This is a genomic window from Sphingobacterium sp. UBA5670, assembly GCF_002420705.1.
Taxonomy (GTDB): Bacteria; Bacteroidota; Bacteroidia; order Sphingobacteriales; family Sphingobacteriaceae; genus Sphingobacterium.
Window position 1 is genome coordinate 277,691 of the sequence record NZ_DIIM01000002.1, and the last position, 57,671, is coordinate 335,361.

52 protein-coding genes (2 of these 52 running past the window's edge) are annotated in these 57,671 nt (G+C 39.9%); 24 read left to right on the top strand and 28 right to left on the bottom strand.

What is annotated here, in order from left to right:
* The 5 genes from B3C94_RS02185 to B3C94_RS02205 all read left to right on the top strand — a co-directional run.
* A protein-coding gene (locus B3C94_RS02185; protein WP_293898273.1) for an AraC family transcriptional regulator crosses the window boundary here: on the top strand, positions 1-765 show its 3' portion. Its footprint begins 90 nt before the window's first position; the window shows 765 of its 855 coding nt (coding positions 91-855); its start codon lies off the left edge, out of view; its stop codon occupies positions 763-765.
* Between the two features lie 215 nt (positions 766-980).
* Positions 981-1,484 (top strand): hypothetical protein, encoded by a 504-nt coding sequence (locus B3C94_RS02190; protein WP_293898276.1) that lies wholly within the window; start codon positions 981-983, stop codon positions 1,482-1,484.
* A gap of 145 nt (positions 1,485-1,629) precedes the next feature.
* The gene (locus B3C94_RS02195; protein WP_293898279.1) at positions 1,630-1,977 is read left to right on the top strand and encodes a YtxH domain-containing protein; all 348 of its coding nucleotides are present in this window, start codon (positions 1,630-1,632) and stop codon (positions 1,975-1,977) included.
* Between the two features lie 363 nt (positions 1,978-2,340).
* Entirely contained in the window at positions 2,341-2,973 is a 633-nt protein-coding gene (locus B3C94_RS02200; protein ID WP_293898282.1) for a glutathione peroxidase, read from the top strand.
* Between the two features lie 121 nt (positions 2,974-3,094).
* The gene (locus tag B3C94_RS02205; RefSeq protein WP_293898285.1) at positions 3,095-3,739 is read left to right on the top strand and encodes a DNA alkylation repair protein; all 645 of its coding nucleotides are present in this window, start codon (positions 3,095-3,097) and stop codon (positions 3,737-3,739) included.
* Between the two features lie 52 nt (positions 3,740-3,791).
* Here B3C94_RS02205 and B3C94_RS02210 read toward each other — a convergent pair whose 3' ends face one another.
* Positions 3,792-6,464 (bottom strand): DEAD/DEAH box helicase family protein, encoded by a 2,673-nt coding sequence (locus B3C94_RS02210; RefSeq protein ID WP_293898288.1) that lies wholly within the window; start codon positions 6,462-6,464, stop codon positions 3,792-3,794.
* Positions 6,465-7,461: 997 nt separating this feature from the next.
* Here B3C94_RS02210 and B3C94_RS02215 point away from each other — a divergent pair.
* Entirely contained in the window at positions 7,462-7,920 is a 459-nt protein-coding gene (locus B3C94_RS02215; RefSeq protein WP_293898290.1) for a hypothetical protein, read from the top strand.
* Between the two features lie 39 nt (positions 7,921-7,959).
* Here the strand turns inward: B3C94_RS02215 and B3C94_RS02220 are convergent, their stop codons facing one another.
* From B3C94_RS02220 to B3C94_RS02235, 4 genes are all read right to left on the bottom strand, one after another.
* Positions 7,960-8,559, bottom strand: coding sequence for a DNA-3-methyladenine glycosylase (locus B3C94_RS02220; RefSeq protein WP_293898293.1), 600 nt, complete (start codon positions 8,557-8,559; stop codon positions 7,960-7,962).
* A gap of 130 nt (positions 8,560-8,689) precedes the next feature.
* Complete coding sequence (locus B3C94_RS02225; protein ID WP_293898296.1) at positions 8,690-9,562, bottom strand: alpha/beta fold hydrolase; 873 nt, start codon at positions 9,560-9,562, stop codon at positions 8,690-8,692.
* A gap of 215 nt (positions 9,563-9,777) precedes the next feature.
* A complete protein-coding gene (locus B3C94_RS02230) occupies positions 9,778-10,374 on the bottom strand; it encodes a DUF4142 domain-containing protein (RefSeq protein ID WP_293898298.1) in 597 nt (198 codons plus the stop codon).
* Between the two features lie 82 nt (positions 10,375-10,456).
* Complete coding sequence (locus B3C94_RS02235) at positions 10,457-10,960, bottom strand: DinB family protein (RefSeq protein ID WP_293898301.1); 504 nt, start codon at positions 10,958-10,960, stop codon at positions 10,457-10,459.
* A 281-nt stretch (positions 10,961-11,241) separates the two neighbouring features.
* On the opposite strand from B3C94_RS02235, the gene B3C94_RS02240 reads away from it, so the two are divergent.
* On the top strand, positions 11,242-12,069 hold the full coding sequence (locus B3C94_RS02240; RefSeq protein ID WP_293898304.1) for an inorganic diphosphatase: 828 nt from the start codon (positions 11,242-11,244) through the stop codon (positions 12,067-12,069).
* Positions 12,070-12,082: 13 nt separating this feature from the next.
* Here the strand turns inward: B3C94_RS02240 and B3C94_RS02245 are convergent, their stop codons facing one another.
* Positions 12,083-12,439, bottom strand: coding sequence for a response regulator (locus B3C94_RS02245; protein ID WP_343557102.1), 357 nt, complete (start codon positions 12,437-12,439; stop codon positions 12,083-12,085).
* Between the two features lie 153 nt (positions 12,440-12,592).
* On the opposite strand from B3C94_RS02245, the gene B3C94_RS02250 reads away from it, so the two are divergent.
* Positions 12,593-12,754: a hypothetical protein gene (locus B3C94_RS02250; protein WP_293898307.1), complete on the top strand. Its 162-nt coding sequence runs from the start codon at positions 12,593-12,595 to the stop codon at positions 12,752-12,754.
* Between the two features lie 164 nt (positions 12,755-12,918).
* A complete protein-coding gene (locus B3C94_RS02255) occupies positions 12,919-13,857 on the top strand; it encodes an SPFH domain-containing protein (protein WP_293898310.1) in 939 nt (312 codons plus the stop codon).
* 213 nt (positions 13,858-14,070) lie between these two features.
* Here the strand turns inward: B3C94_RS02255 and B3C94_RS02260 are convergent, their stop codons facing one another.
* Both B3C94_RS02260 and B3C94_RS02265 read right to left on the bottom strand, forming a co-directional pair.
* Positions 14,071-14,319: a hypothetical protein gene (locus B3C94_RS02260; protein ID WP_293898313.1), complete on the bottom strand. Its 249-nt coding sequence runs from the start codon at positions 14,317-14,319 to the stop codon at positions 14,071-14,073.
* 68 nt (positions 14,320-14,387) lie between these two features.
* Complete coding sequence (locus B3C94_RS02265) at positions 14,388-15,026, bottom strand: hypothetical protein (RefSeq protein WP_293898316.1); 639 nt, start codon at positions 15,024-15,026, stop codon at positions 14,388-14,390.
* A gap of 352 nt (positions 15,027-15,378) precedes the next feature.
* Between B3C94_RS02265 and B3C94_RS02270 the strand changes: the two genes are divergently transcribed.
* On the top strand, positions 15,379-15,873 hold the full coding sequence (locus tag B3C94_RS02270) for a hypothetical protein (RefSeq protein WP_293898319.1): 495 nt from the start codon (positions 15,379-15,381) through the stop codon (positions 15,871-15,873).
* A 37-nt stretch (positions 15,874-15,910) separates the two neighbouring features.
* Here the strand turns inward: B3C94_RS02270 and B3C94_RS02275 are convergent, their stop codons facing one another.
* Positions 15,911-17,452 carry a protein adenylyltransferase SelO gene (locus B3C94_RS02275; protein ID WP_293898322.1) on the bottom strand — a complete coding sequence of 514 codons (1,542 nt, stop codon included), beginning with the start codon at positions 17,450-17,452 and terminating at the stop codon, positions 15,911-15,913.
* A gap of 370 nt (positions 17,453-17,822) precedes the next feature.
* Here B3C94_RS02275 and B3C94_RS02280 point away from each other — a divergent pair, with 370 nt between their 5' ends.
* Together B3C94_RS02280 and B3C94_RS02285 are read left to right on the top strand one after the other, a co-directional pair.
* Positions 17,823-18,482, top strand: coding sequence for a SanA/YdcF family protein (locus B3C94_RS02280; protein WP_293898325.1), 660 nt, complete (start codon positions 17,823-17,825; stop codon positions 18,480-18,482).
* A 255-nt stretch (positions 18,483-18,737) separates the two neighbouring features.
* Entirely contained in the window at positions 18,738-20,015 is a 1,278-nt protein-coding gene (locus tag B3C94_RS02285) for a L,D-transpeptidase (RefSeq protein WP_293898328.1), read from the top strand.
* Positions 20,016-20,090: 75 nt separating this feature from the next.
* Here B3C94_RS02285 and B3C94_RS02290 read toward each other — a convergent pair whose 3' ends face one another.
* The 10 genes from B3C94_RS02290 to B3C94_RS02335 form a co-directional block, all read right to left on the bottom strand.
* Complete coding sequence (locus tag B3C94_RS02290) at positions 20,091-21,089, bottom strand: OmpA family protein (protein WP_293898331.1); 999 nt, start codon at positions 21,087-21,089, stop codon at positions 20,091-20,093.
* A gap of 359 nt (positions 21,090-21,448) precedes the next feature.
* Positions 21,449-23,044 carry a RagB/SusD family nutrient uptake outer membrane protein gene (locus tag B3C94_RS02295; protein ID WP_293898334.1) on the bottom strand — a complete coding sequence of 532 codons (1,596 nt, stop codon included), beginning with the start codon at positions 23,042-23,044 and terminating at the stop codon, positions 21,449-21,451.
* A 9-nt stretch (positions 23,045-23,053) separates the two neighbouring features.
* Positions 23,054-26,263: a SusC/RagA family TonB-linked outer membrane protein gene (locus tag B3C94_RS02300; protein ID WP_293898337.1), complete on the bottom strand. Its 3,210-nt coding sequence runs from the start codon at positions 26,261-26,263 to the stop codon at positions 23,054-23,056.
* Positions 26,264-26,475: 212 nt separating this feature from the next.
* Complete coding sequence (locus B3C94_RS02305) at positions 26,476-27,657, bottom strand: FecR family protein (protein WP_293898340.1); 1,182 nt, start codon at positions 27,655-27,657, stop codon at positions 26,476-26,478.
* Positions 27,658-27,742: 85 nt separating this feature from the next.
* Entirely contained in the window at positions 27,743-28,255 is a 513-nt protein-coding gene (locus tag B3C94_RS02310; protein ID WP_293898343.1) for a sigma-70 family RNA polymerase sigma factor, read from the bottom strand.
* Positions 28,256-28,864: 609 nt separating this feature from the next.
* On the bottom strand, positions 28,865-29,338 hold the full coding sequence (locus B3C94_RS02315; protein ID WP_293898346.1) for a (R)-mandelonitrile lyase: 474 nt from the start codon (positions 29,336-29,338) through the stop codon (positions 28,865-28,867).
* Between the two features lie 42 nt (positions 29,339-29,380).
* Complete coding sequence (locus tag B3C94_RS02320) at positions 29,381-29,962, bottom strand: sugar O-acetyltransferase (RefSeq protein WP_293898350.1); 582 nt, start codon at positions 29,960-29,962, stop codon at positions 29,381-29,383.
* Between the two features lie 47 nt (positions 29,963-30,009).
* Complete coding sequence (locus B3C94_RS02325) at positions 30,010-30,972, bottom strand: alpha/beta hydrolase (RefSeq protein ID WP_293898353.1); 963 nt, start codon at positions 30,970-30,972, stop codon at positions 30,010-30,012.
* Positions 30,973-31,153: 181 nt separating this feature from the next.
* The gene (locus B3C94_RS02330; protein ID WP_293898356.1) at positions 31,154-32,032 is read right to left on the bottom strand and encodes a helix-turn-helix domain-containing protein; all 879 of its coding nucleotides are present in this window, start codon (positions 32,030-32,032) and stop codon (positions 31,154-31,156) included.
* A 165-nt stretch (positions 32,033-32,197) separates the two neighbouring features.
* Entirely contained in the window at positions 32,198-33,292 is a 1,095-nt protein-coding gene (locus B3C94_RS02335; protein ID WP_293898359.1) for a hypothetical protein, read from the bottom strand.
* A gap of 150 nt (positions 33,293-33,442) precedes the next feature.
* On the opposite strand from B3C94_RS02335, the gene B3C94_RS02340 reads away from it, so the two are divergent.
* The 6 genes from B3C94_RS02340 to B3C94_RS02365 all read left to right on the top strand — a co-directional run bounded on the left by B3C94_RS02340 (position 33,443) and on the right by B3C94_RS02365 (position 41,644).
* Positions 33,443-35,788: a TonB-dependent receptor gene (locus tag B3C94_RS02340; RefSeq protein ID WP_293898362.1), complete on the top strand. Its 2,346-nt coding sequence runs from the start codon at positions 33,443-33,445 to the stop codon at positions 35,786-35,788.
* Positions 35,789-35,926: 138 nt separating this feature from the next.
* Positions 35,927-36,967, top strand: coding sequence for a succinylglutamate desuccinylase/aspartoacylase family protein (locus tag B3C94_RS02345; protein WP_293898365.1), 1,041 nt, complete (start codon positions 35,927-35,929; stop codon positions 36,965-36,967).
* Positions 36,968-37,128: 161 nt separating this feature from the next.
* Entirely contained in the window at positions 37,129-37,920 is a 792-nt protein-coding gene (locus B3C94_RS02350) for a hypothetical protein (RefSeq protein WP_293898368.1), read from the top strand.
* A gap of 384 nt (positions 37,921-38,304) precedes the next feature.
* Complete coding sequence (locus B3C94_RS02355) at positions 38,305-39,180, top strand: AraC family transcriptional regulator (protein WP_293898371.1); 876 nt, start codon at positions 38,305-38,307, stop codon at positions 39,178-39,180.
* A 131-nt stretch (positions 39,181-39,311) separates the two neighbouring features.
* Entirely contained in the window at positions 39,312-40,463 is a 1,152-nt protein-coding gene (locus tag B3C94_RS02360; RefSeq protein ID WP_293898374.1) for an iron-containing alcohol dehydrogenase, read from the top strand.
* A gap of 245 nt (positions 40,464-40,708) precedes the next feature.
* Positions 40,709-41,644, top strand: a complete 936-nt coding sequence (locus B3C94_RS02365) for an alpha/beta fold hydrolase (RefSeq protein ID WP_293898376.1) — start codon at positions 40,709-40,711, stop codon at positions 41,642-41,644.
* 113 nt (positions 41,645-41,757) lie between these two features.
* Here B3C94_RS02365 and B3C94_RS02370 read toward each other — a convergent pair whose 3' ends face one another.
* Positions 41,758-42,651, bottom strand: a complete 894-nt coding sequence (locus B3C94_RS02370) for a helix-turn-helix domain-containing protein (RefSeq protein ID WP_293898378.1) — start codon at positions 42,649-42,651, stop codon at positions 41,758-41,760.
* A gap of 215 nt (positions 42,652-42,866) precedes the next feature.
* On the opposite strand from B3C94_RS02370, the gene B3C94_RS02375 reads away from it, so the two are divergent.
* The 4 genes from B3C94_RS02375 to B3C94_RS02390 all read left to right on the top strand — a co-directional run bounded on the left by B3C94_RS02375 (position 42,867) and on the right by B3C94_RS02390 (position 48,014).
* A complete protein-coding gene (locus B3C94_RS02375; RefSeq protein WP_293898380.1) occupies positions 42,867-43,853 on the top strand; it encodes an aldo/keto reductase in 987 nt (328 codons plus the stop codon).
* 216 nt (positions 43,854-44,069) lie between these two features.
* On the top strand, positions 44,070-45,233 hold the full coding sequence (locus B3C94_RS02380) for an aldo/keto reductase (RefSeq protein WP_293898382.1): 1,164 nt from the start codon (positions 44,070-44,072) through the stop codon (positions 45,231-45,233).
* Between the two features lie 255 nt (positions 45,234-45,488).
* On the top strand, positions 45,489-46,436 hold the full coding sequence (locus B3C94_RS02385) for an alpha/beta fold hydrolase (protein ID WP_293898385.1): 948 nt from the start codon (positions 45,489-45,491) through the stop codon (positions 46,434-46,436).
* Positions 46,437-46,871: 435 nt separating this feature from the next.
* Positions 46,872-48,014: a cysteine desulfurase family protein gene (locus tag B3C94_RS02390; protein WP_293898388.1), complete on the top strand. Its 1,143-nt coding sequence runs from the start codon at positions 46,872-46,874 to the stop codon at positions 48,012-48,014.
* Here the strand turns inward: B3C94_RS02390 and moaCB are convergent.
* The 8 genes from moaCB to B3C94_RS02430 are packed head-to-tail and all read right to left on the bottom strand — an operon-like array spanning position 48,011 to position 55,296.
* Positions 48,011-48,919, bottom strand: a complete 909-nt coding sequence (gene moaCB, locus B3C94_RS02395) for a bifunctional molybdenum cofactor biosynthesis protein MoaC/MoaB (protein ID WP_293898391.1) — start codon at positions 48,917-48,919, stop codon at positions 48,011-48,013. The genes B3C94_RS02390 and moaCB overlap by 4 nt on opposite strands.
* A gap of 1 nt (position 48,920) precedes the next feature.
* The gene (locus B3C94_RS02400) at positions 48,921-49,361 is read right to left on the bottom strand and encodes a molybdenum cofactor biosynthesis protein MoaE (RefSeq protein WP_293898394.1); all 441 of its coding nucleotides are present in this window, start codon (positions 49,359-49,361) and stop codon (positions 48,921-48,923) included.
* Entirely contained in the window at positions 49,354-50,460 is a 1,107-nt protein-coding gene (locus B3C94_RS02405; RefSeq protein WP_293898397.1) for a HesA/MoeB/ThiF family protein, read from the bottom strand. Before B3C94_RS02405 ends, B3C94_RS02400 begins: the two co-directional genes overlap by 8 nt.
* Positions 50,461-50,463: 3 nt before the next feature.
* On the bottom strand, positions 50,464-50,691 hold the full coding sequence (locus B3C94_RS02410) for a MoaD/ThiS family protein (protein WP_293898400.1): 228 nt from the start codon (positions 50,689-50,691) through the stop codon (positions 50,464-50,466).
* Between the two features lie 40 nt (positions 50,692-50,731).
* The gene (locus tag B3C94_RS02415) at positions 50,732-51,466 is read right to left on the bottom strand and encodes a sulfite exporter TauE/SafE family protein (RefSeq protein ID WP_293898403.1); all 735 of its coding nucleotides are present in this window, start codon (positions 51,464-51,466) and stop codon (positions 50,732-50,734) included.
* 7 nt (positions 51,467-51,473) lie between these two features.
* Entirely contained in the window at positions 51,474-53,243 is a 1,770-nt protein-coding gene (gene glp / locus B3C94_RS02420) for a gephyrin-like molybdotransferase Glp (protein ID WP_293898405.1), read from the bottom strand.
* Positions 53,240-54,220 carry a GTP 3',8-cyclase MoaA gene (moaA, locus tag B3C94_RS02425; protein WP_293898408.1) on the bottom strand — a complete coding sequence of 327 codons (981 nt, stop codon included), beginning with the start codon at positions 54,218-54,220 and terminating at the stop codon, positions 53,240-53,242. Before moaA ends, glp begins: the two co-directional genes overlap by 4 nt.
* Before the next feature lie 5 nt (positions 54,221-54,225).
* Complete coding sequence (locus B3C94_RS02430; protein WP_293898411.1) at positions 54,226-55,296, bottom strand: XdhC family protein; 1,071 nt, start codon at positions 55,294-55,296, stop codon at positions 54,226-54,228.
* Positions 55,297-55,649: 353 nt separating this feature from the next.
* Between B3C94_RS02430 and B3C94_RS02435 the strand changes: the two genes are divergently transcribed.
* Together B3C94_RS02435 and B3C94_RS02440 are read left to right on the top strand one after the other, a co-directional pair.
* Positions 55,650-56,120 carry a (2Fe-2S)-binding protein gene (locus B3C94_RS02435; RefSeq protein ID WP_293898414.1) on the top strand — a complete coding sequence of 157 codons (471 nt, stop codon included), beginning with the start codon at positions 55,650-55,652 and terminating at the stop codon, positions 56,118-56,120.
* Positions 56,121-56,145: 25 nt separating this feature from the next.
* Positions 56,146-57,671, top strand: the 5' portion of a protein-coding gene (locus B3C94_RS02440) for a xanthine dehydrogenase family protein molybdopterin-binding subunit (RefSeq protein WP_293898417.1). 766 nt of this gene lie beyond the right edge of the window; 1,526 of the gene's 2,292 nt are visible here — the first part of the coding sequence; the start codon lies at positions 56,146-56,148; its stop codon lies beyond the right edge, outside the window.

A 57,671-nucleotide genomic window follows, 5' to 3' on the forward strand; every position in this document is an offset into this window, starting at 1 on the left:
GTGGCCGAACAGGCGTGTTTTTTGTATGTTCTTGAAGGTGAGTTTCAATACCAGCTAAAAGATGAGGTGCTAAATATCCCGAGAAATTATTCCTTATTTCTAAACTGCATCAGTTCAGGGAAATTTCTCCAAAATGCTAAATCTGGGGCGAATTGCCAGATTGTTATTGTGACTTTCTATCCAGATATCTTAAAAAAAATCTATGATAAGGAACTACCGTCACTGATACATAAACCTCATGGTGTCATTTCGAATAAATCTAAAGAAAAAATTGATAATGATTTCCTAATTCAAAAGTACATTGAAGGCCTGTTGTTTTATTTTGAAAATCCTTTACTCATCAATGAGGAGATACTAATTCTCAAGATAAAAGAAATTATAATATTGTTGTCTCAGACTAAAAATGCGGAAGCAATCCAGTTGATATTATCCCAACTTTTTTCTGCGACCACCTATTCATTTAAACAGGTTATTGAAGCCAATCTATTTTCCCAGCAGACAGTTGAGCAGCTGGCGGACCGATGTAACCTGAGTGTATCGTCATTTAAAAGAGAGTTTGCGAAACTATATAATAATACGCCAGCCAATTATATTAAAAATAAGAAGCTTGAAAAAGCTGCTGAACTTCTTTTGGTTTCTGATCAGCGCATTACTGAAATTGCATTTGGCTGTGGATTTAATGACTTGGCAACTTTCACCAAAAGCTTTAGCGATAAATACAGCGTTTCCCCAACAAATTATCGTCAGCATTTCAAGGAGAAGTAATAAATTTATCCATAACCATTGAAATTCTTTAATAAGGTTTAAGCATATTATTTGAACCAAAATATCAAATCTTTGAACAGATTTAAAAAGTCACTTTCCTAATTCTATTGCAACTTTGTCTTGTTCCTTTAGCAGCATATTGCTATCAAAAAGAGTAACGTTAGCTCTGCTGGAATAGAGTTTTATAAAAAATATCAAAGTTAAAAAAGAAGAAAATGGGTTTATCAAATTTAGGAATTTTTCACACCATTGTCGGTGTTGCAGCTCTTTTCGGGGCGATAGTAGGGTTTGTCAAATATGGCAAAATCAACCTTGGGGCACGCTCAGGAAGCGTTTTTTTTTATGCGACGCTGATTACTTCCGTCACCGCACTGGGTATCTCAAAACAGGGTGGGTTCAATGCCGGCCACATCTTTTCACTTTTTATCCTGGTTTTAGTAGCTTTTGCTTATTGGCTTTATTCAAAACAGAAAAATAATAGAAAAGCGAGGTATGTTGAAAATTTTCTCTTATCGTTCAGTTTTTTTCTATCCCTTGTACCTACTATCAATGAGACTTTTACCCGAATTCCAATAGGGCAGCCTTTGGCGAAGGATATTAAAGATCCCATCATTGGACAAACACTTCTTATCCTATTTATCCTATTTGTGATCGGATCTATTTTTCAATTCGTCCGACAGAAGAAAATCAACAGCAGGGCAGAAAGCGAAATAATATAAAAGTAAATTATATGATATCGATCGTTGCACATTATTTAAAATATGACAAACTAATATTTTGATTTTATTGTTAGCAATTGTAGCAGTTTAACACATAATCATTTTAAAATATATGCTTAATTACGATTGTTTAAAAAAAATAAAGATGTGCAACGGGAAAAATAATTCAACGGGATTACTTCTCGCCATGGTGGCGGGAGCGGCACTTGGTACATTGGTCGGTTTATTAGTTGCACCGAATAGTGGAAAAAAAACACGAAAAAAAATCAAGGCGAAGACGAGGGATCTCAAAGAACAGGCAAAGCATAAGTATGAAGAAGTAGCCGATAAGGTAAAAGAAGAGTATGAACACGTATCATCGGCAGTTAGTGAGACAGCGGGGCATGTAGTTGATAAGGTCTCTGATGAAGTTGATAAGTATAAAGATGAAATAAAAGCTAAATCTGCCGAAGGTGCACAGGCTATAACAGAAGCAATTAAAAACCAAAAATAGGAGTAGTTTTTAGTATTTCCAACAGCAGATCGGATCCAAATAATAGATCCGATCTGCTACCCTCAGCGTCGCTCTACTTAAACCCCACGCGGAATTCCATAGCTGAGCGTTTAGTTTTTGTCATAACGGTATTTTTTTTATCCTGGTCTATCTTAATAAGAAAACATAACTCGAGCCTACGGAAATGACTGGTTTTAACTTTTCCAAATTCGACCTTTCTTTAGTAACTTTAAAGGGTAGCCCACGCTGGTCGCAAGGTTCGTTGTTACGTCGCGATACTTTTGCTTTGTACTTTTCTGGTCGACGTTGGCATCGTATGCAAACTATGATAAAGCCAGGACGATATACGTAGGCCTACATAACATGATGCGGTTAGAATTGCGGTTTAGCTCTATTGGCATGGTTTATAAAAAAAGTAAAAAAATGCTTCTTATCATTTTATTCATTGTGGCGGCGGTTGTCGGAGGTATAGCTTATTATTTATTCACTAACGGTAACGTTAAAATAGATAAAGCTCTAAAATCAGATACAATATATGGTTTTAAAGTTAAGGGGCTGGATGGTACGACGATTGATTTTGCTCAATTTAAAGGCAAAAAGATTCTCGTTGTAAACACGGCTTCCAAATGCGGATTTACGCCGCAATACGAGGGACTTGAACGTCTATACAAAAGATTTAGTGATAGATTAATCATTGTTGGCTTTCCTTCCAATGACTTTTTAGATCAAGAACCGGGCAAGAATGCAGAGATAGCCGCCTTTTGTCAACGCAATTACGGGGTAACCTTTCCGATGGCGGCAAAGGTTGAAGTGAAAGGGAAGCAGCAGGCACCTATCTATCAGTGGTTGACCAATAAAACCTTGAACGGTATAGAAAGTTCTGCTGTCTTGTGGAATTTTCAGAAATATCTAATCGACGAAAACGGCAAGCTTATAAAGCATTTTTCTCCGAAAACCGAACCCGAGGATATTGAAATTTTAAAACTGCTAGATTGATTTCGGCTTGCCGACGCTACTAGGTGGTAGGTTGGACCCCGCAAGGTGGGCTTTGGAAAGCGATAATATGCTAACATTGATGTTGTTGGTCAGCTAAAGCGAAAATGACAGATAAAGGCAAATGAAACATTCATATACAGCAGAAAATATATTGACGCAGATTACGGCCAAGGATACCAAACTTGGTGATTTGCGAAAGATTGCAAAAGAAATAAAAAAGGATCATCCATTGGCAATGGAACTTTGGTCGACTCGAAGTTTTTTTGCCCGACAATTGGCAATCCTAATTATGGACAGAAAGCTTCTTACAGAAAAGGTTATTGATAATTTAGTCGATCAGATCAGTCAATATCATGATAAAGAGAAACTTCAGCTCATCGATTGGTTGATGGCAAACCAGCTTACCAAAGATAAAATGACCCTTTGTATAATAGAAGATTGGAAAAGCAGCCAATCTGCACTTAAAAGACGAACTTATTGGTATTATCAAGGACGTTTGCGTTGGATGGGCCAAGTACCCCCGACAAGCAACAATGAATTGTTGTCTGAAGTGGAAAGTAAAATTGAAAGAGAAGAGCCAGAAGTTCAATGGGCTATGAATTTTCTAGTGGGGTGGATTGGGGTTTACGACAAAAAATATAGAGAACGTTGCATAGCGCTTGGAGTAAAAACAGGTCTTTACAAAGGTAAGATGGTGTCCAAAGGCTGTACTCCAGAGTATTTGCCAGAGTTTATTGCAATCGAAAGCAATAAAAGAAACCTATAGTTTTTCTCTCGCAATATGGCTAAAAAACTAAGCACGGAAGTAATAGAAAGCATTATCGCCATTTGTTGACCTGCTGTACCTTTTCTTCCAATTGAGCCGCCAATGATTTTACTCGGGCTTTTAAAATTAATTTTCTACCTGTAATTGACCTTGTAAAGATTAAATCGCAGTTACCCACATGTTGCTTCCATTGATTGCTAAAATATTCGGCGAGCTCTTTTTTACGGGCCAGAACTTCAGGAACCGCATGATAATCTTCCTGCTTTACAAAAAAGGCAAAAGTGTTTTTTCGAACAATCACATAGCGCGGATTATCGATCGGTGCAACGATTTCGCAGAGTGCATTGATGAAGATAGATTTGTCAAAAGTGTTTCCCCCTTCCAGATGACAGTAAACAGATCCCGATCGGTCGACTTGCGTTTCCACCCGCAATTCCTCATGATCAGCACGTATAATATGCGCTTTTAGCAGGGCGTCTAAAAGGGCATGGCTCACTTTTTTCAAATCTTTGGAAATATCTCTGTATTTCAGATATATACGTAGTGATTTAATGGTTTTTCTGCCGAAAAGCAACATGCCGATTGCTCCCAAACCCGCAATGTACATATAAAGATCTCTCAAGCTCTGCATATTTTTTAGTGTTTGAATAAAACCTTGTACATGATCAAGACCAAAACTAAGCCAGGCTGCAGCCACTGTCACTAACAAGTTTTTAATTGTTTTGTTGATATATAGTGCTTTAACGCGTTGATAATCTTGTTCTTCGTCAAAAGGTATTTTGATCTCTTCTACGAGATTCACTCCCTTGCTCAGCGCAAGGTTCCAGCGTTGCTTGAGATCCGCTCGATTGGCTGCAAATTCAAGCATTTCAGCGTTTTTCTTTGAGATTTCCCCAACGTTGTTTATATTTTCGGGTAGATCAAAACGATCGATACCGTTCTCGATTTCAGGTTCTTGACGAAGTGAGACGCCGACAAAGCTCTTAAACCGTCGTTTTAATAATTTAAGGTCATCTCCACCCGTGACTGAGGTTGGATCAGCGCACACCAAATGCCATATGTTTGCCGTTTTGTTCGTATTACCTCGTTGAGCTCTAATCGCCCTTCCCCGCATTTGGTTGGAAAGTACAAATGAGCCTACAAAACTCGCTAGAATCAGTGAATTGATTGCCGGAGCATCCCAGCCTTCGCCCAACAAAGACTTGGTTCCCACTAAGATTTCGATTTCTCCCGCCTGAAATAGCTGGGTGACAATGTGAACAATATTATGTTGAAGCCCCTCTGTCTGGTTTATTGAAAGGTAATTAGGATCAAAAGGAACAGGGCTGGCGTAGGTGTCATATACACCGTATTTGGCTGAAGTGGTTTTAAATGCTGGATAACTGTCGGCTGGAATAATAATTATTGAACCTGTAAGGACTCCGATTTTCTTGTTGTTGTTATTTTCGCGTCTTAATTTTTCGAAAATAGGGATAACACCTATTTTGTTCAATTCAAGGTCATTGAGCGTGCTGTTAACATAAAATTCTTTCCGTATGAAGTCCGAGAGGATAACCAAGCGTAAAGCTCTGCCTAATTTGTCGTATTCAAAATCCACAATCGACTTGATGGATTCCATTTTACTGATACTTGACGTTAAATATTGCCGGATACGACTATTTTGGGAAAAGTTCACTTGTTTTTTTTCAAGCGCACCATATCGTTGTAATCTGTTTGTCAACATATTTCGATGCTCTTCAAACGCATTGAAATGTACCTTTTCCCGATGCAGGTAAAAATCAAGTAGAATTTCGATCCATTCATAATCCAGATCAGGTATTTTGAAATCTTTGCCACCAATGATCTCCATATGGAGATCAGGAATGGAAATTTGGTTGGCATGTAGAAAAATTAAGCAAGCCGAGTAAAATTTTAGGTTATTATATACCCATTCTAGATCAGCAGTCGGGTCCAGCCATATCGGATGTTTTTGGATCGCCTGGAGCACGATTTCGTCCTTGCTTATTTCTATATACAGCTTATGCATGTTTTCTCTGTAATCTTTAATAAACTGTGTTTCCTTTTGGCTCGGGGAGTTGAAATAAATATAATCCTGATGTGGACATAGATCCCCTTCAATGATAAGCTCGGGGACTGAAATTTCTGCATCTATGGGTCCATTGAGATCCATGTAGCGCTGCCACTCTGTTGGAGTGACATCATAGGGCGGGGTAGCGGTCAAGCCGACAACTATGGGCTTCAGTTTTTTCTTGATATTTATTAACGTATGCCACCATTCATTTTTAAGATGATGGGCCTCATCGACGACGATTGTACCAATTTTTTGTAATTGCAATCCACGTAGAATTCGGTCAAGGCTTGAATCATTCCTCGTGACATCCTGATCATTGCATGCAGCATGCAGTCCCTGATAGGTCACTACCGTCATAAATTTGGGATTTCGGATATCTTTAGATATCCAGTCGGGGACGGTATCTGTTTGAAGAAAAAGTTCACAGAACCGTTGTATCCATTGGTTACGGATCGCGCGTGTCGGTGCAAGAATTAGCGTTGGTTTATTGATGCGGATCGCAACTTCAAGCCCTAAAACGGTTTTACCAGAGCCGGGAGGAGCCACCACATGTAAATGTCCATCCTTCAGGTGCGCTTGTAATTCTTCCAGCACGCGAAGTTGGTACTTCCGCCATGAATATTTGAACTTAATTGCTTTTGGGTATTCAGTCAATAGATTAGAACAATTTAAATTTTATTCCAGATTACAGCACAATATAATAATTTTGGCTACAATTACTATTCGTCACCAAAGAATTTTAGATTAGTTTCTATTTCTCACAAATAGCACTGGCTACAATAGTCTATTATTTCTTTTTAGTTAAGTATTAAGCGAGGAGCTTAGTGTAAAAAATAGACATTTTTATAGGTGATCTAGTACGCTCTAAGTACGTTTAAAGCACTGTCATAGCACTAAAACCTTGTATCGACTTAGTACTATATCCGTGCTATATCCGTGCTTCATCTGTGCTTTATCTATGCTTTATCCGTAGGGCATACAAAAAGGGGAGGATTTTAACTGGTTCATTTGTATGAGTTGTTAATTTAAAGTTAATGTTAAGCAAGCTGAAAGTTTGGCATGAGATTATTACTATTCGCTTATTGAATTGCAGAGTAATTATTATTCGCCGGGACAGACTTTATATTCGTACATTATTTCTGGAGGATAAGGTAGTACCTTTGTAGAAACGGCTGAAGGAGTTTTAATGGATATAATAGCGGTGTTCTCGATCATTTTGTTAGTAGGAATTGTTATTCTAATTATTGGAACCGTTTTGATGTTGTTATCATCAACTATCGCCTTCGTCTGTAGAAATAAGGTTTCGAAGGGACGGATGAATACCGTTCTGTACATAAGTACCTGTATAATGGAGCTAGGTTTATTGATGTTTCTTTTGACACTTGCCGGCTTGAGTCTCTTTATCGTAACAGAGGCCATCATCAAAGGTGCTTACCGCTTGAGATTTAGCAGAACTGGGGGGGAGACGACAATATTATGGGAGAGTCAGCCTATACGGTTTGCTTTTCAGACAGTAACATTTATAGGCTTTTCCGTCTTTTTGATATTTTTTTCGATAAAAAAAGTTCGATCGTTAAAATGTATGCGTTAAGAACGGAAATTATAAGCATAGAAAACATAGAATAGCAACAATTGTAAAAGATCAAATTAAATGAGAAAAATTATATTTAGATTCTGGCTGGTTAATATACTGCTAAGTGTATTGCTATTTACCGTATATCGAGTGATCATTGCACAGACCGATACAGAATCTACAGGTTTTTTGGAGAGTATTATTGTTATTTTGGATATTGTGGTCAATCTGGGTTTCTCCACGGTCTATCTTGCAGCAATGGTTTTGTGTTCTTTACTGCCTTTTTTTAATCATATTGAAAAGGTTAGGAATAATAAAGTATTGTCATTGTTGACTTTCGCGGGAATACCAGCTCTTTGTTTGGTCTTACTGATCGTTTACATTTTGGTTGGTATGTATAAATATAACATGATTCTTGATCCGCAAATAATGCTGTTGATCTTTTCAATCATTTATGTTTCCTGTACAATCTTAGAATTTGTGGTATTCAGAAAAATAATAGAAAAACAGAGCGTCCATATGAATGTTCAGAAATGATACACTATCTTTCGTCTGCCTATTTATTTAATTACAGGTTTATCCTTTTTTTGAATACCTATTGTTCTTTACAAAAAAGCGTAATGGTAGCATGGCGTGTTCCTGAGCATAAGCAATACCTATCCGCGGGCCCTTTCCAATCTCCGAAGGGCTATATTTCAATCCTTGATCTTCAACCCAAATTTTATCACCCGTCAGTAAGACGTCGTTAAACGAAGAATCAATTCCTAAAGCTTTCGCCGTGGACCCTGGACCATTCGAAAAAGAAGGTTTTTCTGGAGGTACCGGCCTTCGCAATGCCATCACATCCATACCAACCAGTGGTTCAATACTTCTAATTAAAACGCATTGCGGATCCTCTGCAACTGATGTGACAATATTCAAAAGATGGTGAATTCCATAACATAAATATACATAGGCTACACCGCCTTCCCGATACATTGGTTCAGTCCTTGATGTTCTTTTGCCGTTAAAAGCATGCGATGCTTTATCCGGAACTCCAAAGTAAGCCTCGGTTTCAACAATTCGGCCCGCTGTAACCAGTCCATCTTTTTGCGTATAGAGAACCTTACCTAACAGATCTTCTGCTAGAAATAGGACATCCGTGTTCTGATAATATGACTGAAGCAGTTTGCTCATATTTTGTACTTTATTATTTAGATAACATACAGCACATTTTTTTGATGTGTGTATACATCAGTTTTCACATTCACTTTTTCTCCCATTTCAAACAATATAATTCTAAGCCATTTAAAAAACCTACTAAAGTCTATTTTAAAAAATTATTTAAGAACCCTAAAATGGTTTTTGTCTGTTTCATAACACTGACATGGCTTTGTCCTGGGATAATTGCTAGTTGAGATTTCGGCATTTGCCCAAAGTCACCAGCCACTGCACCACCCAATAGTTGATAAGTTTTAGCCAGTTCGATTTTATCTAAACCGTCATTGTCTCCGGCGACTATCAAGACAGGGGCAGATATTTTGGCAATATTTGCGTCTCCCAGGTCAAATGGGCGTTGTGCCAACGAGATCATCTGCTCCAAAAATTTCGTCCACTTTGTTTTGTCTGGGGCAACAGCATTATAAGCTTGCTGCATTGGACTATTGTCAAATAATTCTGGTTTCATGCCCTTGAATGCATTGTTAATTTCTGACATCCATCCAGCACTTTTATAGGTGGCAGAAATAATGACCAATTCATTTAACCGCTTCGGATACTGAATGGCAAATTGGTAGGCTATAGCACCACCAAAGCTATATCCGAGCAAAGTTGCATTTTCGATTTTCAGATAATCCATTACGCTAGCCACATCTTTTGCGAGCACTGCATGGTCAAATTTTCTGTCGGAAAATGGCGAATGGCCGTGTCCCTGCAATTCGATGGCTATAACTTTTCTGTTTTTGGCTAATTCAGGTATTAGCTGACCCCAGTTTGAACCGATGGTCATAAAAGCACCATGCAATAGAACAATTGGTTTACCCTTGCCATAAACTTCATAGTATACTTTGGTACCATTCAAGGGCACTAAACCTTTGTTAGAAGGTTCGATCTTTTGGCCATGTGATTGCATTACAGTTGTCATTAGGATGATAAATAATAGTGATTTAAAAACATTGCTGGTTTTGATAAGATTTTTCATAATTGATTTATATAAGTTTTACATGACAAAGATGCGAACGATTCTCAAGAAAGATCTTGTGTAAATACGACAACTTAAGGGGTTGATTGCGCAAAAAACGTTTCCATGCCGCTTGATATGGGGGCAGGTTAAGTCGAAGAAAGGGCACGTAAGTGTGGATGGAGCAAACAGAACAGACAAGGGTCAATTAATACGTTGACCCTTGTCTGTTATTATTATTTCAACTTATCTTTAACACTTTTTGCATGTTCAAGATGGCTTCTGAGGGTCGGCAATGTTTTATCTACAAATGCTTTGAGGTCGGCATCTTTAAGGTTTTTACTCGCGTCCTCAAATAGCTTGATATCTTTTTCGTGGTCTTTGACCATATCTTCGATATAAGACTTATCGAAGTCGCCGGGAGACTTTTTGGATAATTCATCCCTTAATTTTTGCTCTTCGGTACCTAAGGTGGCTGGCAAAGTTATATTTTTCGCTTTTGCAAGGGTGGCTAATTCATCATTTGCTGCGGAATGATCTTTCACCATCATTTCGCCAAAAGCCTTTACATCTGCATGCTGTCCTTTTTGCTGTGCCAGTTTTCCCAGTTCTACTTCGGCCATTCCCCCGTTCGCTGCTTCAGTAACAAACTTTGCATCATCTTCATTGACAGCAACAGGTGTTGTCGCCATGTCGTTATCATCGATATTTTCTGGTTCTTTTGCTTCATTGATACTGTCCGCAGTTTTTTTGCTGTCATTATTTGCATTGCCGCAACTTTGGACCGCGGCGATGGAAAATGCAATTGTTAGGGTCAAAAATATTCTTTTCATGATTTTATGAGTTTTGATTTCTAGGTAAACAGTAGTCAAAAGAATATCGTTCAAAAAAAATGATATGATCAGTCCTGCTTTATTAGATTATTGCATGTTTTATCTTTAAAAACTTGATTGTAATACCCATCTGACCAAGGTGGTAAAAGTCGTGATGGATTAGTCCTGTCAGAAGATATTTAAGGTTATATGGAAAATTGGGATCGGCATGTTTATACGCTTGTTCAAGGAAGGAATCGTCTTTGTCTTCAAGAAAGTTGATAATTTGTTGTTGACTGTTCCAGAAGTCTTCCAAAAGCTTTTCCCATCCCTTTATTTTGAGTTCATTATTCGTTCGCCAATTTGCTGCATCGTTCATTTCAAGTCCCCGTGGATTTCCATGCAGACGACTCATTACCTCTCTACGCCATTCGATGAGATGCGACATCAATTCTGCTACGCTGTGAAGCTCCGGGATAGGACGCTCATAGGCAGTTGACTCATTCACACTAACCAATTTTTTTTCAAAATTTTCATCGATCCACAGATCTGTATGCTCTACATCCCGCAGTTGTTGTATGATTTCTTTAATCAGAATAGTATTCATAGTAGTTCAGTTTTAAGAGTAAACCGCTGTGCAGGCTATTTAGTTCAAACTAGTTGGGTGTGTAAAATTTTATCCTGTGGCTTCTAAACGAAGATGACCTTTCTAAATAGGAAGAACCGGAAATCATGGCGCGAAGAAAATATCTGGAGGCTGTAGAAAAATCATAAGACAGCAGGACGTATAACGAACTAGTCTTCTAAAATTTTGATATAAATCACAAACCAAATTGCGAATGCTGCTGTTCGAAGCTAAAAGTTGATCTTTTTTAGTTAGCAATAAATGTGAAAAAAACCATTTTAGAAAATAGAATGAAACATATATTTTGTACGGTTGAAACACCTAAAAAATCGAATGCTAAATACAACTATGAACCAGAATCTGGCGGATTTGTATTGGCTAAATATTTACCCCTTGGTTCAGTTTTTCCTTATGATTTTGGCTTTATTCCCGGTACGGTAGGAGAGGATGGAGCCCCCTTAGATGTTATTATTATTTCGGAGCAAGGAACTTTTCCCGGTTGTATATTGAAATGTAAAGTTATTGGAGCAATAAAAGCAGTACAGCAAAGCAAAGATGGCGTACAGGTCGAAAATGATCGATTTTTGGCTGTGCCGGAAGCTTCATCCATTTTCGGAAATATTCATCGAGTAGCGCAATTGTCCGACACTGTTCTCGATGAACTTCAACATTTTTTTATTAACTACAACAAACAGGAAGGGAAAGATTTCCAGCCTTTGAAAATATTAAGTGCGAAAGATGCATGCAAGACGATAGAAAAAGCTAAAAGTAACTGCCAGCCCATTAAAAAGATTGAAGTTTTTATCCCACTATATGATAAAGAGGGAAATCGATTTTCAGATCACTTATATCAGAGTGTCAGCAAACAATTAATTAAGGATTTTGGAGGGATAACAGCCTATACACGTAACCCCGCAGTTGGAATATGGGAAAATAGTGATGGTATGCAAATCAAAGACGATCATGTGATTTATGAGATCATGGTTTCTGAAATTGACCATTCTTATTGGAAACAGTTTAAGAAAAAGCTTGAATTGCAATTTGCCCAAAAAGAATTAATCATTCGACAAAGTGAGATTGGGTTGATATAAGGACAGCATTCAATTAAGAATTCTCTTTTACCACTTCAACCATATGATCAATGTCAAATGGTTTTTCAATGTAGTCATCCGCTTTACATTCTAATGCCTTTTGAGGCAGGTCATTGGCCGTGGATGTCAATACAGCAGATAAATCTTCTGTATGAGGATCCTCCTTCAATTCTTTTATTACTTTTGACCCTTTTTTATTCCCCTTAATGTTGTCATCTACAATAACGAGAGCAGGATCGATTTCCTCAATATTGTCAATCGGAGCAGTAGTCAATGAGGGGACTACCTTGAATCCTTCATCTTCTAAGATCTCTTCCATAACGTCCAGAATATCTTTATTATCCTGAATAAGCACAATTTTCTTTTTCACTAGCTGTAATTTTCGACATAAATATACGGAAATGGAAAATGGAAAAATTAACTAATGCAATTGAGAATGGAAAATGTGGAGATTTAATGACATCTCCGCATTGGATACTAATTTTTTAAGATAGTTCCTCCATGATTTCCGAAGGTATATGGATTGGCTTCTTATCAGTCGCCAGAGGATGTTATTTTGGTGCTCATCATTGATTTTAAAGATGACCTTGATACGGAGGAGATCACGATGGCCATTACCCGGATCCGTACAAGTATAAAAAATGAATTTAAATTCACCCACTATGTCATCATCCAACCAGAATAAATAGTATAGTTGTGATTTGACTATATAAATTACGATTTTGCTCCGCCTACCCATTTCTGCTCCTGCATTAGGAACAGTAGTTCTTCCTGAAAATAATAAAATTGGTACTAGAATAACAATGGAAAGACGTAAGTTTGTGTATCACCAATATTAAATTTAAGGTTATGATATATTTAGGAATTCTAGTTTTTTTCGGACTCATTACATTGTTTGCTTCATTTTACACAGTAAAACAGGAATCTGCGGCTGTGATCGAAAGGTTGGGTAAATTTTTAAAGGTAAGTCACGCTGGTTTGCATTTAAAAATTCCATTTTTGGATCAGATCGCTAAGCGCCTGAACCTTCGTATAAAGCAATTGGATGTCATAATTGATACCAAAACCTTGGATAATGTTTTCATCAAGATGAAAGTTTCTGTTCAGTATCAGGTTATCCGAGATAATGTAAAAGACGCTTATTATCGTCTGGAAAATCCCGAAAATCAGATTACATCTTATGTCTTTGATGTCGTGCGTGCGGAAGTTCCAAAGACAAAATTGGATGATGTTTTTGTCAGGAAGGATGATATTGCCATTGCCGTAAAGAGTGAATTGCAGGATGCGATGCAAAGCTACGGTTATGATATAATCAAAGCATTAGTGACAGATATTGATCCCGATGAACAGGTAAAACACGCTATGAACAGAATCAACGCTGCAGAACGTGAAAAAACCGCTGCTGAATATGAATCTGAAGCCCAAAGAATACGAATTGTTGCCGTTGCAAAAGCTGAAGCAGAATCTAAAAAGCTCCAGGGACAAGGTATTGCAGACCAGAGGAGAGAGATTGCAAAAGGACTGGAAGAATCTGTAAAAATGCTCAACGCTGCTGATATCAATGCACAGGAAGCATCCGCCTTAATTGTTGTGACTCAGCATTATGATACATTGAATGCTATTGGAGCCAATAGTAGAAGTAATTTGGTTTTACTTCCCAATTCGCCAACGGCCGCTAGCTCCATGTTGAATGATTTGGTTGTCTCCATGGCAGCAGCACAAAAAATTGATGGAAACAACAGAGATCAATTGTCCGAGCGGCCAAAAAATACCGGAAGTGAGGAATAATTTCCTCTGAGGTAAAGTTTATGGGTTTTTTCTCCTATTGATCCATCAAAAACAGTTAGGTTGGATAAAAACAAACAAATTTCCTGACGGAGTTCGGAGCTGAAATATGTGTACCTATTATTTTATCATATTTCGCAATTCGGTTTCAAAAATAAAGGCTACAGTCCTGCTATTGGTTACTGTAGCCTTCTATAAATTATGTCAACCAGTGGACTAATTGCTTAGCTGTAATTTTCCAATAAAAGGCCGGCTATCAATCGTATTTATAGCTTCTTTGATCGAATAGCATAATTGGTAATTCTCGCTTAACCTTTTTTTATTGGATTCTATTTTGTCTTTTTCGATTTTATCCATCACCCATGTAGGATATAAAGGATCAGAATTAAACTTGGTAATCAATACGGTGTAGCCCTGATTCTGAGCCGTGATTAAAGTCTCTTTTGTTATATCTACTATTTTCATAGTGAGATAATATACAAAAAAAAATTGAAAGACTCTTTCGTGAAGCCATCAAACGCGGAAGTTGTCCGCTATTGGAATTTTGATGTAACAGAATTCCTCAACAGGAGAATGTGGGATAGGATTATCAAAGGTACAATCACGGTCGGTAATAAAGCATAAGGAAACTGTAGCATAGCAATATTTGGCTGATCAAAAGCTATGGTTTGTATAGGAATTGGTGACGACAATATACCTAGAATAACAACAATGAGAACTGAACAAACACCGAATATATTCCATAACCTGAAAATCTGAAAATTGAAAATTTTAGGATGAAAAATTCCTATTATCAAAAATACAAATGCTGTGATTCCAAAAAATAGATCATGATTACAACCAATAAAAGTCATCTCCCATGGCAGCATCTTAGCTTTGAATAAAGCAAAAAGTAGATATTCCACAGGGATACGTAAGAGATGGATTGCCAAAAGTAAATACATATTAATTTTTGAATGAGCCAATAACTTATAACAACAGAGGATTGTTATCGCTGTTCCTAATAAGGTTAAGGCGAAAGAAGCTGGAAATTTTCCGAAGAATCCTGCAATCGCTGCAGATGATATGATGAATGCCCAGGTGATATAAACTGCTACAGAGAGTTTGTGCTGCACAGCCAGCCAGAATAGAACAAGACAACTTATTGTTATAGTGAGAAACACACTTTGCATAATTAAGAAATGTTAATGTTATAAAACTACAGGATAAATGACCTTGAATACTTGTCTTAAGACAAGTATTTTCTAAAAGCTCTTCCTAGATTTATATAGCGCATGTTCTGTGGCAATTCTAAATAGTGTTATCCAGGAATCTTTTGAATGTTAGTTATTTGAAAATAGAGTCTATGAAAATAATTTCCAAAGAATAATTATGGAGAGGTTTTTGATAATCGGGAAAGGGATGAATTTCCTTTCGAATTTGACAATGGTGAAGGAATAAGCTGAAAAACGCTAAACTTTGGAATGCCGAATTGACCAAGATTGAATACCAACAATAAAAATTAAATAATAGCGCATATTACGTATGAAAACGAAAGGAATTATTATCGGATTGTCACTTGCCTTGTGTCTCATAGCCTTTTTTATGAGAGATTGGTTTTTAAATTTTTTCACGAGTGAAATTATAGGTGAGAGTTTTTTATTTAACGATAGTCAAAGTCTGTCCCAACAGATTTTTCCAACCTTGATTTTCGTTTTCTCTTTTGGGATTATTCCTTTTTTATACCTGTTTGTCAGAAATTATTGCAAAATATCTTCTACAAAAAATCAAGTGCTTTCTTTACTGATTATCATTGGTTCAGCATCGATATTTTTTGGTATGAGGGTGATTTATCTGAAATATAGGGTTGCTCAGCTACGCGATCTGTTGAAAAGAGCTGAATTTACCTCCGATGCTGATATACCCGGAATTAATTATCAGGATATGCACTTAGAGCCTTATCTAATGGCCAGTGTACTCATTGGCTGTCTACTTAGTTTAATTATTTTTAAAAAATCTTCAAATCAGCGGGTTTTGTAGTCCCTATAAATGCGTCAAATTCAAGAAATAGCTGTTGCTATGAGCTGCATGACAGCGTTGAACAGCCAGCCGTATCGTCGTAGTTGGAAGGGCGCTTCACAGAAAATTCTGGAAATAGCTCCTGGTATGGATTTTCTAAAGCCTGGGTGAGTTTGGTCAGCATCTCCATTTTTCCATTGCTGATTTCTTCAATGCATTCGTAAAGGAGGTAGTTTCTCAGAATAAATTTAGGATTTGTTGTTTGCATTAAACCGAGGGATTCTTCCTTTGAAATCGTATTTGAATGAATCCGTGATTGGTACAGCTCGATGAAGTCTTGAAGTCTGCTGAGCTTTATTTCATCTAAAAGAGTGTAGGATACCGGGCTGAAATGCTCTTTTAGATCCGTATCAGGCGCTATTTTCTCCAATTGATTGAAAAATAAAGTATAATCCAATCCCAGGTCCTGCATGAAGCCTTGCCAGTTAGAGAAAAACTCGTCATCTCCTTTTTTCATTCCGTCAAATCCGAATTTTTTGCAAAGCATTTTGTCATGAGCTTCCCAAAAATAAATGCCAAAATTCTTTAACGTATTTTCAAGAAATTTTTCATCTTTTATGATCGGCAGAAGTGCATTTGCAAGTTTCCATAGATTCCATTGTGAAATCTGTGCCTGCTTTCCAAAAGCATATCTTCGTCCCGGAAGGTCCGTTGTATTTGGGGTGAAATTTAGATGATATTCATCCATCATGGAATAGGGACCATAATCAATCGTTAAACCTAAGATGGACATGTTGTCGGTGTTCATGACACCATGCACGAAACCTACTCTAAACCATTCTACCATCAGATCTGCGGTTCGGGTACATACCTTTTCAAAAAAATCTTTATATTTCTGATGATTGGAAGAAACAATTTCAGGGAAGTAATTTTCTACGGTGAAATCGAGCAGGTCCTGTAATAAGTTATATTCCTGTTGGGCATACAGAAACTCAAAATGGCCGAATCGAAGAAAACTTTCGGCTGTTCTTATCACTACAGCCCCTTTTTCGTATTGTGGATTACCGTTATACATGATGTCACGAATAACATCTTCTCCCGTAAAGGCGAGGCTTAGCGCTCTGGTCGTGGGTATCCCTAAATGATACATAGCTTCACTCATCAGATATTCGCGTACAGAAGACCTTAATACTGCCCTTCCGTCTGCACGTCTTGAATATGGCGTTGCACCGGCACCTTTCCATTGAATTTCTGTTTTCTTACCTTCAGCATTGGTAATTTCCCCCGCGAGAATAGCTCTTCCATCACCCAACTGTCCTGCCCAGTTACCAAATTGATGCCCGGCGTAAGCTGTAGCATAGGTTTGAACATGGTCAGGAAGATCAGATCCGACCAGAAAGCTCAGATCCTTTTCTTCAAATTTTCCTAATCCTATTTCTTCAGAAAGATCCTCATTAAAAGCAATTAATTGAGGCTGTTCAAACCCAGCAGGTTTAATCGTGGCAAATAAAACTTTTGGTGTGCTTCGTTGCGTGGGATTATTGGAAAAATCTCCGGGAAATTTTTTAAGAAAAGGCTGTCTGATGTCTTCGATATTCATACAGCAAAGATATTAATTAAAAAAGACAAGACCGCTCCAATTATTGAAAGGACCGATCTATGTGACAAACATATGCCAAACGGCTATATCCTCCATGCTTTAAAACATATGACCTTTGCATATCCAATATTAGTAATTTTATTTGTTGTTGTATAGTAATGAATGCTATTGTATTATTATTGCTTTCGAAATTTTTTTTCTCATCTTCGCAGAAGAAAGTTTATACCATCTGAAAAATACCGAAAAAACCGCAGATGCCTACGGATGATAATTTGCTTCCAGCGAATTATTATTGGTTCAATTTTCCTTAAGTTTTTGCTACTAAATTTGGGTATAAATAACAACATTAAATTAGTCGAAAATCAAACTAATGAAAAAAATTAAAAAGTTCGTTTTAGCAGTTATCAGCCTGTGTCTTATTGCTCTGGTTATTGTGGTATTTACCAACGGCAAAGTAACTTCCAGTACAGAACGAGCGATTTTCACCGAACTTAAAGATGTGCCCAACACTAAGGTAGCCATCATTTTTGGCGCTGGCATAAACGGCGATCAGCCAAGTAGGTATTTAAAGGATCGGTTGGATGCCGGGATTTCGCTGTATAAAAACCACAAAGTGGATAAAATATTGCTGTCGGGAGATAATGGAAGAGATGAATATGATGAGCTTACGGTAATGAAGTTATATTGTCAGAAAAATGGCATTGATACCGCAAAAATTTACATCGACTATGCGGGGTTTGATAGCTACTCGACCATGTACCGTGCAAAATACATATTTAATGTTGATACAGCCATCTTGGTATCTCAGAAATATCACCTAAACAGATGCATCTACTTAGGCGATAAATTGGGCGTCAAATCATTCGGTTATAGTGCAGATAAGGGAGTTTACCCAGGGTATAAATACTATGCATTTAGAGAAAAGCTATCTGTCACAAAAGCCGTCTTGGATGTGATAAGAAATAGAAAACCAAAGTATTTAGGTAAGCAGGTTGATATAACTGGTAAATCAAATTATACAAAAGAATAGTTTGAGATACCTTTTTTCCTTTGTTTTACTGGTGTTTTTTATCTGTGATTCTTTCGCTAAAAAAGATCAACATGAAAAGTACAATTCGTAAACGATTACAAGGGATACAAAGAATCCATTGATAGTTTATCGTGATAAATTATCCTTTCATTGAACTTTTGCCCGGCTAAAGTTGTTGATTAAGTAAACAAAAATTTTATTATGTTATCTTATTGGAAGAATTGTATCCAGAACTCTTTATGTAGTATATTGTTGATGAGCCTAGTTTTGACAGGCTGCGGTGACCGCAATGCTAAGAAAGAACCCGGCAGTGAAAAAGTCTCGACGATGAAAGAGCAGGCAGAAAATACCGATTTTACACTTGCCCTACTCAATGCCCTTTTCTATGAGGAGGATTTTGAATCCTCATTAAAATCGGAGCTCCAGCTCAATAAAAAACAGATCAATGACTTGAAAGAAGCGGCCAGTACAGCCGTGGAAAAACTAAGCGAAGAGGATGAACCTTCCAGCAAATCCTTTAAAGAGTCGATAAAACAGGCTACAACAGAAATTGTACGGATATTGGGCGATCAGAAAGCCGCTCAATTCTTTCATTTTATAACCGCACGTTATGCGGATGAAAAAAATACATTACCTCTGGAGCCAAATCAAATTCCTGAAGACACACGTATCGTGGTGAATGCTCCGGCTTTTCGGATGGATATATTTCAACAGGGAAAGCTCATTAAAACTTATAATATCGCTATCGGATATCCCGAGTTTCCATTGCCGACAGGAATTCGTAAAGCAACCAATATCATTTTTAATCCCACATGGACACCTCCCGATGAACCTTGGGTAAAGGGTAAGGTCAGTCCAGGTGAAAAGGTTCCTGCAGGAAGTAAATTAAATCCCTTGGGTCCGATCAAAATTCCCATCGGCATGCCGTCTTTGATCCACGGGGGGAAAGATGTATCCAAGTTAGGTGCTTTTGCATCCCACGGCTGTGTTGGCCTTACAGACCTACAGGTACAAGATTTTACTAAATTCTTGTCGCAGGTTTCCGGAAACCCTATTTCTGCTGAGAAAATCACAGCATATGAAAATAAGGATACCAAAACGGAGACCGTGAAATTAAAGCAACCTGTGCTGGTGGAGCTTCGATATGAGACTATCGTAGCGGAGGATGGTAGCTTGCATATCTTTCGGGATGTATATGAGCGCGGGACCAATACAATAGAAAATGCTACACGTGTGCTTGATAAATACAGTATTAAGTTAGAAAAGCTCAGTGAGCAGGAGCGAAGGAGTCTGACAGAGGCTTTGGAGGAAATGAATCAAGATGCACGGGGTAATAAAATTGCTGGGATTGATGACCCAGGTTCTGCTTCTGCCGGTGACAGCGCTGAGGAGAGAGCTGCCAATAAAGAGAACCGTAAGGATAAAGGGCAGGTGACACGAAAAGTGATTGGGCAGAAAGAAATGGTGGTGACGATCTCGGCGCTCAAAGGAAAAGGATATCCGTTGCCTGTTGCATATAACTCAGGAAAATAGAGAAAAGCCGATATGAATAACCCCTATGTTACCTATCAATTTGATAAGTATCATAGGGGTATGCTAAAGTACTCTCTATTTCATTTTCACCAGTTCTACACGTCTATTTTTGGCTTTGTTGTCTTCCGAATCATTGGCAACCAAAGGTCGCTCGGCGCCATATCCTTTTGCTGATAAACGCACTTTGTCAATTTTTTGCGCAACCAATGCCGCCATGACAGCCTGTGCACGCTCAGTTGATAATTTTTTATTGTGCGTGGCATCCCCAGTATTGTCGGTGTGCCCTTCAATAGCGATTTTAAGTGAGGGGTCATTTTTTAGCGCTTCGGCAATCTGAATGACCAATTCTGTTCCTGCTGATGTGATGCTGGATTTGTCTGTGTCAAAAGTGATATAAACGATAGATTTACCCGTTTCAGAGAGATCTTTTGTGATGTCATCTGCAGTTATTTTTTTTATCGTTTGTTTGAAATCGTTCTCTTGGAGTATATTGAGCTTGGCGCCCGCGTTATTGCTCGTATATTGAATAAAGACATTTCCCTGATCTTTCGTGCGGATCACATAGACCCGAATTTTTTCGTCGGCATATCCGATGTCGCCTTCATCACCTTTGTGCGGATCCTGTTTGTTATAACGCTCATACTCTTCACTTGTGATGGTACCATCAAAAACTTTTACGGCACCGATAGAGGCTAAATAATCCTCCATACTTTTTTCAAAATAGCGCTGTGAAAACTGTGTGCCTTGTTCGTTGGTAATATTTGCTTTATAAAGTCTACCTTCAAAAGGTTTCATGATACCATTGATTGCAAAATAGCAAACATCAAAGTCTTTGTTTATGGGCTGGTTCATGACTTTATAACCTTTTGGAGGAGTAAAAAAAGGAAATACACCTATATCACTTTCAGAATAGGGTATACTGGCAAGATCCAGATTGGCTGTCGTATCAATTTTTGTAGGTTCTTCTACGACTTCTTTTTCCTGCGTAGCAGGAGGTGGGGGATTATCTTTTACCTGTTGGTTGCAAGACGCAACCACCCATGCTGATGCGAATAAAAGTATTGTTCTTTTCATATTTTCTTTTTCTTGTTAAGGCAAATTTTATGCCTAAAACTTTACTTTATGTGATAATTAGATTTAAATCCAGCATCGACTCGAGATGAGTATTCAGTTATTGAAAGGGACGATTTTTTATTAAAAAGCTAAAACGAAAAGGGACTATGCATTGTTATAAGGATACTTTTCATAAATTAGGTTAATAACAGTTAAGTTAAACCTTGAGTTCCCCACTCAAGGTTTTTTTGTTTTTTTTTAAATGATACCTTTTTAATACCTGTGCATAGCGTCACCACTGATTAGAAATAATTATATAGATACGGGATAAAAACAGAATAGGTCATTGAGTAATCAATGGCCTATTCTGTTTTTATCCGCTAGTATCCTGGATTTTGTTTCAGGTTTGGTTCGACCTGAAAACTGCTCTCATGAAAAGGCCAGAGGTATTGATGTTTCAGGAATTTTCTGTCTTCGATTTTAAGTACTTCAGATTTTCCGTCTGCACCTTGCCGCATATGACCCAATGCAGGTTGATTAAGGACCACTTCGGCAGTTTTCCAGCGAAGGATGTCACTATAACGCAGCCCCTCACCAGCAAATTCGATCCTTCTCTCATTGCGAATTAAGTCAATCCATTCCTGTTGAGATTTTACCGTTAGATTGACATTCGCCACACTCATATCAAGTCCGGCACGTTGCCGAATCTGGTTGATACAGCTTTTTGCCAAATCATCTACATTATTCAGCATGATTTTGGCTTCAGCATACGTCAGTAATACCTCGGCATAACGCGCCAAAGGAAAGTGCATATTGCCGCCTGTTCGAAATGCATCAGCTTCATCAACAAACTTCTTAAACCAATAACCCGATCGGCTGCTTCGTAAGTTCTGATAATAGAAAAGACTCTTTGAATCATAAATATCTATTTTCTCCTTGTTGAATAGATCGCTCTGTCCAAAGATGCTAGCTGCGTAGCGTGGATCCCGATTTAGTTTTGGATTGAGCTCATATTCCTGCTTACTATGCAAAGGACATTGTTCAATAGGTCGCCCTTGGAGTGTCCAGTAACTATCGACCAAAGATTTTAAAGGAACCACATACGATTGCCCATTTCCGGTCTTATATTGTGGTGCAAGATGCTGAAAGGAATTTGTCGCCGAATTATTGTGACTTTCCATGTCAAACTTGATGATAAACTCCTTGTTTGTCTTATCGGCTTGATAATTGAATAGGCTTGCATATTGCGGATGGAGCTGATACTTGCCACTATCCATTATTTCCTTTGCGAGGGCTGCAGCGAGATCATAACGCCCATTATAAAGAGCGTAACGCATGACCAAAGTTTTGAAGGAATATTTGTTGAACATATAGGCATTTGTGGTGCCTTCATTTTCAGGAAGCCTGTTCGCTACGTCTTGGCTCATTTCAAATAGTTTATCCAATATTTCAGCTTTCGGCGTCACGGGAGGAATTGCCTCTTCCAACGTGACAGGAACTAGTACAAATGGCACATCGCCCCAGACCTCAGTAATTCTGAAATAATGCCAGATGCGTAGTGCCTCTAAGATCGCTTTGTATTTTTGGCGTATCGATTCATTCTCCACATAGGGAATGTCAATATTTGCCAGATAAGTATTGATCCGCCCGACGTGTTTATTATATAGTGTCCAATAATATTCGGCCAAACGTGCATTACTCGTCATATTACCGTTGGCAATGATCATATGATGGTCTGTCTCTATTCTTGCATATGCGTTATCGGTACGGCCATCTAACATGTAAAAAAGCAAACGGCGTTCACCTGGCCCCATAAAAACATCCAAATAACTGCTGTAGACTACGCGTCGTAAATCTTCCTCTGTATTGAAGAATTCATCAAATGAGGTTGCGGTAGGATCTTGTTTATCTAGAAATTTCTCGCAGCTGCTCAATGCTGCTAGCGCTATTATCAGGGTTAAAATTTTCTTTTTCATCATCATAGTTTAAAAAATACTTGCACTGAGTCCAACACTGTAGGTCGCCATACGTGGATAATTTCCATTTCCATCATTTGTACCTGGACTATCTACATCAATACGCTCGGGATCTAAACCTTCCCATTTTGTAAAAGTGAATACATCCTGCGCATTAACATATATTCTAAAATTTTTGATGCTTTTGCCGATTTTAGGAAATGTATAACCAAGCTGAAGGGATTTGACACGGAAAAAAGCAGCATTGCTTAACCAAACATCACTGAGTAGGGTATTGGGGCTTGGACCCGTCCAAAGACGTGGAAAACGGCTATTCGGATTGTCGGTGCTCCAGTGGTTTGCCACGTATTCTATGCGTGGCGCTCCGAGGTCATTACTATTCCCGTCGACATACACGGGATAGGCCTCTTGCCCGATCAAGCGCCCGGTGCGCTTTCCGATTCCCTGACCCAGCGCCGAAAAATCCCATCCTTTGTAACGAAAGTCCAAGTTAATCGCATAGTTATAGTGGGGAAGGGGATCTGCTAGATAGCTGCGGTCCTCGTCGTTGATAATACCATCCTGATTCTTATCCACGTAGCGGATGTCGCCGGGTCTTGAATTTGGCATTTTTGCTGGGGTTGATTCAACTTCCTCTTGCGTCTGGAAATAACCATCAGCTTGGAAACCATAATAATTGTTGATTGGAACGCCTTTATACCAAATTCGGTTATTATCACCTTTGAAGATCAGTCTATCGTTCTCATTGTACCCCGCTTTAAGCATCCGATTTCGGTTATCAAACAGCATTCCACCGATTGTGTACGAAAAATCATCTTTTTTATCTGACCAGCTCATGGACAATTCCCAACCGTTATTTTCTACGGCACCGATATTGACCGCGGACTCCAGGCTATTTGATCCCGTGAGCGGAGGAACTGCGAATTGATCATAAATAAGATCGTATGAATTTTTGTGATAGAGTTCAGCAGTAAAAGAGAGCCTATTTTTAAAGGCGTTGAGATCTAGACCTAAATTCCATTGTTTCTGTTTTTCCCAGGAGAAATTTGGATTGGGAACACGTATTGTCCAGCCCCAGGTATTTACAGATTCCTGCCAGAGGTAAGGAGCTACATTTTCGTTTCCGATAAGTCCATATGATGCGCGTATCTTAACGTTATTTACCTTTCCTGACTCGAGAATAGGTTTGAAAAAATGTTCGTTATGTAAGTTCCATGCAAAGGCTCCCGAAGGAAAAAATCCCCAACGATGACCGGGGGCAAACTTGCTGCTCCCGTCTGAGCGGCCGGTTAATTCTAGAATATAACGGTTGTCGAAGGAATAATTGAGTTTCCCGAAAAAAGAAGCTTTGCTGATTTCTCTAAAGTCAGTATAGGTATAATTCATGACTTCTGATCCCGCAGTCAGATAGATCTTGTCTTTGTTTTGGTGGAGCTCTTTGTTAAAGTTAATCAGCATGCGTGCTGTAAGTTGGCTTTCGCTAACGCCCTGTGACGCATTGACATCGTTTCCCCAAATTGCCGCCGGAGCACCATTTTCATCAAAAAACTTATATGTCAGCCTTTTTTGTTTATTAGCCGACTTGTTGATCATGTAAGAAACATTTCCTTCAATATTGAGGTTGCTATTGATGTTATATTTGGGACGCAGATTGATGGTACTTCGGTCATACATATTGTTTTTTGTACCACCATGCTTGATTGACGCGATTGGGTTGATATTGTTATGCAGGATATAGTGTTCTGGAAGATCAGAATCATAAAAAATCTGCTGTGTTGGGTTTAAGCGCCAAGCTTGTTTATAAAGGCCATGTCCATCATCATTTGCTAATAAACGATCGACCTGTAAACGGTGTGCGTAGAAGTCGGCCATTAATACAAATTTATCTGCTATGTTGATATTTGTATTGAATCGGGCGGAAAACTTTTGAGTGCCTTCAATCTTATTGAGGCCATTTTCTTTTATATGGCCGAGCATTAAATTGAAAGTACCGACACCGCCACCGCCGGATATACTCGCATTATTGTTGATCGCTGTTGAGGTTCTTTCCATTACTTGATCGAGCCAATTAACTTCTTTTAGTTCTCCGGAGGCATATTTGCCGATTGTCTCTTCCGGATAGATCGGAGATTGTCCCTGCTGGATTAAAGTCTCGTTACGCAATTTCATAAAATCGACGGCACCGACAAATTTTGGAAGATCAATTGGTTTGTTTACTGCAAACCAATTGTTGGTAATGACTTTAAACTGGCCGGTCTGTCCACGTTCTGTTTCGATGATAATAACCCCATTTGCACCTCGCGAACCATACATGGAAGCTGAGGCCGCATCTTTTAAAACGGTAATGCTTTTCACCTGATTGGGATCAATATCATGGATGCTCTGTTCCATGCCATCGACGATGACCAAGGGGTCTGCATTTTGCAAAGTACTGATTCCACGAATAGAGATGGTGCCCGGAACACTTCCCGGCATGCTGTTTCCGCGCATCATTGTTACTCCGGGGATGGTTCCTGAGAAAGCATCCTGCATTTTAAAGATCGGACGATTTTTTATTTTCTCCATATCCATTTGCGATACGGATGATGCAATATGTTTTTTGTCCACTTCGGAGAAGCCTACGACTACAACTTCGTCAAGTCCCACTTCATCTGTATCCATGATGACATTCATTTCCGATTTATTGTTAATGGGGATTTCAAGCTGTTTGAATCCGACTGCACTAAACATCAATGTTCCTTTTTTGCCATCTGGAAGTGTCAGTTGAAACTCTCCTTTAGCATTCGTAGAGGTTCCTATATTGGAACCTTTTAACAGGATGCTGACCGAGCTCAATAGATTTCCCTTAGTATCATGTACTTTTCCTTTTACAACTTGTTGCTGCAGATATGCTATGCTGGCCGTACTTTGTTCTGGAATAGAGGTATCCTCATTTTTACGTTTGATTACAACAGTCCCCCGGTGTAACATGTAATAAAAAGCGCTGCTTTTGAAAATTTGATCTAGCGCCTTATCGAGGGATACATCCGTGATCTCAACTGTTGCTTTTTCATTTCTAAGCAAGCCCTCTTTAAAGATAAAATGTATACCGGTTTGTTTAGTGATGCTCTCCAGGACAGTTTCAATCTTAGTATTTTGGGCATGTAAAGTAATCTGAGCAGAGCTTGAAGCGTAGGCGCCCATCATGGATGTTGCCAATAAGATTCCTGTCAGTTTCATTTTTAATAATTGGTTCAAAGTTTTCCCTTTGTCAATGGGACAAAAGATCCCTTTTGAATAAAATAAATTATTCATAAATTGGTATAGAATTAATGGTTTACGATCAGTGTTAATTCAATTTTGATGCAGGAGTATTTGCCGTACTTCTGCATTTTTTATTCTATTAATTTAGGCGTTTATCTTTTTTACATACAAAGTCCTCCTTAATAAGTTTATCTATTCACAATCAGTTTATCGTTGTCAATGGTCAGTTTATAACCTGTCAAATCTTTTAGGAGATTACAAAGCTCTCCCAGCGTCACATCTCTTTTTATACTGCCTTCATATCGTTCGTTATTTAAAGGTATCTTGCAATCAACCTGAATACCATACCAGCGACTCAATTCATCAAGTATCTGTTGCATATTCTTATTTTTAAAATAAAAATAACCATCTTTGAAAGCAGTGGCTTCGGCTTTACTTGCCAAAGGAAAAGTTTTCAGTTTTTTATTGATGATCTCTGTTTCGCTACCGGCATCCATATAGATTTCATTTTCTTCGTTACTAACTTTAAGTTTTCCTTCTGTCAATGATACTTTCGTGGTCGCATGATAGGAGCTTACATTAAAAGCCGTGCCGATAGCCTGTATATTGATATGATTTGTTTCTACAATAAATGGCCTATGCGCATCTTTGGCAACTTCGAAATAGGCTTCACCTTTTAACCTTACTCTTCGCTCTTTTTTATCAAAATTGGTTTTATAGCTAATTTCTGACGCTGCATTCACCCACACTTTAGTTCCGTCGCTAAAGGTTAATACCATCGTGGACCGTTTGGGAACAATTAAGGTATTTTTCAAGTTTTCCGTTAGGTTAGATGGATAAATGAGACGCCCTTCTTTCAGTTCAATACCCTGCGCTAAATATTGCACTGCTTTTTTTTCGGTCAATTGTATTTCTTCTTTCCCTTCAATTTTTAAAATTGCGCCGGTTCTCCCAGGGAGAACATCATTTTTATGTCCATATACCTTGTCTGGTATCAAATAGCTTACCGATTTTTCGCGATGTTGTCGCTGCCATAATAACGTTAGCGCAAGTAAAACAGTTGCAGCAACTGCAATAGCTAGAGACCAAGCTTTATTTAAGAAGAGATATTTCTTTCTAGGATGCAAAAGTGTTCCCTTTGCCGTGAATTTAGTCTGCGTTACCAGCCATTCTCGGCTTAAATCAATGTTGCGAAGATCAAAGGGGGGATAAATATCAGTCTGTGATAGTCGACGACTCAAGCTATCTTTCGCCTCCGGATACCTTTGTAGAAGATTTTTTAATTGAGCCTCTTTGTGGGATGGCAGCTCACCATCTTTCAAAAGAAGAGCAATTAACTCTGCTAATATTATTTTGTCGGTTTCTATCATAATTCATAAGCTTAATAACTTAAACGGTTAAAAAGGGTGACCCGTTTATAAAAAAAAGTTAATAAAAATGGTAAGTGTTTGTTTGTCAGAAGATAATAAATGAAAAAAGGATGTTTAAGAATTTTCTTTTCAGTAGGTTTATAGCCCGCATGCGCTGCGTTTTCACTGTATTAACAGAGACGTTCAGTTCCTGTGCGACCTCTTCATACTTCATTCCGTCCAAATAGATTAAACGGCAGATTCTTTGACAGCCTTCGGGAAGTTCATTGAGTTCTCGATGAAGAGCTCCGATCAATTCTGCATTTATTAAATTATCCAGGATATCATTGTCATCAGGTTTATCCGTATCAAATTGTTTACGTACGCGATCAAATACAATATTTCTCCGCTTGATATTCATCGCTAGATTTTTGACTGAGCTATAAAGAAAGCTTTTAATTACGGGTTCTCCTTTTTCCAGTAAATCCTGTCTGCCCATTAGAACGATAAATGCGTCCTGCACAATGTCTTTTGCAATTTCCTCTGAACCAACCCAAGGAAATGCAAATACACTGAGTTGCAGAAAATATTTGTTAAAATAATATTCTGTGGATAACATTTCGTTTTCTTTTATTCTTAAAATATAGATTTTAAAAGTGAAGTAAAGAAAAATATTAGAAATTTTGTATAGATAAAACCCGTTAAAATTTTAAAGCGCTGCTAACTCATCATTATGCGTCATTTTGATTTTTAGTTTACTTCAATTTAATATAAATATGATATTACAATAGCGCTTCTATAGGAACTTTCAACTTTTCGCAACCTTTCATCTGCTATTTCTATAGGTTTTTTATAGGACGGTATGTAGGGGCACTTTGGGGCCTTTCGAAATGGATATAAGTATTCCGCGAGATGAATCACGGCGACGTATTTACAAATTCGTTACAGGTATCATCCGGTCCTGCAACGAGGGTAAGGTTCAAAATGGAAAACATTCCTGAGATGCAATACGATTTATGTCGTCCAATGATGCTCTTGATTTCTGTTTAGAAATAGACAATTATCAGGCGTATTGCACGGAGATATGGCTTAAGTAGATTTTATTCAATTAGAAGTTTCAAGTAACTGAATATTATTCCACTGTGCTCGGCTTCGTGAAAGTTAGCCGCTTGAAGTGCTTGGATGTGATTATTTATGGTGATGATTACTGAATAGAGGGGAATCTTTATTATTTATTGGCTAAACTAAATTCTTCGTCTGTTACGGGATTTAGCCAGGTCACCTGAATATCTTCTTTAAAATTAGTGATGGCAACATGCACCATTTTATTATTAGCAGTTGCGCCATGCCAATGTTCGACGTTCTCAGGAATATTAACAACATCACCTTTTTTAATTGCTTGCGCAGGTTTTCCTTTTTCCTGATAGAGTCCGTTTCCTTCGATCACCAGTAAAACCTGACCTTTAGGATGTGTATGCCAGTTTGTTCTTGCACCGGGTGCAAAAGTTACGCTGCCAGCCGAGAAATCATTGTTTTTATCTTTTGCTACCAAAGGGGTTAAAAATGCGTCTCCCGTAAACCATTCCTTAGGCAATGGTTCCCCCTTTGGAAATATTTCTGATGTGCTCATGATATGATCTGTTTTAGTTTTACAAGCAAATAAACTTATCGCCATCATTGGAATAACGAATAACCTGTTCATAGAGTTTGCAATTTGATTTGTTGATTATATGATCCGAATTCTTTATGAAATGTTTTTAATGATCTTTGCAGGAATTCCGCCGACAATTGTATGGTCAGGTACATTCTTATTGACTACTGAACCAGCTGCTACCACGGCATTTTTTCCAATCGTAACGCCGGGTAGAATAGTTGCATTGGCCCCAATCCAGGCATTCTTTTTTATATGAATCGGAGCCACAGTTAACGATTGTCTTTTTTCTGCTTCAATTGGATGGCCTTCAGTTAATAAACTGACTTTAGGAGCTATGAGTACATTGTCTTCGATAAGGATACCCCCTAAGTCCAAAAATACACAGTCGAAGTTGATAAAGACATTTTTTCCTATCCTTGTATTCCTGCCATAGTTGATATATAATGGCGTAAATACAGTCGTACTTTCATCTATAGCTGAACCGGTAATCTGACTCAATAGATCTCTTATCTCTTTAGGATCGGCCGAATTGTTCATAGGTGCCAATAATGCTTTTGTAGCAAAAGAAGCTTCCCGCAAACGGTATCCCTGAGGATCATCGGAAGAGATGTTTTTTTCTTTTTTTAAGCGTTCAAAAATATCCTCCTGATAACTATTATCTGATTTTTTCATTGAATAGTGGATTGAATTTTATATGTAATTTAAGGAAAATAAGTGTGTTATTTTAAATAAGCTTTAAAGAATGCTGTCAGTTTATCGAATGGAATTTTACCCAATTGATCATATAAATCAACGTGAACTGCATCAGGAATAATCATTAGTTCCTTTGGTTCGGCGGCAATTTTATAGGCGTCTTCACTGAAATATCTTGAATGGGCATTTTCGCCTGCAATGATTAGCATTGGCCGTGGTGCAATCTCCTTGATATAAGAGAGTATCGGCATATTCATAAACGACAAGGGTGAGGTTGCTGTCCATGCCGCATTTGAATTGATAGAACGAGGATGAAATCCGCGGGCTGTTTTATAATAATCAAAATATTCCTTAACAAACTGAGGTTCACCGCCTGTCAATTTTTCTGGTAAATTGTTTGTTGATGGAGCGTACACCTCGCTTTCAGCATCATTCCAGCGTTGCTGGCTTAATTGTTCCAATGTTTTAGTACGCTGCTCTACCGTTACCACATCATTATAGCCTTTTGACATAACGCGCGTCATATCGTACATGCTGGTCGTAGCTACTGCTTTTATACGTTTATCTACCGCTGTCGCATTTAATGCAAATCCCGCAAATCCACAGATGCCAATGATTCCGATTTTGCTTCTGTCAGTATTTTTCTGTAGCCCTAGAAAGTCTACAGCTGCGCTGAAATCTTCGGTGTTAATATCTGGCGATGCTACGTTACGGGGTGTTCCGCCACTTTCACCTGTGTAGGAGGGATCGAAGGCCAAGGCAATAAATCCTCTTTCTGCCATTTGGTTAGCATACAATCCAGAAGACTGCTCTTTCACTGCACCAAAAGGGCCGCTGATGGCAAGTGCCGATAACAGTTTAGTGTCTGCGTTTTTAGGAACGTATAAATCGCCAGAAAGTGTGATACCATATCGATTTTTAAAACTTACTTTTTTGCGGCTTACTTTATCGCTTAATTGAAAAGTATAATGGTCTGATGAGGTATTCATAGGTGGTAAATTTTGGTTTGATTGTATCTGTTGTGCGGAAGCCCTATCAGAAAACAGGAAAGACAGGACCAATAATGTTAGTGCTAGTTTCATATCCGTATTACATTAATTATTACAGATACAAAGGTAGATCAGGATAAAGGGGAAATGTTAACGAATATCAAACCAAAACTTAAGAATTTCAAACCTCAGATTCGCGGACTGATTTTGGGTTTGTTCCTGTCATTTTTTTAAAGAAGTTATTGAAATAGGTAGGATATTCAAATCCCAGGGCGCTGGCTATCTCTGAAATATTCCAGTCCGTGTGTTGCAGGAGGGCTTTTGCTTCTGTCAAGATTCTTTCTGAAATCAGTGTCGTTGTAGATTTGCCTGTAATTTCTTTTACAGCACGATTGAGATAGTTGACGTGAATGTTGAGGTTTTGAGCATAATCCTGCGCTGTTTTCATTTTGAGAGGACTTGTAGGTGTTTCGATTGGAAACTGTCGTTCTAATAGTTCCCAAAATACCGATGCGATACGTGCTGTACCATTTTTGGATGGGGTATATACTTCAGAGGGTTGAAGTTTAAGGGCTTCATGAATGATAAGGTTGATATAATTGCGTATGAGTTCATCTTTAAATGTATAATCGCTTTCTTGCTCTTCGATCATCTTCTGGAAAAGCGTGTTGAGAAATAAGCGTTGATCCGCCTTGATTTTTAAGACTGGTGTGCCTCCGATTTTAAAGAAGGGAGATTGCTGCAAGCTTTCCGCGCGATCAGCACGTTTTAAAAAGTCTTCCGAAAACAAGCATGTATAACCGATATAGGTTGTCGAAATGGTTTCCCAGGAATAGGGGATATGCGGGTTCCCAAAAAATAGAATTGTGCCTTCTTGTTCAAAGCTTTTATCGGCGTAATGGATCTTGCTTTTACCAGTTGTAAGGCAGATTTTAAAGAAATCTTTACGACTATAAATACGCGTAGCATTGCTGTCATCCTCAATCTGAAATGCTTTAAAACCTTGCAGTCTGAGTTCATTATTGAACTCTGAAACACTTCGGGCTATTTTTGTTTTCATGAAGCAAAGTTAAGAAATTCAAATATACATTTATATGCTGCGTATAGGCAACTTCTTTTCCGCAGGTAAGGAGCAATTCAGATTTTTCAAGAAAATAGAAATGAACTTCTTCCGATGGAAAGAGGTTACAGTGATGGAATAATCACTGTAACCGGGGTATTTCGATTATCCTTCAGACATTGCTAGCGTGAGGTTAGCCGTAAATTCCAAACCTGTAGTTGTCAGTGCCTTTATGGTTACTTTATAGCTGCCAGCTTTCAAACTATCACTTTTTTTTACGGAAACTGCACCTGTTTGGGCATTTACGTTAAACAGCTTTTCGCTATCTGTAAATGGCAGTCCATCTTTTTGTATTGAAACCAGTTCAAATGCAGATTTATATTTTTCCGGATACAGTGTTGGTGCTGCGGAGACATAACCATTTGACAGACCGATGTGTATCAGACTAAAGTCGATTGTCAGGTTTAGATCAGGATAATATTGTCCAAACAAGAACTTAATTTGTGGAATCAGAATGACCCTAAAAGTCGTTGAAGCCACAGTAAAACCTTCTTTCCTAAGTTCGGGAGTTAGCTCGAACGACCTTTCAGCTTTTTTTTCCGGATCGCCGGCGTCCTTTGATAACTTGATATGTGTATCTGCTATAGAAGCAATATTTTCCTGGCCATCCTTTTTTGCCAAGTGAAAACTGGCGCCAATAATCGGTAGGTCAAGAGGATCTATTTCAAAATCAGTAGATTGGTCGCTATACAGTACATACGAATAAGGTAACTCGCTGCCGCTTTTTAGTCCTTTTATAGCGATTGTTCCAGCCGTTATCTTGATTGAAAAATTTTCTTTCCCTACCACTTTGCCATGAGATTCTTTGGCTATCACTGTGACTTTATAATCATCGGGAATGCGTGCGCTGCTCGATTGGGCTCCGTTTGGATAGAGTAGGGCACTGTTAATCTGTATGCTTTGTTTTTCGCTATCGTATTTGATGGCTTGGTTCAGTTTATCACTGAGCTTACTCCCGTTGCCTAAATTGACTTCCGCAGTCTGGGAAAAGTCAAAGCTGAATGTAAGTCCTGTGCTTGCAGATAAGTCTTTCGCAAGATGAATTTCCTGTGTTTCGCCGTATCGAAGACTGACCTGAGATGGTAAGGAAAGTGAGATTTCAGTGGGAATAGCTGCTGTTTCCTTTTTACAGGACGATGCCGATCCGAGTATCAAAATCAGCGCTCCTGCTAGAGCAATTTGTGTGTTGATGTACTTCATATGGTGTAAAATTTTGACGAAGGTAGCGATTGTAAATTATTAATGCAACATTATTGCATTTACTGTTATCTTTTTTATTTTTGCAGCTCAAACAGAATAGGCGACACTATGTTACGGTATCAGAAAGAAGTTTTTTTAGCATCTCTAGTGATGTTATCTATCGCAAAAACTGCGCAAGCACAGAGCAAACAATCAGTGGATACGTTGCGAAGTTATACGCTTCCCATCGTAGAGACAACTGGCTTTGTGCCAGGTCATGGGCAAAAGAAGAGGCTAGGTCGAAATCAGCTAGATCGTATGCAAGCGCAAACGCTCGGTGAAACATTGAGTCATATTTCCGGGATACAAAACGCTTCTTTCGGTCCCAATTCTGGCATGCCGATGATACGCAGTCTAAGTGGTAGCAGGGTAGGTGTTCTTTCCAATGGTCTTTCGGTCAATGATTTGTCGGGAATCAGTCCTAACCTAAATCCAAATTTCGATATGGAAAATCTACGCGAAATAGAACTTTACAAGGGTGCTGCAAGTGTGTTATTTGGAGGAAAGGCGATTGGAGGAGCGGTCAATCTCAAAGACAACACTATTCCTATGACCCGTTTGCCAAGGAAGATCTCAGGCCAGGCCAGTGCGGAGTTAGGAACTAATAGTGGCAATAGCCAGTCGCTAGCCTTCAATACAAACCTCGGAAAATACTGGGTGGGACATATCGGCGCAATGAGACTCACGCACGGAGACCTTAAGATTCCGGGCAATACAAAGGCAGCCATTGCTTATGATCCTAAGATCGATCATTTGACAGCCGCAATGGCACAGGTAAATGTCGATCGCGAGACGATTCGAAATCTGACGCTATATCCCTATTTAAGTCAGTTTGTGCTCAATAATATGGGCGATCCAAAGTGGGGTTTATCGGAGGCCGACCTGTATACCTTTGAAGATTATTCGTTTATTAATGGGGCAAAAGTCCTAAATCCTCAAAATGACAAATATATCGCTGGACAGGATCCCAATACACCATTGTACACCGAAGTCGTGAATGGAATTACAGATTATGTTCCTGTCAAACGCGGAGTGATGCCCAATAGCCATGCCGAGAGAAGAGCTGTCAATGCAGGAGCCAGCTATATCAGAGACAACTTTCGAGTAGGTTTAGGGCTTTACGCTCTTGAAAGCTATTATGGTATTCCCGGTTTTGCGCAACGCAATAAGCCAGTCCATAGCCACAGTACGGTTTGGAATCCCATATATGAACCGATCAATACGCGCACTTATTCATATGCCTGGCAGTTAGAATCTGCTTTTAAGCCGAGAACACAGTTGATTTCGGAGATGAAATTTAATTATAGAGGTGAGCTATCGGACGACCGGGAGCTCTTGGGCAGGTACCGTGTCAATAAGTTCGATAGTGAACGCCATGCGTTTCGGTCTGAGATAACCCAACAGTTTACCCGTTTTTGGTCTGGGACGAGTGGATTTGATTTTTCATTTGTAGCCTTAAAGGGCGAAGGGGATCGGCGGTATATTCCCAATAATCTGAGTCGGGAAGGAGGTGTTTTTACTTTGCAGACAATAGAACTTAATCCAGTTACCCTTCATTTGGGGTACCGGCATGACTGGGTTGCCCGACGTGCCCTGAGCGATCCTACCTACCTTCAGAGCCGGGGAATGGCCGGGGGCCAGCTTTCGGCCCGGGATTTTAGTTTAAACCACTTTTCGGGAGATATCAACTATTCGATTTTTGACATTGCCTATTTCCAGGCTACATTTTCACACGCAGAACGTGCACCGGGGGTCAATGAACTTTATGCAGGGAACGACCATTTCGCGATCCTGGTAGAAGAAAATGGAGATGATCGACTTAACAAGGAAAGCTCAAATTCCTATGAGTTATCCGGAGGGATAAAATATGGTGGATTAAAACTGTCAGCGGCTCATTACCGCAGCTTCTTTAAAAATTATCTCTATTTGGCCCATACTGGCATTTCCCGTTCTGGTGGTTTTTTGGTAAAGGAATGGCGTGCTTCAGACACCGAGATCCAGGGGTGGGAGTTGGAAGGAGGTTATACCTATGCATGGGCAGCCGATTGTCATCTCGTATTAAATACTTTTGCCGATCTTGTCAAAAATATTAATACTTCAGATGATGGTATGCGCAAATGGGCTGAAGGAGACTATATGCCCAACCTACCGACCAGTAGATATGGAATATCCGCTTTACTTCAATATAAAAAGTTTTTTTGGAATGCCAATTTCGACCGGTACCTGAAACAGCGTTATTTAGGTAAAAATATCAATATTGAACCAGTTATGCCGGCGTATTCCTTGCTATCTGGTCAATTAGGTTACAAGGTGAATCTAAAAAAGTATGAATTTGTCTATTTTATTTCCGGAAATAATTTATTGAATGTTGAAGCACGTCCGCAAAATTCCATGCTCAAATATATAGCTCCGCTACCGGGGCGTAATATTTCTATTGGATTAAAGCTATTGCTCTAAAGAAGAAGGGTGTACAAGATTTCTTACCCTAAATTTCACTGAAGCTGATGGAAGCATACTTTGGATCTATTTGGTCAATTTTGATTCCATTTTCTTAATATTTACTATATTTGCAACTTTATTGCACTAACGATAATAATGAAAAAGCTTACAGTATGGATATTTCTGTCCTGTTTTTTGCAAAAAATAGACGCGCAGGTATCAAGAATAGACAAGTTGATGGATATACCCAAGGCCACAATTAAAGACACGACAATTCGTCTAAATTCAAGAGATAATAATACCGTAGATATTCCCATCACGTATATACATGGTGCCGAAAAGGGACCTACATTTACGGTCATTGCCGGTATTCACGGCATGGAATATCCCACCATTTTATCTTTGCTGGAGCTGCGGAAAGAGATAGATCCTCAAAGATTAAAGGGCAATATGATTATAATCCCGATAGTTAATATTCCCTCTTTTTTTCAGCGACGTGCTTTTGTCAATCCGATGGACAGTCTCAATCTGAACCGCGTATTTCCCGGTGATCCAAAAGGGAGTATCACCGAGGTAATGGCGGATTTTCTTAGCCGTGAGATTTTTTCCGCCACCGATATTCTTTTGGATATGCATGGCGGTGATGTCGGTGAAGATCTGATGCCCTTTATGTGTTACTATGAAAATAAAGAGTTTGAGACGCAGACCAAGCGTGCCCAGCGCCTGTGTGAAATAAGCGGTATTAATTCTATTGTTTCATACCCTTATACATTACCTCCGGATAAGCCAGCCATGTTTGCTTTTAAACAAGCTGTTCGCCAGGGTATTGTCGCTTTTAGTATGGAAATCGGTAAGTTGGGGAATTGGAAAAAAGGGGAAATTGTAGTCGCTAAAGAGGCGATTTATAGGACGATGGCACATTTACAGATGTACAAAGACAAACAGTTGGATCCTCTGTATCTCCCCTTACAATATTATCACAAGCAGGCCTATTTGTCTGTTCCCGTACAAGGTATATTTCATAGCGAGCTCATAGCCGGAGATCAGGTGCAAAAGGGGATGGAAATCGGTTATATTACGGATGTTTTTGGAAACATCCTGCACAGAATCCATTCACCAGAATCTGGAGTCATTCTTTATAAAGTAGGCACTCCGCCCGTAAATGCAGGCGAAACTTTACTATGTATTGGCTTTTAGCTCGATGAACAAACAACATCTCCGATGGGATCGCATAAACATGAGCGCAAATAATTATGCTATATTATAATACTGTTCATCTATTATGAGATACACTTTTGGCCAGAAGATAGAAGAATGTCAGGATTAAACTGTAATTTCATAGATTAAATACCTTTAACATGAAAGTTTTATACCGATATCTTCGTTTTTTTGCTCTTCTAAATACGCTAATATTTTCCATCGATGTTTTTGCGCAAACACAATCAGAAGTAGATAGCAATGTTATCGCGCTCCAATTCGTTGATAAACTTCTTCCTGAAGGTAATTATACCGCAGTGGTGCTGGGAATTCCCGGGCCTGACGCATCGCAACTTGCTATTGTGGAGAAAATGAAACTTGCCATCAAAGACAATGAAGATTGGTTTCTCAAAATGATGAAAGAACTAAAACCTGGTGAGCCTATTCCGTATCACAAAAACTTGGGTATCAGCGAAACGGAATATGCCGATTTTATGCAGTTTTCTCAATCCATTAAGATGGACAAAATGGGAACGATACCGCTTAAGATTATTCGAAAGGACAGGAGTATTCATTTTGAGCCCGAAGGTTTCGCGGATTATTTAAAATATTTAGTACTTGATTTAGATGAACATAGGGTCATGGTTGATAGTCTAGGTTTGCCCTACAAAGAGCGGATCACGAAGGATGCTAAAACTACTACTCTGGTTGCCGGACCTTGGAAAGGGTACTCCTGGCAACTGGAGGAATTTAAGAAAGACGGACAATTCATCGCGGATCCGGATAAAGTAGATCCGACACAGATTGGCGAACTTGATGTAAAATCTATTAAAGTGGCTATCGGTAAACTCGATCAAAGCAACCAGTGTTTTCTTTATCTCAAGAGTAATATTGTCAACAAGGGCCACGTGCTTGCAAAACAGGATATAGCCTTATTAATAATCAAAAAATAAGCTGAAATCCGCAGCAATATTTCTAATTTAATTAGCTTAATGACAAAAAGGTACCAGTTATTAAGTCTCGAGGGCTAGTAATCCAAACTTTTTTTATTTTAATCAAACTAATTACTTCAAGCATCTGTCTATTTATTGACGATCGATTCAATTTAGGAAGTTTAGTTTCGGTTGATTTAATTGTATGGTCAGGTTTAATGCCTGGCCATTTTTTGTCTATATTTTGGTATAGGCTCTTTCGGTGATCTCAATGATGTCGGTTCACGTTTTATTGTTCAGTGTTTCGAATGCTTTGATGTGAAGGAGAAAACAGGCTTCTGCTCAGGCTAGTTTGACGAAAAGTAAATTTGAGGAATTCAAAATAAATGCTTATCATAGGCCTCTATGGTAGTTTATCATCTAAAAGATATACAATATAAGGCCGAAAGGGCAATCACACCCTTTCATATTTTTGATCTGGACAGGGAAGCCATCGCAGCCTACAAGGAACCGCACACAAAAGACCATTTTTGCCTTCTGTTTGTCAAAAAAGGTCAGCTCAATCTGCAAGTTGAAGACCGCGGCTATACCGTCAATGCACCTCATATATGCGTTATCTTTCCCGGTCAGCTCTCCTCGAAAGAATTGCTTAGCGATGACTTTGAAGGCAAGTTGATCCTGTTTGATGAAGTACTATTCTGTTCGGATATCCTAAAAAACGAATTGAGTATTTACAACTACAATATCTCCGTGAAGCTCAATCATATTGAATTGCCCGAGGCCGAGACCGCAGAAATAGAACTGCTGCTGGAGCAGGTCGAAAAATCTTATCAGGATTTAACATCAATCAAAAAGGAACAGGCTCGATTCTACATTAAAATCATCTTGCTTAAACTGGTGGAATTTGTCCATACCAAATGGGGAAATAGCCAGCTCAGCAATGAAAACGCGAAGATTTATGGTAAATTTCTGGAACTACTTGAAAGGCATTATAAAACGGAGCGTACCGTGAGCTGGTATGCTGAAAAATTACAGCTGTCACCAAAAAAGTTAAATGAAATTACCCGCAAGATTGCAGGACTCACCTCCATCGAAACCATTCATGCGCGGATTATGAATGAAATCAAACAACTACTGCTTTTATCCAACTATTCGCATAAAGAGATCGCCTTTGAACTTGGATTCAATTCTCCGGCGGCACTGAACAAGTTTGTGCGTGCCAAACTGGATGAAACGCCAACCAATCTGCAGCAGCAATTGGCGCAAATGTATAAGACTTAAGTCTATTGTGTATTTGATAGCGTTATTTCCTTTGGTTATGTTGGATCAAATGTATATCATATCGTTAGTAATGTATAACATTGGCCTTTCCGGGCACAGTAACTTTGCAGCAGAAATTTAATATAAAATATATGAGCAAATTATTTGTTGCCAGCGAAGTATTCCACGGTGCTGGTACATTGTCGGAATTGAAAAATCTAACTGGAAAAAAAGCGATTATCGTAACTGGTGGTCAATCCATGAAAAAAAGCGGAACTTTGGACCGGGCCATAAGCTATTTAACTGAAGCAGGATTGGACACTGCCATTTTTGACGGTGTCGAAGAAGATCCATCATCAGCGACAAGCCTTCGAGGTGCTGCAGTGATGACTGATTTTCAACCGGATTGGATCATTGGTCTAGGTGGTTGCTCGGCAATTGATGCGGCAAAGATGATGTGGGTATTTTATGAATATCCGGATGCCAATTTTGAAGCGATGACCCAACCTTTTAACGTGCCAACGTTGCGTCAAAAGGCTAAATTCATTGCCATTCCGTCAACAAGCGGTACAGGTACGGAAACTACGGGGCTGGCTGTGATCACTGATCGCGAAAAAGGAGTGAAGTATCCAATCGTATCCTATGAATTGACTCCGGATATCGCTATTGTCGATGGCGAGATTTGCGCCACGATGCCAGCACATATAACCTCCAATACTGGTCTAGATGCGCTTACACATTGTGTGGAAGCCTATGTGTCCAATATCGAAAATAACTATGCCGATGCCCTGGCTAAAGGGGGACTGGAAATTGTTTTCGAAAATCTGGAAGAAGCGGTCAAGAACCCGACAAACATTAAAGCTCGCCAAAATATGCACGATGCATCTTTCATGGGTGGTCTGGCTTTCAATAATGCCTGGTTGGGTATTGTACACTCCCTCTCACATCAGGTAGGTGCACTCTACGGCGTTCCTCACGGAGCTTCAAATGCTATTTTCTTGCCCAATGTCATCCGTTTCAATCAGACAGCTACAACAAGATATCCAGATCTGGCCAAACTTGTCGGTAGAGATTCGGCAGAAGGATTGGCACAGGAAATTGAAAAATTAAGAGCAGCGGTCAACAACATTGGCTCCCTGAAAGCATTTGGTATTTCGAAGGAAGACTGGCAAAAAAATCTGGAGTATATGGCGCAAAATGCTTTACAAGATCCATGTACAGGTTTTAACCCACGTAAGCCAAGCCTGCAGGATTTAAAAAATCTTTATAACGCTTGCTACGAAGGTGTGATTTACGAAAATTAATCGAACAGACCAAAGAAAGCGGTTGTTGCGAAAGTAGCCAACCGCTTTCTTCCGAATAAAAAGCGCGACTCCAACTGCGCTCGCAACAATATGCCGGGGACCCATTCATGGAATCACCTTATAAACTCTGATATAATACTGTCTGGTTTTAGTATCCAAAGTTAGCGATCAAGTTTCATCGTTTTTTTAAAAAAAAAATCTTAGCTTCAGTGTAACAGATGTTTAGCTCGATATACTTATTGTTTATGAAAGATATAGTCAAAACAATGTTGTTGCTGTTTCTATGCACAGCTTTTACGAAAGTTGTATCTGCACAGCCTAATCAAGGTCAAACGGTTATTGTCAGAGGGAAAAAAATGGCCTATAAAACTAACAATCTTACCAATCGGAAGGCAGGCGACCCCATTTTAGTGTTCGAAGCTGGTTTGGGCGGCGGTTCATTTGATCCAATTTTACCGCTTTTGCCGAGCCATATTGCGAGTATTCAGTACGAACGAAACGGTATCGGCGAGTCCGAACCAGACGCCAGTATCCTGGCTGATAGCCAGGTGGTGGAGCGGTTACATGGTCTCTTGCATACCTTGGACATTCTACCACCTTATTTGTTAGTGGGGCATTCCATTGGAGGACCTTATATTCGTCTGTTTGCTGCGCAGTATCCAGATGAAGTATGCGGACTGGTTTTTTCGGACCCAACGGATTTTATGTTATCAGAGCAAGAGGACGAGGAGGCTAAAATTGTTTCCCAGAGTAAAACGAGCTATCAGCAGATCTCAAGAATTATTATGGAGCAGATGTCCAAAAATGAAAGTTCTAGTCCGGGAGCCCATATTGATGCGGCTAGGGCGCTTAGGTCCAATTTGAAAGGATACTTTCATGAATATAGAACATTGCCGCCATTGAGAAGGGAAATTGCTGCTACGGTGATCATATCCTACAACAAAAATATTGAGCTGCCTGATGAAGAACTGGACCGTAAATTAAATTTAGGTATCAATTTTAAAGCATGGTGGAAGGAATACGATCAATTGCGGATCCAGCATTATACAGCATTACTAAAAGACAATGACAATAGCATGCTCATATTGCTTCCGAAATATTCACATGGTATTTACTACCAGAATCCACAACTGGTCGCAAAACTTATACAGGACAATTTTAATAGCTATAAAAAGGAATGATCGCCGAAAGAATATATTTCGCAGCAACAGCACTCTGCTGTATACCCTGACTTTTAGGGTTCTATTGTGGGTCTTAAGCATTCGGCTTAATTTATTAAATTTTGGTTAAAATCCTAGTTCAAATTTCTATACTCAACCGGAGACATACCCACCTTCTTTTTGAATAGTCTGGTAAAGTGCTGCGGATATTTAAACCCCAGCTCGTAAGCAACCTCACTTATTGATTTATTCAAATCAAACATTTTCTCTTTAGCCAAATCTATGACTCTCTCTTGAATGTATTCTTGTGCGGATACACCTGTTTCTTTTTTAATAAGGTCACCAAAATAGTTCGCCGATAGGTGCAATTGCTCTGCACAATATGCCACACTTGGCATTCCAACTGCCTGAAGTTTTTCTGAATTGAAATAATCATTTAAAATAGATTCAAAACGTTCCAATATTCCCCTATTGACGTGCTCCCTAGTGATAAACTGACGATCATAAAAGCGGGTGGCATAATTTAATAGAACCTGCAAATGAGAAATGACCAATGTTTTGCTATGCTTATCTAGATTCTGATGCAATTCATCTTCAATGGTTTCAAACATACTTAGTATCAGATTTTTCTCTTTCTTGGACATATGCAATGCTTCGTTAGAAGCATAGGAGAAAAAACTATAATCATTTAATATATTGCTTAGGAGAGTTCCCTTTAGAAAATCTGGATGAAAGATCAGTACTTTCCCTTTTGGATGTACGCCTGATAAATATTTTTCAACCGTTAAAATCTGTCCAGGTGCTACAAAGACCAGGCTTTCTTCCTGATAATCGTAAAGTTCTTTTCCATATCGTAAGTCACCACATTTCGTATCTTTTAAAAAGATGGAATAAAATCCGAAATTGTAAGATGCTGGTTTCAGTAATGCGAGATTCTCGTAATCCAACACGTTGATCAACGGATGCAAAGTCTCTGCAGCTCGCAAAGTACTATATTCTCCAACAGTATTTATTTTCTTGATTTCCATTTCTTGGATTCTTATAGTACAAATTTACTTAAACGGAGGATTGTTCCATTGCTCGTTTAACTCCATCAGTGATTTTGGTAAGAAAAAAAGTAATCTAGATAAGTTACTAAAATCGTCAGAATTATAAAACAGTAAAAGTGGTAATTAATCCAGTAATTACGTTAATGCTCCCTTGAAATTCTTTATTGAAATTTGTATTATAAAATTTGAATACAATGCAAACAAGAAAATTAGGAAATCAGGGCTTAGAAGTTTCAGCTCTGGGTTTTGGATGTATGGGATTGAATTTCTCCTACGGACACCATATTTCTGCCGAGGAATCAACGAAGCTTCTTCACAAAGCTGTAGAAAATGGAATAACATTTTTTGATACCGCGGAAGTTTATGGACCTTATACCAATGAGGAAATTGTAGGCCAGGCTCTGAAACCGTTGCGGGAACGAGTGATCATTGCAACTAAATTCGGTTTTAATATCGAGGAGGGCAAAATGGCTGGGACCAACAGTACGCCTGCACAAATTCGAAAAGCCGTTGAGGGAAGTTTAAAGAGATTGGATACTGATTATATCGACTTGTTGTATCAACATCGGGTAGATCCCAATGTACCGATCGAAGAAGTGGCCGGTACTGTAAAAGAGCTTATTCAGGAAGGAAAAGTCAAGTATTTTGGATTATCTGAGCCGGGAGCCGAGACTATCCGCAGAGCACATGCTGTACATCCCGTTTCAGCTTTGCAAAATGAATACTCACTTTGGTTCCGTAAACCTGAGCACGAAATCATTCCATTGTTGGAGGAATTAAATATTGGGCTTGTACCTTATAGCCCATTAGGCAAAGGATTCCTGACAGGTGCTTTTGATGAAACGACAGCGGTTGCGGCCAACGATTTCCGTCAGAACTCACCACGTTTTGCTGCTGAGGTAAGAGAGCAGAACCTTGCATTTGTTAATCTGTTAAAGAGATTTGCAGCTGAGAAAGAAGCTACACCTGCTCAGATTGCACTAGCTTGGCTTCTAGCGCAAAAGCCCTGGATTACGCCTATTCCGGGTACTACAAAAATCCACCGTTTAGAAGAAAATATTGGCGCTGTATCGGTCAGTCTATCTGCTGATGAGATTTCTACAATCACTTCCGAGGCAGATAAATTGAAAGTTGCAGGTGGTAGATACACTGAAGCAATTGAGAAAACTACAGGTTTATAGAAATAGTAAAAATGAAAATGTTAGACAGAATCACCACGTTGATTTGCTAAAATACTAGCGCCGATCAATACAGCTTCTCATTTGGGTGGACAATTATTGATCGATTTGCAAGATGATACTGCTATAGGTAATTCTTATATTTTATCATTAAGATACGAACAACGTAAACTGATATTCCGAAATTTGGTAAACAGGGTAATATGAATCTTTGAAATAATGAAAGGCATAGAAAATAACAATCGTAGAAATTTCCTTAAAACAGGCGTACTATCGGGAGTGGCGCTACTTGCATCATCAGCAATTGGGAGCTTTGCTAATGCAAACAATATAACCAAAACGAGCAAAGACAATGAAGAACCGACGAAAAATAAAACAAGAGTTTTAGGAGCTGGTGCTCATCGTATTGAAGTTTCCTCGCTTGGATTAGGCTGTATGGGCATGAGTTATCACCGAAGCTTTATCCCTGATAAAAATGCGATGATTAACTTAATGCGCAAGGCGGCTGACTTAGGTGTTAACCTTTTTGATACCGCGGAAGCATATGGCCCGGTTTTAAATGAAAAGCTGGTGGGAGAGGGGCTTCAGCCTATACGTAAAGATATTGTACTCTGTACAAAATTTGGCTTTATAGACGGAAAACCAGAAATTGGTCTTGACAGCAGCCCTAAACGGATAAGGCAGGTTGTAGAAAACTCACTAAAAAATCTACGGACTGATTATATTGACCTTCTTTATCAGCATCGTATTGATCCCAAAATTCCCATTGAGGATGTGGCAGGGACGGTAAAAGATCTCATTGCCGAAGGAAAGGTGAAACATTTCGGAATGAGCGAACGGGATTTTAATACGAGTGCTGATGGCTTGAATGCTATTCGTAAAGCACACGCAGTTCAGCCTGTCACGGCGATACAAAGTGAATATTCAGTGATGACCCGTAATCCAGAAAATGCTGTATTAGATTTATGTGAAGAACTGGGGATAGGATTTGTTCCCTATAGTCCACTAAGTCGAGGACTAATTTCGGGATATATTAATGAGCGAACAAAATATAACGCTGCTAATGATAACAGAACCTCATTGCCACGCTATAAGCCTGAAAACATTATTGCAAATTGGCCGATCATTGATATTCTCAAAGAATTTGGGGATCATAGAGGTTTGACCGTGGCACAGGTTGCTTTAGCTTGGTTATTGGCAAATAAGCCGTTTATTGTTCCAGTTCCTGGTACCACTAAATTAGCACACTTACAGGAAAATATGTGGTCGGCAGATTATCAGTTTGGTTCGGAAGAAATAAAAAAGTTATCAAATGATCTCGCAAAAGTTGAAATTGTGGGAGAGCGTTATACAACAGGATATCCGGGGCAGCAAAAAAAATAAATGTCAACTAAATAAGGTGTCCGCACTCGCCGCTTATATTTGAGAAAAAGGGTACAGGGTGCTGAAGAACCGAAAATAAATAAAACATTACTGTATGATAAATCTGCAAGGAAATAATGATTTTGTCTGTAATTGGCTTTAATAGCTGGAATGTCCAATTCATCTACTAATTTGTCTGGTTCACCTCTTTTGCCCGTATTTAGTCTGGTTGTTTGATTTAAGTTTGCTTCATAATCAGAACTAAATAAGAAGATAATGAAAACAATTAGCAAATTTACGATCGTAAGCGCTGTCTGCCTATCCCTTTTTTCTGCAGTATCAATTGCATGTAGCGACAAAGACAAATTTCCAACCGAACAAGAGTCAACGGCGGTAAACCATAACAACGCAAAAACTAACTTTATACGTGTAAAAGGAGTAGACTTCGCCTATCGCAGCTGGGGTAAGGAAGGCGGTACTCCTCTGGTATTATTGCCGGGAACGGGAGGGTCTATGGACGACTGGGATCCTGCGGTGACCAATGGACTTGCAGCGCAGTATAAAATAATCATTTTTGATAACAAGGGAGTAGCTTCCTCTAAAGGGACAACACCAAATACAATCCAAGCAATGGCTAATGACGCGATTGATTTTATCAAAGCAATGAAGCTTGGAACCGTCAATATCATGGGATTCTCAATGGGAGGATTTGTTGCCCAAAGAATTGTATTGACAGAACCTTCGATAATTAATAAGATTATTTTAGCTGATAGTGGGCCTAAAGGAGCTATCGGTCTTGCAAATCTGCCAAATATTGTAGCGGGAACTGCGGGGCTTAGTCCTGAAGAATCTTACTTAAAATTCGGATTTACTGAATCACAAGCCAGCATTGCGGCAGGAAAAGCATCTTTTGCCCGCGTACAACTACGTACCGTTGATCGGGATCCGGCACTTAGTGATGCTACTTCAACAGCTCAGTTTACTGCCGTTTTAGCTTGGGCGCAACCTGATGCCACTGCACTTGAAGAAATTAAAGCTATTAAAAAGCCTGTTTTAATCGTACATGGCGATAAGGATCTTCCAATTTCTGTTCAAAATGCATATCATATGCAGCAGAATTTAGAAAACGCTGAACTTGTTGAATTTTCAGATTCTGGTCACGCAGCTTTTTATCAAAATCATGAAGCATTTTTAACAAAAGCACTGGCATTTTTAGCACAATAATATACTAAATTCCAAAAAGCTTATTGATATACTTGAGCTTATATCAACAGGTATGTCAATAAGCAATTTTGATTGGGTACACTAACAGCTCGGACTTTTAATTTCGAAACAAATTATCAGATTTAGTTTAAACCATCGACGGTTTTATTATCATCCCTCACTAAAGCAAGCAGCTTCAAAACGCCAGGCTGTCTTCATTTCTCGGCATTTTTTTATGACAGATGCGGTAAGCATCCTATTTGACTTTATAGATAATCGTTTCTATCTCTTGGCGCTTTAATTAGTGTACAAAGCATCGGTCTTATGTTATCAGTTGACTATCTTGTAGTGAACCAATATTATTAACTACATTTGTATTAAGTTGGTTTTCCTTTACCATATGCTTATTTTAGTACGATGAATAGGTGAATTATATACTATTTAAGAAACAATTGCATGGACAGCATACACCAAAACTTCATCTATCTCGACTACAATTCGACAACTCCAATAGACGATCGTGTGTTGAATGAAATGCTTCCATATTTTTCCGCAAACTACGCTAATCCAAGTGGCTCGCACCTATTTAGCTTAACAGTGCAAGACGCCGTAGAACAAGCTAGCGAGGGTATTGCAATCGGGATGGGTACACAGTCCAACAATATCATCTATACTTCGGGGGCGACCGAAGCGATAAACTTGGTCTTAAAAGGACTCCAGTTTTCTAACAAAAAGCATATTATTAGTATTTCGACTGAACATAAGGCCGTTTTGGAGACTTGCGCTTTTATGGAACAATGGGGCTTTGAGATCTCCTATTTGAAGGTCGATCATCAAGGTATGGTGAATCTGGAATCGCTTGTAGAGACCATCCGTGAAGACACGGCATTGGTTTGTGCTATGCTGGCAAATAATGAAACGGGCGTTATCCTGCCGATAAGACAGATCACTGAAATAGTCCATCAACACCATGCACTTGTCTTATGTGATGCGACTCAGGCCCTTGGAAAAATAGATATAAATCTTCGCGATCTTGCTGTGGATTTTATGGTTTTCTCAGCGCACAAGTTTTATGGTCCAAAAGGGGTAGGGGGACTTTATATGGCCGACGGAGCGAAAAAGTTCTTAACTCCACTCATTCACGGAGGTGGTCAACAACAAGGCTGGCGAAGTGGAACGGTCAATACCACCGGGATCATCGGGATGGCCACGGCTTTGCGGATTGCTTTAGAAGATTTAGATAAAGATCAAGCCCGAATAATACAACTCCGGGATTATCTAGAAAGTGAATTGTTGGCCATAGGCGACACATTTCTAAATGGAAGTAAGACAAATAGACTATTCAATACGACAAATATCTGCTTTAGCACTGTGTTGTCGGAACAGCTGATTACTCGATTGGGCACGATTTCGGTGTCCAGTGGTTCGGCTTGTTCTGCAGTGACCTCACGCCCCTCACATGTGCTCAAAGCGATGGGGCTGTCGGATATGGAGGCCTTGTCGTCCATTCGATTTAGTCTAGGCCGATTTACGCGTGAAGTGGAAATCAGCCAGACTATTATGAAGGTCAAACAACTTGTCGAAAAATTGAGGGCTTAATGTCCGAGGTTTTCCCTTACTTGAAATACATGGAACACCTGTGGAAATAACGCGCCGATACTTTCGCGCACACCATTGGGCGATCCAGGCAAGGTAATCACCAACATGCGATCGACAAATCCTGAAACACCTCGGGATAACATCGCTGTTTTAACACGCTGCTGTCCGTATTGTCTTGCCGTCTCCATAATGCCGGGAATATTTTTGGTGATATAGGGCGCCACCGCATCTGGTGTAATATCTCTATCTGAAAGCCCTGTACCTCCCGTGAAAACCAAAAGGTCTATGCCCGCTTGTCTACAGTGTTCCAAACGCTCTTGTACCGCACTCGTTTCGTCTGCAATAACTACATAGGTAATATCGCGCAAGCCTTGTTGCTCCAGAAGATCGTACAGAAGCCGGCCCGAGATATCTTCTTTATCGCCCCGAGCAACCGAATCACTACACACAACCACGGCGGCTTTAAGCGCCGCTACCCAAGGTAGAGATTCATTGCTCTTGCCGCCGCGTTTCTCAAGCAATCGGATACCACCAATCTCCACTTTCTTGTCTACAGGTTTGAGCATATCATAAATGACAAGTGCCGCAACTGAAGCGCCGTGCATAGCTTCAACCTCCACACCGGTTTTATAGATCGTATGTACTTCAGTCTCAATATGAATTTGCAGGCCCGACACCTTATACCGGATAGCAGCATATTCTACTGGCAACGGATGACAATCTGGAATCATATCGCCAGTTTTTTTAATTGCGAGTAATGCAGAAGCACGTGCAAATTCAAATATATCGCCTTTTGGAACCTGTCGCGTCTCAATGAGCTCAATGGTGTTTTCAGAAGAAACAAGTACTGTAGCTTGTGCAATTGCTTTCCTTAAAGTCGCACTTTTATGTGTTATATCAACCATATTATCTATTAATTTTCCATTGATGCGTATCGTCTTCAAATAATTCTTTTCCCCAAATGGGCATTTCTTTTTTTATGCGTTCAACAAGTTCGTCGCAGGCATCCATTGCCGCACGCCTATGCCCCGAAGAAGTGAACACAAAGAAGCAAATTTCGCCAACTCGTACCTCACCCTCACTGTGGTAAACATGCGCGCATGCTAATGGATACTTATCAAATACTGCTTCGCGAATTTCGGCCATTTTAAGCAACGCTAGTTCTCGATTTGCCGTATAATCGATAGATTTTACAGTCTTGCCATCGATTTGATCTGCTCTAATCTGTCCAAGAAAGATGCTATGTGCGCCGATTTCGGATTTGCGATGATGTTTTGCAATGGCTTCAGCAATCAAAGTAGCCGGAATGGGGCCCTGAAAAAATATTTCGTTTTTTTGTTTAGTCATTTAAATAGTTTTCTAAGGCGATCATACCGCCGTCCAAATGAAAGATTTGTTGTCCCACATCTGCCTGTTTCTGAAAATACTGGGCTGCGATCAAACTCCGTTTTCCGCTCTGACAGATAAAAATAACGCGTTTACCGACTATGTTTTTGATTTGTGCTGGTAATGCAATAAGGGGAATGGACAAGTGTGGCAACGAGATCCGTGGGAGTTCGTTCAGATTCCTTACGTCTACAAGCACGCAATCACTGGAAGCCCCAATCGCTAAAAATTCTGCTGCATCTATTGCTTGTATGGCTGTGTATTCTCCAGCGCAGTAAAGGTTATAATCGAATGTGCGAAGTTCAGCTAAAGTCTGTGGGTAAAAAGTAGTTTTAGGAGGGTGTTTAGGAATATCAAAGGTATAATTACTATTATCCAGCATATTGATCGTCATTAACTTGTTAATCAAGACAGCACCAATACCGGTCAACAATTTGATGGCTTCAGTCGCCTGCAGCATGCCGATCATACCCGGCAATACACCCAAGACGCCTGCAAGATTACAGTCCGGTGCTTCCAATGGGTCGGGAGGTGTGGGGAATAAATGACGATAGTCTGTCTTTACGCCATCCTTGTCGGCCACATTGAATACGGCTACTTGTCCTTCATATTGGTAGATCGCCGCAAAAATCAGTGGTATATCCAATAAACGGCAGGCATCGCAAAGTAGGTATCGTGCAGCAAAATTATCCGTACAATCCATAATCAGGTCGTAAGAACCAATCAAATCGGCGACATTGCCAGAATGCAATTGTTTTACCCAATACCGGATCTCAATATCGGGATTCTGCCTTCTAAGTTTATCTGCAGCTACCTTAGCCTTCTCTTGACCGATGTCTTTTGTTTCATATAGTACTTGGCGATGTAGATTGCTCAGATCGACACAATCATGATCGATGATACCAAGAATCCCGACTCCCGCGGCTGCCAAATATTGGAGCACAGGGCAGCCAAGGCCGCCTGCACCAATGACAAGCACCCGTGCTTCTTGCAGCTTTTGTTGGCCCGACTCACCAAAACCAGGGAGGGCATAATGCCTCGAATACCGTTCATTCTGCATTGCTTATCCTCCTGAATAGGGTGGCATTAAGGCAACAATATCGTTTTCCTGAAATATCACCGATTTCTTAACAATGGTATTGTTCACGGCGATCAATACGCTACGATGTGCCAATTCAACATGCTGCTTGGATAATGTCGCCATTAACTCCGTTGTATCGTTTGCTGTTATATAAAACTCCTTTGCCAGTATATCTGTCAAGGAGCCAAAGGTCTTTACTTGAACTTTCATATTATTAATTCATCTTTTAAAGAATGCCGCACGCATCGGGTTAAGCTGATGTAAACAATAATTTATACGCTGCGACCAAAAGCACGGTAGCGAGTACATATTTTAAAGCATCCTGATTTAATTTTTTTGATCCAAGATATGCTCCTAATAGCCCTCCAAGGAAAGCAACAACAACATATCCCCACATATGCACATTGAACGAGATACCCTTTGTGAGCATACCGCCCAGTCCTGACAATGAATTTACAAAAATAAATGCAGCACTGATAGCTGCAGTTTGTTTTTGATCTGTCCATTTAAGTAAAATCAGAAATGGCGACAGGATAATTCCACCACCAATACCAATCATACCTGATAGAAGTCCGACAGCCCCACCAATTGCCAATGCACCATAACTGTTGTAAGGTTTGAGCTCATCTTCCGAAGGGCTTTTGAAGAAGAAAAACCGAAAAATCGGGAAAAGCAATAGCAGGCCCAAAAGCCGTTTGTACAAATGGTCTTCCAAAGTAATCATACCACCTATAAAAGCCAGGGGAACAGAAGCAATGGCAACCATTAAAAATAAATTTCTTTTAAAATAATGGCCTCTGTAATACTGAATAAAAGATGTTAACGAAACAAAAAGGTTAAGAACAAGGGCTGTAGGTTTCATTTCCTGTGGCGCAATTCCGTAGAGCGCCATTAGAGCTAAATAGCCGCTTGCACCACCATGCCCTACAGACGCATAAAGAAAAGCTAGAATAAAAAGAAAAAAATAAAAAAGCTCAAACGGCATGGTTCGTTTAGGTTAAAAGATGGATAAAAACTTCGTCACCAGCAGCACAGCCATTGCTGTCCTCTTCGAGAATCAAAAGGCAATTGGCCTGCGCAAAAGATTGGAGACGATAAGATTCCTGCGCATGTAAAGGTTCAACAGCATGTCCATCGTAACGCGCCTTAAGAAAATGAGTTAGACCTGGCTTTTTGCTATAAGCATGTGTTGTATGAGTTTGGATGGAACGTTTCCGTTCGGGGAGCTGCATGATGCGTTCTAATGCAGGAGCGACGTACAGGTAAAAACAGGTTAGGGCAGAAGATGGATTTCCGGGTAGTCCGAAGATCAGTTTTTCCTGCTGTGTACCAAAGAAGAGGGGTTTGCCCGGCTTTTGACGGATACGGTGAAAACGTTGTTTAATACCACAGGCTTTCGCTACATCAACGACGTAATCGTAGTCGCCTACACTCACACCGCCCACCAAAAGAACGATATCTGATTCTGTCAATGCATTTTCCAGGGCTACTTTCAATTGGTCCTTGTCATCTACTACATGCTGACTTTCGACATGCAGAATACCTAGCTGCCGCAATGCAGCTTTCAGTTGATAGGAATTAGACTCGTAAACTTCGCCATAGCCAAGTGTTGTACCAATAGCTTTCAGTTCGTCTCCTGTAAGAATCAGCTGAATACGCGGTGGCGCGGTTACAAGGATATCGGTACATCCGATCCCGGCGAGATAGCCAATAGCAGCAGGGGTCAAAGTAGTTCCAGGTAGCATGGCAATAGTTCCTGCCATCACTTCGGAACCTTGAAGACGCACATTGTCTCCCAAACGAAGGGCTTTATCCTGTATGCGGATGACATTCCCTTCGCTTAAATCTATTTTTTCCTGCATCACGACTGTATCTGCACCTCGAGGCAAGGGCGCTCCAGTATAAATGCGCATAGCCTGTCCAGGCTTCATTTTTTTTTCAACCGTAGTACCGGCTGGAATTCTGTCTACGACTGAAAGCTCCTCATCTTTGTCGCAAAAACGAATAGCATAGCCATCCATTGATGACTGCGGGAAACCTGGGATCGACTGCTCTGCAATAACTGTTTGCGCCAAAGTGTAGCCCAAGGCGTCTTCCAGTACAAGTCGTAATTGTTTTGGAGCCGGTAGATAATGGTGGATAATGTCTTTGGCCTGCTGAACACTGATAAATTGATGGGGAAGATTGAAGTAATCTTCTTGCGTATCGATATCATACTTTGCAGCCTCATGGTTGACTATGACTCGATCTTCGGGAAATTGCTCGGCAACTTTCCTCGCGCCCTGTTGTCCTTCCAGCTCCATCAGTTGCTCAAAGTATTTTCTGTCAAAAAGTACCGGTGCTCCCCATATACCAGAAAAACCGGTGGCTACAATACCTTTTTCGGTACGATCAGCCAGATGGATAAGCTGTTGAAAGACATGTCGATCAACGAAAGGTTGATCACATAGACTAATTATACAACGATCCAAATTGGGCTGATATTTTAGTAAATCGCTTAAACCAAAAACAATGGAAGTAGACATTCCTGTCGCCCAATGTGGATTGATAACCACATGAACATTACTTTCCTTCAAAGCCGCGTTGATAGGGTCAGGGTAAGCGCCGATCACGACAGCGACGTTGGCATGGGGGATTGCGAGAGCCTCCTTGCTGATACGTTTCAATAAACTCTCTCCTTCAAATTCGAGCAGTTGCTTAGGAAAGCCCAGTCGCGACGAATTGCCTGCCGCCAATATAACTATACCTGTTTGCTTTGTCATCCGCCAATGGTTATCATACTCCGATTTTTAAGAAAATCAGTGTCTATATGTTTAAAATTTGTTGTTAATTGTCCACCCAATTCCTTTGCTTTGGCGTTGATATTTGCCTGAATTAAAGGCAATATATCGCTGCCGGCTCGCAAAGCAGTCAACAAATCGGTTTCACTTGAAGAGAATAGGCAATTTTTAAGTTTACCGTCTGCCGTCAGACGTATCCGGTTACATCCCGCACAAAAAGGAGCACTCATTGTACTTATAATAGCAAACCGCCCGGCGTGCCCTGCAATTGAAAATGCTTTTGCTGTATCATTTGGCCCTACAGGAAGAGGTTCGGCGGAATATACCCTACGGATATTAGCCAGCATATCGGCCTCTGTATATACTTGATTGCTGGTCCATTTGTTGCCACTAAAAGGCATGAATTCAATAAAACGGATTTCTATTGGATTTAGCTTGGTCAAGGCTACAAAATCCAAAATTTCATCTTCATTGACTCCTTTCATTACCACCATATTAATTTTGGTCTGGATTCCATGATGCAGCAAAAGGTCAATATTGGCCCGCACACGGTCAAAATAATCTCTTCTCGTAATCTGGAAAAATCGTTCTGGTCGCAAAGTGTCCAGACTGATATTGATACTCTTGAATTTTGCGTCCACAATCTGAGGTAACATATCGTCAATCCGGATTCCATTGCTGGTCATGTGGAGTTCAATAGGAAGTTTAGATAATTGCGTTATAATATTTCCAGCATCCTTGCGCACTAACGGTTCGCCCCCCGTCAGACGTATTTTACGAACACCTTGGTCTACAAATAAGCGTGCTAGCTGCTCGATTTCGTCCACTTGCATCAATTTGCCATGGGGCGTAAAGCTATACTCTTCTTCGGGCATACAATAAAAACAGCGCAGATTGCAATTATCTGTGAGTGATATCCGAAGGTAGTTGTGTGTACGTCCAAATGTATCTGTCAGCATGATATCTAAATTATTATTGGGTTTTCGGCATGTATTTTCGTCGTTAGGAACTTCAAGGGAACTCCTGGTCTATCGCTCAACACTGCTTTGATTTCAGCGATGATTGCTAAGGCAATCTCTGCGGAGGTTTCCGCTCCTATATCGAGCCCTACGGGCCCGTAAATTTTATCTTTTTGACTTTCAGTAATCGTTATGCCAGCCTGATGGATATCATCAAACATCCGAAGCAACTTGGCCTTTGGCCCCAGTGAACCAATATAGATAGTGGCTGAATGCATCAACTCTTTGAGAACTGTGAGATCGTAAGAATAATTATGTGTCATCAACACGAAAACAGTCCAGCGGTCTATGCTTATTTTAGTAACAATCTCCGTTGCTGGCGCTACAATAAGCTGACTGGCTTGTGGAAAACGCGTGGCATTGACATGACTAGGACGTCCATCGACCACTGTTATTTCCCAACCGAGTAGATGTGCCATCTCCACTACAGGCTGCGCGTCATTGCCTGCTCCGACAACAACTAAGTGCACCGTAGGAGCAAGGTATTCAATAAGAACTTCATTTCGCTGCCCTTCCTCCTCAATCAGGGCTAGGACAGATTGTCGCTTAGTCTTAGCTATATTGATATGCTCTTCAAGAATTTGCAATTGGGATTCTAAAGCGGAGGTCTTTTTCTCCGAATCTGCAATAAGTAAACGAGTTCCTATCTGTTCGCGCTGTTTGTCTGTAGAAAAGCTGGTTATCAGCAACGCCTCTTCGCGCTGTTGGAGCAAGCGTCGTAACAACGCAATTGGGTGATCTCTGCGCTCAAGATCCACATATTCAAAAAGAATATGGACAATTCCACTGCAACCAAGCTGCAAGCCGATTGCCGAACCCTCATCGGTATTTGTATCATAACTGACAAGTCTATTTTTTCGTTGATGAATGGCCAAAATGGCTTTTTTTAAGGCATCTCCTTCCAAGCAACCGCCGCTAATTGCTCCTGTCATCTGCCCATCTTGAGTTACCAGCATCCGGGCACCGGGTCTTCGATAAGATGAGCCTTCAACCTTCACCACGGTGGCTAATACCATTGCTTGGTTTTCGGTACTGGCTATCTCTGCAGCTTTAACAATGTCTTTAATTTCTTTCATGCAAAAATGGGCAAGACGGTTGAACGCGGATATAATGATTAAAATAAATGGCTTTATATTACAATGCCATTTACCAAATTTAATGATTTAGACGTTAAAAAACATGAAAACTGTAATAATGGTAAAAACATCTGTAAAATGTATAATTAATTGATTAATTTAAATTATGATTTTACAGCACCGAATAAACTGAAAGCTAATCCACAAGTAAAAAATAAACGCTACTTTATAACAAATCGAAATACCATTTATACCGAGCAATAAAAGCTTACAAAAACAAGAAAACAACGATTATGGCAAAATATTCAATTCTGGTAAACGGCAATAAGTACGATATTGATGTGCTTGAAGATATGCCCTTGCTGTGGGTACTCCGTGATATCATTGGTCTTAAAGGAACCAAGTTTGGTTGTGGAAAAGCTTTATGCGGTGCCTGCACCGTGCATCTCAATGATAATGCAATCCGATCCTGTTCGTTTCCGGTCTCGGCGATTGGCGAAGGTAAGATCACAACGATAGAGGGGTTATCGGAAGAGGGAGATCATCCCATTCAGGAGGCATGGGAGAAGTATGTGGTGCCACAGTGTGGTTATTGCCAGACAGGACAGATCATGAATGCGGCAGCCCTATTGAAGAAAAATGCCAAGCCTTCGGTCCAGGAAATCGAACAAGCGATGCAGGGCAATCTCTGTCGCTGTGGCACGTATAACAGAATTAAAGCAGCCATTTTAGAAGCAGCCGGAACGCCAGTTACAAACGGTTAGGTATTTATCAACTAAAAAAGATGAGATGAAAATATTAGCTCCTTTTCAAAAAAGAAAAACTGAAAAAGTCAGTTCGGAGATTTTTGCTGTTTCTAGGCGGGACTTTTTAAAAGCTAGCGGCTTACTTAGTGGAGGACTGATCCTCGGCGTGAGTTTTTTTAGCTGCGACAATAAAGGCAAAAAGATTGCAACAATAGTGCCCAATGTATATTTGACGATTGCCTCAGATGGCAAAGTCACCATTGTCGCACACCGTTCAGAGATGGGACAGGGGATCCGTACCTCGTTGCCGCTTATTGTTGCCGACGAGATGGGCGCAGACTGGAGTAAAGTAGAAATTGTACAGGCCGAGGGAGATGAAAAAAAATACGGTAACCAAAACACGGATGGTTCATTTTCAGTTCGGATGTTCTATAAACCAATGCGTGAGGCCGGCGCCATTGCACGGCTCCTTCTCCTGCGTGCAGCAGCCAAAGAATGGCAGGTCAGTGTAGAGGAATTGGACACCAAAAATGGGCAGGTCATTCGACGTGAATCCAGTAAGACAAAAGATTTTGGGGATCTCGTGGATACCGCGAAAACACTTCCTATTCCGAACGCCAGCGAAATCAAACTCAAGGACAAACAAAAGTTCAATATGATCGGTAAGGAGACGCCAATCATTGATCTTCACAATATTGTGACTGGAAAAGCCGTGTTTGGGATTGATGCGGTCGCTGAAGGGATGAAAATTGCAGTCATTAAACGCTGTCCGGTAGTTGGCGGACAGGTAAAATCCGTTAATGATAGCAAAGCATTGGCTATTCCGGGCGTACTCAAGGTGGTTACGATCAAAGGGGCTGGCTTGCCAGCAACCTTATCTAAACCTTTAAGCGGCGTAGCCGTCATCGCCGATAACACCTGGGCCGCCATCAAGGCCCGTGAACTACTGGAGGTTGAATGGGAATTGGGACCTAATGCGGGTTATGATTCTGCCCAACAAATCGAAGAACTTAAGCAGGTAGTGGCCGAAGAAGGAACGCTACGCCGTAAGCGCGGCGATTTCAACGCCGCTAGAGCGAATGCGAAAAAGATCATTGAACATACCTATATCGCTCCTTATTTGGCACATGCAACCATTGAGCCGCCCTGTGCTTTGGCTATCGTAAAAAATGGAAGTTGTGAAGTATGGGCCTGTACCCAAAATCCGCAAGGAGCAAGGGATGCCGTAGCTACCGAACTCGGTATGCCGGTGGAAAAGGTCAAAATGAATGTAACTTTATTGGGTGGAGGATTTGGCCGGAAATCAAAACCTGACTTCATCGTCGAAGCCGCAATTTTGGCGAAAGAGTCTGGCCTACCAATCAAGGTGCAGTGGACACGTGAAGATGACATTCGACACGATTATTACCATGCCCTAAGTGTACAGCGTATTGTCGCTACCATTGACCATCAAAATAAGTTGAGCGGTTGGGCCCACCATATTGCTAACCCATCGATCTCGGCAACAGAGGATCTATCCGTGGTACAACCTAGTGATGGGGAACTGATGTTGGGCGCCTCGGACTTTCC

What these genes read in the sequence shown, in the direction of transcription:
- glp (WP_293898405.1), bottom strand. Translation starts at nt 53,243, where the DNA reads ATGACAAAGCAAACAGGTATAGTTATATTGGCGGCAGGCAATTCGTCG.
- B3C94_RS02325 (WP_293898353.1), bottom strand. Translation starts at nt 30,972, where the DNA reads ATGAATACCTCATCAGACCATTATACTTTTCAATTAAGCGATAAAGTA.
- B3C94_RS02265 (WP_293898316.1), bottom strand. Translation starts at nt 15,026, where the DNA reads ATGCAAAGTGTGTTTCTCACTATAACAATAAGTTGTCTTGTTCTATTC.
- B3C94_RS02360 (WP_293898374.1), top strand. Translation starts at nt 39,312, where the DNA reads ATGAGCAAATTATTTGTTGCCAGCGAAGTATTCCACGGTGCTGGTACA.
- B3C94_RS02280 (WP_293898325.1), top strand. Translation starts at nt 17,823, where the DNA reads ATGAAAAAAATTAAAAAGTTCGTTTTAGCAGTTATCAGCCTGTGTCTT.
- B3C94_RS02400 (WP_293898394.1), bottom strand. Translation starts at nt 49,361, where the DNA reads ATGACTAAACAAAAAAACGAAATATTTTTTCAGGGCCCCATTCCGGCT.
- B3C94_RS02230 (WP_293898298.1), bottom strand. Translation starts at nt 10,374, where the DNA reads ATGAAAAGAATATTTTTGACCCTAACAATTGCATTTTCCATCGCCGCG.
- B3C94_RS02430 (WP_293898411.1), bottom strand. Translation starts at nt 55,296, where the DNA reads ATGGTATTAGCCACCGTGGTGAAGGTTGAAGGCTCATCTTATCGAAGA.
- B3C94_RS02355 (WP_293898371.1), top strand. Translation starts at nt 38,305, where the DNA reads ATGGTAGTTTATCATCTAAAAGATATACAATATAAGGCCGAAAGGGCA.
- B3C94_RS02285 (WP_293898328.1), top strand. Translation starts at nt 18,738, where the DNA reads ATGAGCCTAGTTTTGACAGGCTGCGGTGACCGCAATGCTAAGAAAGAA.
- B3C94_RS02225 (WP_293898296.1), bottom strand. Translation starts at nt 9,562, where the DNA reads ATGAAAAATCTTATCAAAACCAGCAATGTTTTTAAATCACTATTATTT.
- B3C94_RS02220 (WP_293898293.1), bottom strand. Translation starts at nt 8,559, where the DNA reads ATGAGCAAACTGCTTCAGTCATATTATCAGAACACGGATGTCCTATTT.
- moaCB (WP_293898391.1), bottom strand. Translation starts at nt 48,919, where the DNA reads ATGGTTGATATAACACATAAAAGTGCGACTTTAAGGAAAGCAATTGCA.
- B3C94_RS02375 (WP_293898380.1), top strand. Translation starts at nt 42,867, where the DNA reads ATGCAAACAAGAAAATTAGGAAATCAGGGCTTAGAAGTTTCAGCTCTG.
- B3C94_RS02335 (WP_293898359.1), bottom strand. Translation starts at nt 33,292, where the DNA reads ATGAAGTACATCAACACACAAATTGCTCTAGCAGGAGCGCTGATTTTG.
- B3C94_RS02370 (WP_293898378.1), bottom strand. Translation starts at nt 42,651, where the DNA reads ATGGAAATCAAGAAAATAAATACTGTTGGAGAATATAGTACTTTGCGA.
- B3C94_RS02235 (WP_293898301.1), bottom strand. Translation starts at nt 10,960, where the DNA reads ATGAATACTATTCTGATTAAAGAAATCATACAACAACTGCGGGATGTA.
- B3C94_RS02200 (WP_293898282.1), top strand. Translation starts at nt 2,341, where the DNA reads ATGATGCGGTTAGAATTGCGGTTTAGCTCTATTGGCATGGTTTATAAA.
- B3C94_RS02315 (WP_293898346.1), bottom strand. Translation starts at nt 29,338, where the DNA reads ATGAACAGGTTATTCGTTATTCCAATGATGGCGATAAGTTTATTTGCT.
- B3C94_RS02255 (WP_293898310.1), top strand. Translation starts at nt 12,919, where the DNA reads ATGATATATTTAGGAATTCTAGTTTTTTTCGGACTCATTACATTGTTT.
- B3C94_RS02190 (WP_293898276.1), top strand. Translation starts at nt 981, where the DNA reads ATGGGTTTATCAAATTTAGGAATTTTTCACACCATTGTCGGTGTTGCA.
- B3C94_RS02340 (WP_293898362.1), top strand. Translation starts at nt 33,443, where the DNA reads ATGTTATCTATCGCAAAAACTGCGCAAGCACAGAGCAAACAATCAGTG.
- B3C94_RS02365 (WP_293898376.1), top strand. Translation starts at nt 40,709, where the DNA reads ATGAAAGATATAGTCAAAACAATGTTGTTGCTGTTTCTATGCACAGCT.
- B3C94_RS02270 (WP_293898319.1), top strand. Translation starts at nt 15,379, where the DNA reads ATGAAAACGAAAGGAATTATTATCGGATTGTCACTTGCCTTGTGTCTC.
- B3C94_RS02350 (WP_293898368.1), top strand. Translation starts at nt 37,129, where the DNA reads ATGAAAGTTTTATACCGATATCTTCGTTTTTTTGCTCTTCTAAATACG.
- B3C94_RS02320 (WP_293898350.1), bottom strand. Translation starts at nt 29,962, where the DNA reads ATGAAAAAATCAGATAATAGTTATCAGGAGGATATTTTTGAACGCTTA.
- B3C94_RS02275 (WP_293898322.1), bottom strand. Translation starts at nt 17,452, where the DNA reads ATGAATATCGAAGACATCAGACAGCCTTTTCTTAAAAAATTTCCCGGA.
- B3C94_RS02215 (WP_293898290.1), top strand. Translation starts at nt 7,462, where the DNA reads ATGAGAAAAATTATATTTAGATTCTGGCTGGTTAATATACTGCTAAGT.
- B3C94_RS02380 (WP_293898382.1), top strand. Translation starts at nt 44,070, where the DNA reads ATGAAAGGCATAGAAAATAACAATCGTAGAAATTTCCTTAAAACAGGC.
- B3C94_RS02205 (WP_293898285.1), top strand. Translation starts at nt 3,095, where the DNA reads ATGAAACATTCATATACAGCAGAAAATATATTGACGCAGATTACGGCC.
- B3C94_RS02405 (WP_293898397.1), bottom strand. Translation starts at nt 50,460, where the DNA reads ATGCAGAATGAACGGTATTCGAGGCATTATGCCCTCCCTGGTTTTGGT.
- B3C94_RS02295 (WP_293898334.1), bottom strand. Translation starts at nt 23,044, where the DNA reads ATGAAAAAGAAAATTTTAACCCTGATAATAGCGCTAGCAGCATTGAGC.
- B3C94_RS02385 (WP_293898385.1), top strand. Translation starts at nt 45,489, where the DNA reads ATGAAAACAATTAGCAAATTTACGATCGTAAGCGCTGTCTGCCTATCC.
- B3C94_RS02195 (WP_293898279.1), top strand. Translation starts at nt 1,630, where the DNA reads ATGTGCAACGGGAAAAATAATTCAACGGGATTACTTCTCGCCATGGTG.
- B3C94_RS02290 (WP_293898331.1), bottom strand. Translation starts at nt 21,089, where the DNA reads ATGAAAAGAACAATACTTTTATTCGCATCAGCATGGGTGGTTGCGTCT.
- B3C94_RS02260 (WP_293898313.1), bottom strand. Translation starts at nt 14,319, where the DNA reads ATGAAAATAGTAGATATAACAAAAGAGACTTTAATCACGGCTCAGAAT.
- B3C94_RS02410 (WP_293898400.1), bottom strand. Translation starts at nt 50,691, where the DNA reads ATGAAAGTTCAAGTAAAGACCTTTGGCTCCTTGACAGATATACTGGCA.
- B3C94_RS02415 (WP_293898403.1), bottom strand. Translation starts at nt 51,466, where the DNA reads ATGCCGTTTGAGCTTTTTTATTTTTTTCTTTTTATTCTAGCTTTTCTT.
- B3C94_RS02310 (WP_293898343.1), bottom strand. Translation starts at nt 28,255, where the DNA reads ATGTTATCCACAGAATATTATTTTAACAAATATTTTCTGCAACTCAGT.
- B3C94_RS02330 (WP_293898356.1), bottom strand. Translation starts at nt 32,032, where the DNA reads ATGAAAACAAAAATAGCCCGAAGTGTTTCAGAGTTCAATAATGAACTC.
- moaA (WP_293898408.1), bottom strand. Translation starts at nt 54,220, where the DNA reads ATGCTGACAGATACATTTGGACGTACACACAACTACCTTCGGATATCA.
- B3C94_RS02300 (WP_293898337.1), bottom strand. Translation starts at nt 26,263, where the DNA reads ATGAAACTGACAGGAATCTTATTGGCAACATCCATGATGGGCGCCTAC.
- B3C94_RS02305 (WP_293898340.1), bottom strand. Translation starts at nt 27,657, where the DNA reads ATGATAGAAACCGACAAAATAATATTAGCAGAGTTAATTGCTCTTCTT.
- B3C94_RS02345 (WP_293898365.1), top strand. Translation starts at nt 35,927, where the DNA reads ATGAAAAAGCTTACAGTATGGATATTTCTGTCCTGTTTTTTGCAAAAA.
- B3C94_RS02435 (WP_293898414.1), top strand. Translation starts at nt 55,650, where the DNA reads ATGGCAAAATATTCAATTCTGGTAAACGGCAATAAGTACGATATTGAT.
- B3C94_RS02390 (WP_293898388.1), top strand. Translation starts at nt 46,872, where the DNA reads ATGGACAGCATACACCAAAACTTCATCTATCTCGACTACAATTCGACA.